This is a genomic window from Pseudomonas sp. GM48 (assembly GCF_000282335.1).
In the GTDB taxonomy this organism is placed as follows: domain Bacteria; phylum Pseudomonadota; class Gammaproteobacteria; order Pseudomonadales; family Pseudomonadaceae; genus Aquipseudomonas.
On sequence record NZ_AKJM01000075.1, the window covers coordinates 1 to 55578 of the forward strand.

Sequence of the window (55578 nt, forward strand, 5' to 3'; positions counted from 1 at the left end):
CCCGCTGCCGCGAAGCCTGCCGCCAAACCGCCAGTCTCCGCGCCGGCCACTCCAGTGGGAAGAGAATAATGGGCGGTGTAAAAGCATCCCGAAACGGCTGGATAGTCTGGCTGACGTTTGCCGTCGGCCTGCTGCTGAGCGTTTCACCATTGCCGCAATTCATGGAAATCCTGCGCCCGCTGTGGCTTGCCCTGTTGCTGGCGTTCTGGGCGTTGAACCTGCCGCAGACCGTCGGGATGGTGACGGCGTTCTGCCTGGGGCTGGCTGAAGACGTGCTCTACGGTACCTTGCTGGGTCAGAATGCCTTGATCCTGACCCTCATCACCTATCTGGTGCTGGCGCTGCAACAACGTCTGCGGATGTTTCCGATGTGGCAGCAGAGCCTGGTGATCCTGGTGATCTTCGGCCTCGCCCAACTGGTTCAGTTGTGGCTCAGTGCCCTGACCGGCAATCGTCAGCCAACCCTGGCGCTGGTGCTGCCGGCACTGGTCAGTGCATTGCTCTGGCCCTGGATCAGTTTCGGTTTGCGCGGGTTGCGTCGGCGCTACAAAATCAATTGATTCGGTCAGGCATTTGCCCGTACCTGGACAGGGAGATGTCTTGATGAAACAGCTTTATCTTGCCTCTGGTTCACCGCGTCGACGTGAATTGCTCACGCAGATCGGCGTACCGTTCTGCGCCGTCAGTGCAGAGATCGATGAAACCCCTTTAGCTCAAGAATCCCCGTCGGCCTATGTCGAGCGTCTGGCGCGCGGCAAGGCCGAGGCCGGGCGCGGCGGTGTCGTGTCTGACGAACCGTTCTGCGTGCTGGGTGCCGATACCGCGGTGGTGCAGGGCGGAAAAATTCTCGGCAAACCGGTTGATCAAGCGGATGCGTGCGCCATGCTGATGATGTTGTCAGGGTGTGAGCATGAGGTCCTGACCGCGATTGCGGTGCTCGATGGCGAACGTTGCGAGTCCCGGGTTGTCACCAGTCGGGTGCGTTTTCGTGATATCAGTCGTGATGAAGCGGCGGCCTACTGGGCCAGCGGCGAGCCAAAGGACAAGGCGGGTGGTTATGGCATTCAAGGACTGGGTGCGGTGTTTGTCGCCGGGCTCGATGGAAGTTATTCGGCGGTGGTGGGACTACCGCTTTGCGAAACCGCGGAACTGCTCGGCCATTTCGGCATACCCTGTTGGCAAACCCGGAACGCACACTAAGCAACGTTCTGAACAGATGCGGCCATTATCGTGAACATGCCTGAACGAGACCCTGCCATGAGTGAAGAGATCCTGATCAACATCACGCCGATGGAGTCGCGCGTGGCGGTGGTCGAAAACGGTGTCCTGCAAGAGGTCCATGTCGAGCGCACGCAAAAGCGCGGGATCGTCGGCAACATCTATAAAGGTAAAGTCGTGCGGGTATTGCCGGGGATGCAGGCAGCATTCGTCGACATCGGCCTTGATCGTGCCGCGTTCATTCATGCTTCGGAAATTTCCCTGCGCGAAGGCCCGGCGGTCGAGAGCATCAGTGCACTGGTGCACGAAGGCCAGAGCCTGGTGGTGCAGGTGACCAAGGACCCGATCGGTTCCAAAGGCGCGCGCCTGACCACCCAGTTGTCGATCCCTTCGCGTTATCTGGTGTACATGCCACGCACGGCCCATGTCGGCATTTCCCTGAAGATCGAAGACGAAGCCGAGCGCGAGCGCCTCAAGCAAGTGGTCACTGATTGCGTGGCCACAGAAGGAATCAAGGAAGCCGGCGGTTTTATTCTGCGCACGGCAGCCGAAGGCGCCGGCGCCGATGAAATCCTCATGGACATCCGCTACCTGCGCCGGCTCTGGGACCAGATCAGCGCCCAGATCAAAACCATCAGCGCGCCCAGCGTGATCTATGAAGACCTCGGTTTGGCGCTGCGCACCCTGCGTGACCTGGTGAGCCCGAAGATCGAGAAGATCCGCATCGACTCCCGGGAAACCTTCCAGAAAACCACGCAATTCGTCGCCGAATTGATGCCCGAGATTGCCGACCGCCTGGAACATTATCCGGGCGAGCGGCCGATTTTCGACCTGTATGGCGTCGAAGACGAAATCCAGAAGGCCCTCGAACGCAAGGTCCCGCTCAAGTCCGGCGGTTATCTGGTGGTCGACCCGGCGGAAGCCATGAGCACCATCGACGTCAACACCGGGGCGTTCGTCGGCCATCGCAACCTCGAAGAAACCATCTTCAAGACCAACCTCGAAGCCGCGACGGCCATCGCTCGCCAATTGCGCCTGCGCAACCTCGGCGGAATCATCATCATCGACTTCATCGACATGGAAGATGAGGAGCACCAGCGCCAGGTGCTGCGCACGCTCGAAAAGCAACTGGAGCGCGATCACGCCAAGACCAACATCATCGGTATCACCGAGCTGGGCCTGGTGCAAATGACCCGCAAGCGCACCCGTGAAAGCCTCGAGCAAGTGTTGTGCGAGCCATGCAATGCCTGTCAGGGCCGCGGCAAGCTCAAGACCCCGGAAACCGTTTGCTACGAAATCTTCCGTGAAATCCTGCGTGAGGCTCGCGCCTATCAGGCAGAAGGCTATCGTGTATTGGCAAACCAGAAAGTGGTGGACCGTCTGCTTGACGAAGAGTCGGGCAACGTCGCCGAGCTGGAAGGGTTTATCGGACGCACCATCCGCTTCCAGGTAGAAACCATGTATTCCCAGGAACAATACGACGTGGTGTTGCTCTGAAGCGTATCGTTTTGATTGTTCGAGAATGGCTGGCCTCAGCTTTTTGCAAATTTTTTGCCATGGGGGCCACCTGACATGGACCGTCTGACACGCATTTTGGCCGCACTGATCCGCTGGGGTCTGGGCCTGTGCGCGTTGGTTTTGGTGTTGATGGCGCTCTACGTCAGCCTTGGCCGGGAGCTGACGCCGCTGGTGGCCGAGTACCGTGCCGACGTCGAAACCAAAGCCAGCGATGCCTTGGGCATGCCGTTGCAGATCGGCGAGCTCGAAGGTAGCTGGAGTGGATTTGCCCCTATATTGATGGCTCACGACGTGACGGTCGGCGAGGGCGCCAATGCCTTGCATCTGGATCAGGTGCGCGCGGTGCCGGACCTTTGGGCCAGCCTGCTGGCACGTCAGGTACGCATCGCGCATCTGGAAGTCAGCGGCCTGAAGATCAGTGTCAAGGAGGGTGACGACGGTCAATGGGCTCTGGAAGGTTTGCCAGTACAGCAGGATCAACCCCCCGATCCGCAACAGTTGCTCAATCGTATGCAAATGATCCAGCAACTGTCGGTGCTCGACAGCCAGGTGACCTTGCAGCCGTTTGCAAAGTCGCCGCTGACGCTGACTTATGTCGGTCTGAATCTGAAAACCGGGGCGTCGCGGCAGCGGCTCGACGCGCGGCTGACCCTGCCTGACGGGCAACCAGTAGCCATGAGCCTGCGTACCCGCATTAGTGCCAGCCAATGGCAGGAAGGTGAAGCCGAAGTCTATCTAAGCCTGCCGCAAAGCGACTGGTCGAAGTGGTTGCCCGAGCGCGTCAGCCAGCAATGGAATTTCTCCGAGATCAAGGCCGGCGGCGAGCTGTGGGCGACCTGGGGCAAAGGCACCTTGCAAAGCGCGGCAGTGCGCTTGAATGCGCCACAACTCAAGGGCGCCTACGTCGACCGCCAGCCGATCCAGATCAACAACCTGGCGCTCAACGGTTACTTCCAGCGCAGTGCCGAAGGCATGCTGGTGACCCTGGATTCCCTGGCAATGAACCTCGGCGACACCCGCTGGGAAACGCATTTGCAGCTCAAGCAAAGCGCCGCCACCAACAAGACCGAAGAACTTTGGCATCTGCAGGCCGACCGCGTCGACCTGACCCCGCTCACGCCGCTGCTTAATGCCCTGGCGCCTTTGCCGGAAGGCTTTGCCAAGGTCGTCGAGCGGCTGAAAGTCACGGGTGGCCTGCGCAACGTGCTGGTCGACTTCCGCCCGAATGCCACCGATGACAGCAAGTTCGGCTTTGCCGCCAACCTCGACCAGGTGGGCTTCGACGCCTATCACGGTGCGCCGGCGGCGCGAAATGTCAGCGGCAGCATCAGCGGTGACCTGGGGCACGGTGAACTGCGCATGGACAGTAAGGATTTCATGCTGCACCTGGACCCGATTTTCGCCAAGCCGTGGCAGTACATTCAAGCCAACGCGCGGCTGACCTGGAAACTCGATAAAGAAGGTTTCACCCTGATCGCGCCGTACCTGAGGGTACTGGGCGAGGAAGGCAAGATTGCCGGCGACTTCCTGATTCGCCTGCATTTCGATCACACCCAGGAAGACTACATGGACTTGCGGGTTGGCCTGGTGGACGGTGACGGTCGCTATACCGCCAAGTACCTGCCGGCAGTCCTCAGCCCGGCGCTGGATGAATGGCTGCGCACGGCGATTCTCAAGGGCGCGGTGGATCAAGGGTTCTTCCAGTATCAAGGGTCGCTCAGCCACGGGGCCGCGGACGTCGATCGCAGCATCAGCCTGTACTTCAAGGTCCACGATGCCGAACTGGCCTTCCAGCCGGGATGGCCCCATGTCAGCAAGGTCAGCGGTGATGTGTTTGTCGAGGACAGCGGGGTGCGGATTCTGGCCAGCAAGGGCCAGTTGCTCGACACGCAGGTCAGCGATATCTACGTCGACATTCCCCATGTGCCTGCGGGGCAGAACGTTCATTTGTTCCTCGATGGAGGATTTGCCGGTGGTTTGGGCGATGGCCTGAAAATCCTTCAGGAAGCACCGATTGGCACCGCGGCTACCTTCGCCGGCTGGGAAGGCGAGGGTGACCTGCAAGGCAAGTTGAAGCTGGATATTCCGTTGGCAAAAGACGAGGAACCGAAGATCCTCGTCGACTTCAAGACCGCCAAGGCGCGCTTGAAGCTGGCGGAGCCTGTGCTGGAGTTGACTCAGCTTAAAGGTGATTTCCGTTTCGACAGTGCCAAAGGCCTGAGCGGGCAGAACATCAGCGCAAGGGCATTCGACAAGCCGGTTACCGCGCAGATTTTTGCCGATGGCGGTGCAGGCAAACTCAATACCCGGGTCAGCGCGTCGGGCCAGGTCGAGGTCAAGAAACTGGCCGACTGGCTGAAAGTGACCCAGCCTCTGCCGGTGAGTGGCGTGATCCCCTATCAACTGCAACTGACCCTGAACGGCGCCGACAGCCAATTGACGGTCAATTCCAATCTCAAGGGCGTGGCCGTCGATTTACCTGCACCGTTCGGCATGACCGCCGAGACCGGGCGCGACACGATGTTCCGCATGACCTTGCAGGGCGACGAACGGCGCTATTGGGCCAATTACGGGGACCTGGCGAGTTTCACGTTTGCGGCCCCGGCCAGCAATTTCGCCGACGGTCGCGGGGACTTGTTCCTCGGTGGCGGCGAGGCCGTGTTGCCTGGCACCAAAGGTCTGCGGATACGGGGAGTGCTGTCGGAGCTGGACGTTGGTCCGTGGAAGGATCTGGTGGATAAATACGCCGGGCAGGACCCCGGAGGCAGCGCCAGGCAATTGCTCAGTGGTGCGGATTTCAAGGTGGGCAAGCTCAGCGGTATCGGCACCACGCTCGATCAGGCCTCGATCCTGCTGGCGCGCAACCCTTCCGCCTGGGCGCTGCAACTCGACAGCCAGCAGATCAAGGGCAACGCCAGCCTTCCCGATGCGAAAGGGGCGCCGATCACGATCAATCTGCAAACTGTGCGTCTGCCGGCACCGGACCCGACCGTGCTGGCCGATGAAAACTCACCGGATCCGCTGGCCTCGGTGGACCCGACGAAAATCCCCGCAATGGACATCACCATCAATCAGCTATTCCAGGGCCAGGATCTGGTGGGGGGCTGGTCGCTGAAGATTCGTCCGACGCCCAAGGGCATCGTGTTCAACTCGCTGGACCTGGGTCTCAAGGGCATTCTGTTGGTGGGCAGCGGTGGTTGGGAAGGCGTGCCCGGCGCCAGTTCAAGCTGGTACAAGGGACGTATCAGCGGCAAGAACCTCGCCGATGTGCTCAAGAACTGGGGGTATGCACCGAGCGTCACCAGCAAGGACTTTTACATGGATGTCGATGGCCGTTGGCCCGGATCGCCGGCCTGGGTGGCGACAAAACGTTTCTCCGGCTCGCTTGATGCGACGCTCAATCAGGGCCAGTTCGTCGAGGTCGAAGGCAGTGCCCAGGCGCTACGGGTATTTGGTTTGCTCAACTTCAACTCCATCGGCCGGCGCCTGCGCCTGGACTTCTCCGACCTGTTCGGCAAAGGCCTGAGTTATGACCGGGTCAAGGGGCTGCTGGTTGGGACCAATGGCGTGTATGTCACCCGTGAACCGATCCGGCTGACGGGCCCTTCGAGCACCATTGAACTCGACGGCACCTTGAACCTGGTCGCCGATCAGATCGATGCGAAACTGTTGGTGACCTTGCCGGTGACCAATAACTTGCCGATTGCCGCGCTGATTGTCGGTGCACCGGCGGTCGGCGGGGCGCTGTTCCTGATCGACAAGCTGATCGGTGACCGTGTCGCCCGTTTCGCCAGTGTGAAGTACACCGTTCAGGGGTCGTGGAAAGAACCGAAAATCACCTTCGACAAGGCTTTTTGAAAAGCCATCCTTCGGGCCTATGGAGTAGCATGGCCATTGCGGCTCGCCCCCCTGTAGGAGCGAGCTTGCTCGCGATGAGTTTGAATGCGACGCGTTTTTTCAGACAGCCTGCGTCATCGTTCACGTCCATCGCGAGCAAGCTCGCTCCTACAAGGTCTGTGTTGATTTCAATAAGGAAAAGGCCATGTCTGTAGCGGTGATTCAAATGGTCAGCCAGAGCGATGTGCTGGCCAATCTGGCCCAGGCCCGTCGACTGCTCGAACAAGCGGCCGCCGGCGGCGCGAAACTGGCGGTACTGCCGGAAAACTTCGCCGCCATGGGCCGGCGCGACATTGCCGACATCGGGCGCGCCGAAGCGCTGGGCGACGGCCCGATCCTGCCCTGGTTGAAACAGACCGCACGCGACCTCAAGTTATGGATTGTGGCCGGCACATTGCCTTTGCCGCCGGTGGATCAACCGACGAAGAAAGCGCATGCCTGTTCGTTGCTGGTCGATGACCAGGGTGAAACGGTGGCGCGTTACGACAAGCTGCACCTGTTCGACGTAGACGTTGCGGACAATCGTGGCCGTTATCGTGAATCCGATGACTATGCTTATGGCAGCGAGGTGGTCGTGGCGGACACCCCCGTCGGCCGGGTTGGCCTGACGGTCTGCTATGACCTGCGCTTTCCCGAGCTGTACAGTGAACTGCGAGCTGCCGGCGCGGAACTGATTACCGCCCCCTCGGCGTTCACGGCGGTGACCGGCGCGGCGCATTGGGATGTGCTGATTCGTGCACGGGCCATCGAGACCCAATGTTACGTACTCGCAGCTGCCCAGGGCGGGACGCATCCGGGGCCAAGGGAAACCTTTGGGCATGCTGCCATCGTCGACCCGTGGGGGCGTGTGCTGGCGCAACAGGATCAAGGCGAGGCCGTGCTGCTGGCCGAACGCGACAGTAGCGAACAGGCGTCCATCCGGGCGCGGATGCCGGTGTCCAGTCACCGGCGCTTTTTCTCGCAGGGCGCCCAGCGACCTGCATCAGAACGACGAATTTAAGGCGTAAAGCATATGAGCGAGTTGTTGTCCTCAGTCAGTGAACACCTGCTGGCGCCCGGTGGCGTCACGATCGAGAGCCTGCAAGGCGTGCTCGGCGATCTGGCCGGCCCGGGCATCGATGCGGCCGACCTGTATTTCCAGGGGCAGATCTCCGAGTCCTGGGCGCTGGAAGACGGCATCGTCAAGGAAGGCAGCTTCAACCTTGACCAAGGCGTGGGCGTGCGTGCGCAATCGGGCGAAAAAACCGGTTTTGCCTACAGCAATGCCATCACCCTGGAAGCCCTGGGCGCGGCGGCACGTGCCGCCGGTTCGATTTCCCGGGCCGGGCAGCACGGCACCGTACAGGCATTTACCAGCCAGGATGTCGCGCAACTGTATGCGCCGGACAATCCGCTGGAAGTGCTGACCCGTGCCGAGAAAGTCGATTTGCTCAAGCGAGTCGACGCCGCAACCCGCGCCCTTGACCCACGTATCCAGCAGGTCACCGTGAGCATGGCCGGTGTCTGGGAGCGGATTCTGGTGGCTTCCACCGACGGCGGCCTGGCGGCGGATGTGCGGCCGCTGGTGCGTTTCAACGTCAGTGTGATCGTCGAGCAGAACGGTCGCCGCGAGCGCGGCGGTCATGGTGGTGGCGGTCGGACCGATTATCGCTATTTCCTCGGTGAAGACCGCGCCATGGGTTATGCCCGCGAAGCGTTGCGTCAGGCACTGGTCAACCTCGAAGCGATCCCGGCACCGGCCGGCACGTTGCCGGTGGTGCTCGGCTCCGGTTGGTCGGGCGTGCTGCTGCACGAAGCTGTCGGTCATGGTCTGGAAGGTGACTTCAACCGCAAGGGCAGCTCGGCTTATAGCGGGCGCATGGGCGAGATGGTTGCGTCCAGGCTGTGCACCATTGTCGATGATGGCACCCTGGCCGGCCGTCGTGGCTCGTTGAGCGTCGATGACGAAGGCACGCCAACCGAGTGCACCACGCTGATCGAAAACGGCGTACTCAAAGGCTACATGCAGGACAAACTCAACGCCCGCCTGATGGGCGTGGCGCGCACCGGTAACGGCCGTCGCGAATCCTACGCGCACCTGCCGATGCCGCGCATGACCAATACCTACATGCTCGCCGGTGAAAGCGATCCGGAAGAAATCATCGCTTCGGTGAAGCGCGGCATCTATTGCGCCAACCTCGGCGGCGGTCAGGTGGACATCACCAGCGGCAAGTTCGTGTTCTCCACCAGCGAGGCGTACCTGATCGAGGACGGCAAGATTACCGCTCCGGTCAAAGGCGCAACTCTGATCGGCAACGGACCGGAAGCCATGAGCAAAGTGTCGATGGTGGGTAATGATCTGTCGCTGGACAGCGGTGTGGGCACGTGTGGCAAGGATGGGCAGTCGGTGCCGGTGGGTGTCGGCCAGCCAACGCTGAAGATTGATGCGATCACCGTGGGTGGCACGGGCGCTTGATGGAACGAGCTTCGGGTGAGTCGCGTCGCGACTCACCCGATTCGAGATTTAACGCAGTCCGCGTTGAGTCTCGTCCAGCTCACGGATGTACTTGAAGATTTTACGGCTGGCAGCAGGAGGCTTGTTTTGCGCAACCTCATGCTGGGCCTGGCGGATCAGGGAGCGTAGTTGCTGGCGATCCGCGTCGGGATATTCGACGACGAATTTCTCCAGTACGGCGTCGTCGCCGGCAATCAGACGATCGCGCCAGCGTTCCAGGTTATGGAAGCGTTCGTTGTACTGGCGAGTGGAGGCATCGAGTTGATCGAGCAGAACCAGAATCGCGTCAGTGTCCTGATCGCGCATCAGTTTGCCGATGAACTGAAGGTGCCGTTTACGCGCGATGTTCGCGGTGTGCTTGGGCGCATCGGCCAGGGCCCGGCGCAATCCGTCGGTCAATGGCAGTTTGTTGAGCAAGTCAGGCTTGAGCGTTGTAAGGCGCTCGCCGAGGTCAACCAGAGCATGCAGCTCGCGTTTGACCTGGGATTTGCTTTTTTCTCCCGTATCGAGGGAGTCGTCGTAAGAATCAACCATGGTGGCAGTCCGCAAAGAAACGCCGCCATGATAACCAGTCGGGGGCCACTTGTCCGGCCCGGTCGCTCGATGACCGTTACCGAAAGCAGAATTTGAGTGGAGAACAGCATGAGTGCAGTTGAAAGCGTCGGCCCACAAGCGTTGCCGGCACTGCAGGAACAAGTCGAGCAGATCATCGCTGAGGCCAGGCGCCAGGGGGCCAGCGCCTGTGAAGTGGCGGTGTCACTGGAGCAGGGCTTGTCGACTACGGTGCGCCAGCGTGAAGTCGAAACAGTCGAATTCAACCGCGATCAGGGTTTTGGCATCACCTTGTACGTCGGCCAGCGTAAAGGCTCGGCCAGCACGTCGGCCAGCGGTCCGGAGGCGATTCGCGAAACAGTTGCCGCTGCACTGGCCATCGCCAAGCACACCTCGGAAGATGAGGCCTCGGGCCTGGCGGATGCCGCGTTGATGGCACGGGATATCCAGGATTTCGACCTGTTCCACGAATGGGACATCACTCCGGAGCAAGCCATCGAGCAGGCGCTGGCCTGTGAAGCCGCGGCGTTTGCCGCCGACAGCCGGATCAAGAACGCCGACGGCACCACCCTCAGCACCCATCAGGGCTGCCGCGTTTATGGCAACAGCCACGGCTTCATCGGCGGCTACGCATCGACTCGTCACAGCTTGAGCTGCGTGATGATCGCCGAAGCGGACGGCCAGATGCAGCGCGATTACTGGTACGACGTGAACCGCCAGGGCAATCTGCTGGCCGATCCGGTCAGCATTGGCCAGCGCGCTGCGCAACGGGCGGCGAGCCGTCTGGGCGCGCGTCCGGTGCCGACTTGCGAGGTGCCGGTGCTGTTTTCCGCAGAGTTGGCAGGGGGGCTGTTCGGCAGTTTCCTGTCGGCGATTTCCGGCGGCAGCCTGTACCGCAAGTCATCGTTCCTTGAAGGCACGCTGGGGCAGAAGCTGTTTCCGGAGTGGCTGACCATCGACGAGCGCCCACACTTGATGCGTGCCATGGGCAGTGCGGCGTTCGATGGTGATGGTTTGGCTACTTATGCCAAACCGTTCGTCGAAAAAGGCGAGTTGGTGTCGTACATCCTCGGCACTTACTCTGGCCGCAAGCTCGGAATGCCAAGCACGGCCAACGCCGGCGGCGTGCACAACTTGTTTGTCACCCATGGCGATGAAGACCAGGCGGCCTTGCTGCGGCGCATGGGGCGCGGGCTGTTGGTCACCGAGTTAATGGGCCAGGGGCTGAACATGGTCACCGGTGATTATTCCCGGGGGGCGGCGGGTTACTGGGTCGAGAACGGCGAAATCCAGTTCGCGGTCCAGGAAGTGACCATTGCCGGCAACATGCGCGACATGTTCAAGCAGATCGTCGCCGTGGGTAATGACCTGGAACTGCGTAGCAACATTCGCACCGGTTCGGTGCTGATCGAGCGGATGACGGTGGCGGGTAGCTAAGCTTTGCGCTAAACAAAAAAGGCGTGCTACCCATGGGGTGGCACGCCTTTTTTTGCGACTTGAATGGGGCCTGCAGGGGCACGGCTAGCCGTTACTGGACGACTTTTACTCGCCTTCGTCGAAGAAGTTGTTGATCAACGCCACCAGTGCATCCAGGGCTTCCTGTTCCTGCTCACCTTCTGTGCTCAAGTGGATCGTGGTGCCTTTGCCGGCGGCCAGCATCATCATCGCCATGATGCTTTTGCCATCGACCATGGACTCTGGTGTGCGCCCGGCCCGGATCTGGCACGGGAACTGACCCGCGACCCCAACGAATTTTGCAGAAGCGCGGGCGTGCAGGCCCAATTTATTGATGATTTCGATTTCCAGAGCAGGCATCGCGATGTGAATCCTTTAGCTGAGGTCGCGGTGGCGAACCTGGACGTTCTTCAGGGTTTTTTGCAGCGCCTGCCCCAAACGCTCGGTCAGGTAGACGGAGCGGTGATGTCCGCCTGTGCACCCAATGGCAATGGTGACGTAGGCGCGGTTGCTGGCGGCAAAACGAGGCAGCCACTTTAGCAGGTATGTGGAAATGTCCTGGAACATCTCTTCCACATCCGGCTGTGCCGCCAGGTATTCGGCAACCGGTTGATCGAGCCCGGACTGTTCGCGCAATTCCGGTTTCCAGTAAGGGTTGGGCAGGCAACGCACATCGAACACCAGGTCGGCGTCCACCGGCATGCCACGCTTGAATCCGAAGGACTCCACCAGGAACGCGGTGCCCGGCTCAGGCTGATTCAACAGGCGCAGTTTGATGGCGTCGCGCAGTTGATACAGGTTCAGGCTGGTGGTGTTGATCTTGAGGTCGGCGAGGTCGGCAATCGGCCCGAGCAGGACGCTCTCAACGCTGATGGCTTCGGCCAGCGAGCGGTTGGCGTTTGTCAGGGGGTGCCGTCGGCGGGTTTCCGAGAAGCGCTTGAGCAGGGTTTCTTCGTCAGCGTCCAGATACAGGACATCGCACTGGATGTGGCGGCTGCGGACTTCTTCGAGCAGCTCGGGGAAGCGTGACAGGTGGCTGGGCAGGTTGCGGGCGTCAATGGAAACGGCGACCAGCGGCTGTAACAGCTCGGTATGAATCAAGGCGCGTTCGGCCAGCTCCGGCAACAGACCGGCAGGCAGGTTGTCGATGCAGTAGTAGCCGTTGTCCTCAAGAACATTGAGGGCGGTACTTTTACCTGAGCCGGAACGGCCACTGACGATGATCAAGCGCATGATTACTGACCGTTTTGCTCGTCCAGGACTACCTGATACAGGGCTTCGTTGCTTGCAGCATGACGCAGCTTTTCGCGTACATCCTTGCGGTCGAGCATGCTGGCGATCTGTCGCAGCAGTTCAAGGTGCGCATCGGTAGCGGCTTCCGGGACCAGCAGTACGAACAGCAGGTCAACCGGTGCGCCATCGATGGCGTCGAAATCGATAGGGGCGTCCAGGTGCATCAATGCACTGATGGGCGAAACACAGCCCTTGAGACGGCAATGTGGAATAGCGATGCCGTTGCCAAAACCGGTGGAACCGAGTTTTTCACGGGCAATCAGTGCCTCGAAGACATCTTGCATCTCCAGGGCCGGCACTTCGCGGGCGATCAGATTGGCAATTTGTTCGAGAGCTTTCTTTTTACTGCCGCCCGGCACGTTCACCAGGGAACGGCCGGGGGTCAGGATACTTTCAAGTCGGATCATGGGTAGGGAGTGTTAACGACCGGTTGCGCCCTGAAGGAGGCTCTGGGTCTTTTCCTTATGCTTTTTGAGTTGTTTATCCAGCTTGTCGGTGAGTGCGTCGATCGCGGCGTACATATCGGTATGTTCCGCGTTTGCGACCACTTCATTCCCGGGAATATGCAGCGTGGCTTCGATTTTCTGCTTCAGTTTTTCGACGGTCATCGTGACCTGCACATTAGTGATCTTGTCGAAATGTCGCTCCAGTCGTTCGAGTTTTTCGCCGATGTAGGTGCGAAGAGGTTCGGTCACTTCCAGTTGGTGTCCACTGATGTTGACTTGCATACAGCTTCTCCTTCGTTGCCAGTGCATAAAGCGGTAGATCAGATGATCTACCACTGGAACGCTGTGGCGTGGCCCTACATCAACCGCTTGCGTTCACTCGAAGGCGCGATCCCGAGGGATTCGCGGTACTTGGCGACGGTACGGCGGGCCACCTGAATGCCTTGTGCCTCCAGTAAACCAGCGATCTTGCTGTCACTCAACGGCTTTTTCTGATTTTCCGCGGCAACCAGTTTTTTGATGATCGCGCGGATCGCCGTGGACGAGCATTCACCGCCTTCGGAGGTGCTTACATGACTGGAGAAAAAGTATTTCAGTTCATAAATGCCCCGGGGGGTGTGCATGAACTTCTGGGTGGTCACTCGTGAAATCGTCGACTCATGCATGCCGACCGCTTCGGCGATGTCATGCAAGACCAGCGGCTTCATGGCTTCGTCGCCATATTCGAGGAACCCGCGCTGGTGCTCGACGATCTGGGTGGCCACTTTCATCAGGGTTTCATTACGGCTTTGCAGGCTCTTGATGAACCAGCGGGCCTCCTGCAACTGATTACGCATGAAGGTGTTATCGGCGCTGGTGTCGGCGCGGCGCACAAAACCGGCGTACTGGGCGTTGACCCTTAGCCGTGGCACCGATTCCTGATTCAGCTCCACCAGCCAGCGCTCGTTGTCCTTGCGCACGATAACGTCAGGAACGACGTACTCGGCTTCGGTGGACTCGATCTGCGAGCCTGGGCGCGGGTTGAGGCTCTGGACCAGCTCGATGACCTGGCGCAGTTCATCTTCCTTGAGCTTCATGCGGCGCATCAACTGGCTGTAGTCGCGGCTGCCAAGCAGGTCGATGTAATCGGTGACCAGGCGCTTGGCCTCGGCCAGCCAAGGGGTTTTGGCAGGCAGCTGGCGCAATTGCAGCAGCAGGCATTCGCCCAGATTGCGGGCGCCGATGCCGGCGGGCTCGAATTGCTGGATGCGGTGCAGGACAGCTTCGATTTCGTCCAGTTCGATGTCCAGTTCCGGATCGAAGGCTTCGAGGATCTCCTCGAGGGTTTCATCCAGATAGCCCTGATTGTTGATGCAGTCGATCAGGGTCACGGCGATCAGGCGATCGGTGTCGGACATCGGGGCCAGGTTCAGTTGCCACAGCAAGTGGCTTTGCAGGCTTTCGCCGGCCGAGGTGCGGGTGGTGAAGTCCCACTCGTCATCATCATTGCTGGGCAGGCTGCTGGCGCTGGTCTGGTAAACGTCCTCCCACGCGGTGTCGACGGGGAGTTCGTTGGGGATGCGCTCGTTCCAGTCGCCCTCATCGAGGCTGTCAACCGTCGGGGCGCTTTCCTGGAAGGAGGGTTCCTGGATGTCAGTGTTGGGTTTTTGTTCGGTGTTGTCGGCCAAGGGGTCGGAATTGTCGAAGTCGTCGCCTTCTTCCTGGCGTTCGAGCATCGGATTGGACTCCAGGGCCTCCTGGATTTCCTGTTGCAGGTCCAGGGTCGACAATTGGAGCAGGCGGATGGCCTGTTGCAGCTGCGGTGTCATCGTCAGCTGCTGGCCCATTCTCAAGACTAGCGATGGTTTCATGGCAGGGGCTTAACACCTTATTCGCCGGCGCACATGCGCCATCCACTACAGGGCGCCGGGGCGCCAAACATAAGCAAATTATATGCCCGAAACTGAAGTGTTTGCCTAGAGCGCTGTAACAATAAAAACCTGTTGATTTTTATCGCTACAGCGGTCTGGCATTCGCCATGACTGCTTCAGCGCTTACAGGCGGAACTCATGGCCCAGGTACACTTCCTTGACCAGGTTGTTGGCCAGGATGGTTTCGGCGTCGCCTTCGGCGATCAGTTGACCGTCATTGACGATATAGGCGGTTTCACAGATATCCAGGGTTTCACGAACGTTGTGGTCCGTGATCAGCACGCCAATGCCTTTGGCCTTGAGGTGGTAAATGATCTGTTTGATGTCGCCGACCGAAATCGGGTCCACGCCGGCGAAAGGTTCGTCGAGGAGGATGAATTTCGGATTGGTGGCCAGGGCGCGGGCGATTTCCACGCGACGGCGCTCACCACCGGACAGGCTCATGCCGAGGTTGTCGCGGATGTGACTGATGTGGAATTCCTGCAGCAGGCTTTCCAGTTCCTTGCGACGACCGGCCTTGTCGAGTTCCTTGCGGGTCTCGAGGATGGCCATGATGTTGTCGGCCACCGACAGTTTGCGGAAGATCGATGCTTCTTGCGGCAAGTAGCCGATACCGGCCTTCGCGCGGCCGTGCATCGGTTGGTGGCTGACGTCGTGGTCATCGATCAGGACGCGACCCTGGTCAGCCTGTACCAGGCCGACGATCATGTAGAAGCAGGTGGTCTTGCCGGCGCCGTTCGGGCCAAGCAGGCCGACGATCTGGCCGCTGTCGATGGACAGGCTGACGTCGCGCACGACCTGACGGCTCTTGTAGCTCTTGGCCAGATGCTGAGCTTTCAGAGTTGCCATTACTGGGCCTTATTCTCGTCGGTTTTCTTCTTCGGCTGGATCACCATGTCGATACGCGGACGTGCCTCGGTGACCTTGCTGCCCGTGGCGCGACCAGCGCTGGCGAGCTTCTTGACCGTGTCGTAGACGATTTTCTCGCCTTGGGTGACGTTGTTGTCCTTGTCGACAACTTTGGCCTTGTCGATCAGTACGACGCGGTTTTGCGCGGCGTGATACTGGATGGTCACGCCCCAGCCCTGAACAGGCTTGGTATCGCCAGCCGTTTGCAATTGCTCGAAGTACGCCAGATTGCCCACCGAGGTCACTACGTCGATATCGCCAGTCGGAGTGCGGGTGATGGTCACGGTGTTGCCTGTCACCTTCATCGAGCCTTGGGTGATGATCACGTCACCCTTATACGTGGCGATACCTTGTTTGTCGTCCAGTTGGGCATCGTCGGCCTGAATGCGGATAGGCTGCTGTTGATCTTCCGGTAGAGCCCAGGCGCTCACGCTTCCCAGTGCTGCGCCCAGACTGAGCAAAATCGGGAGGGTTTTAACGAGCCTCATACTGTCCTCTTACGTTCGAAAGCAGGTGTATCCTGCTTTCTTTCAAATACGCTTTCATTCCCTTGCCAGTCGATACGCCGCCAGCGCCGTCGATTCTAACGTCTTGCTCGGTCTGCGCATATTGCTGCTGCGGGAACACGGTCATGCGGGTGCTGGTGATCAGGGTCTTGCGGTTTTTCTCGTCGAAGCGCGTGATACGCACGTCATCGATCAGTTCGACCTGTGTGCCGTCAGGGTTGACCTCGCCTTGCAGGCTCTGGACGTGCCACGGAAATTCAGTGCCGCGGAACACATTCAGGTCGGGGTTGGTCAACAATGTCACTTCGGTCGCTTTCAGGTGCTCGACCTTGTCGGACACCAGATCATATTGCAGCTTGCCGTCCGGCAGGTACTGCACGCTGTGGGCGTTGATGGCGTAATAGTCGATCGCGCTTTCATCGACCGGCGTTACCGGCTTGTCGAGAAAGCGTTCCGGGCTGATGTTCCAGTAGCCAACCGCGGCGAAAATCGCCGCGATGCAACTGAACAGTAGAGTGTTGCGAAACTTTTTGCTCAGCATAGTGGGCTCACAGGTACGCCGCATTGGCCGCATCGAGGCGGTCCTGGGCGCGCAGGATCAATTCGCAGAATTCGCGAGCGGCACCTTCGCCGCCACGGGCGAGGGTGATGCCGTGAGCGTGTTCACGCACGAAACTGGCGGCATTGGCCACTGCCATGCCCAGGCCGACGCGGCGAATCACCGGAAGGTCCGGCAGATCATCGCCGAGGTAGGCAACCTGTTCATAGCTCAGATTGAGTTGGGCCAATAGCTCATCGAGTACCACCAGTTTGTCTTCACGTCCCTGATACAGATGCGGGATACCGAGGTTCCTGGCTCGCCGTTCGACTACCGGGGTCTTGCGGCCACTGATGATGGCCGTCTGCACGCCGGCAGCCATCAGCATCTTGATGCCCTGGCCGTCGAGTGTGTTGAACGTCTTGAATTCGCTGCCGTCTTCGAGGAAATACAGGCGCCCGTCAGTCAGCACGCCATCGACATCGAACACCGCCAGCTTGATCTGTTTGCCGCGCTGCAGCAGGTCCGCACTCATTACATTACTCCTGCACGCAGCAAGTCGTGCATGTTCAAGGCGCCGACCGGGCGGTCTTCTCTGTCGACCACGACCAGTGCGTTGATTTTATGGTCTTCCATGATTTTCAGCGCTTCGGCGGCGAGCATTTCGGCGCGGGCTGTCTTGCCGTGTGCAGTCATGACCTGGTCGATAGTAGCGCTATGGATATCGATGCTACGGTCCAGCGTGCGACGCAAGTCACCGTCGGTAAAGATCCCGGCCAGCTTTCCATCGGCTTCCAGAATCACGGTCATGCCCAGGCCTTTGCGGGTCATTTCCATTAGCGCGTCTTTCAACAGGGTGCCGCGCTGTACTTGCGGCAGCTCTTGCCCGGCGTGCATGACATTTTCCACTTTCAGCAGCAGACGTCGGCCCAGGGCGCCGCCGGGATGGGAAAAGGCAAAGTCTTCGGCGGTAAAACCGCGGGCTTCCAGCAGCGCGACTGCCAGGGCGTCGCCCATGACCAGTGCGGCGGTGGTCGACGAGGTGGGTGCCAGGTTCAACGGGCAGGCTTCGTGCTCGACGTGAACATTCAGGTTGACCTCGGCGGCCTTGGCCAGCGCGGAGTCAGGGTTGCCGGTCACGCTGATCAACTGAATGCCCAGGCGCTTGATCAGTGGCAGCAGGGTAACGATTTCATTGGTGGAACCGGAGTTCGAGAGCGCCAGAATGATGTCGTCGCGGGTAATCATGCCCATGTCACCGTGGCTGGCTTCAGCCGGGTGCACAAAAAATGCCGTGGTGCCGGTGCTGGCCAGGGTCGCGGCAATCTTGTTGCCGATGTGCCCCGACTTGCCCATGCCGACCACGACCACGCGGCCTTTGCTGGCCAGAATCATCTCGCAAGCGCGTACGAAATCTGCGTCGATATGGGGTAACAGGCCTTGCACGGCTTCTACCTCGAGGCGGATGGTGCGTTGTGCTGATTGAATCAGGTCGCTGGATTGGCTCATGTCAGAAATCGTATAGCCTGATGAAAAGGCGGCGATTATAGCGGTTATGATCGAATCCCTCACGTAAGTTCGTCGCGCATTGTTATTTTCAGTTACCGGAAAGCTTCTAAATGGGGCTTTCAAGCTGACATGCAGTTGAACATGACCCGGCTTTGGCCTTGGGGACGCAGCCTTTGCAGTGGTATAGTTCGCCGCCAGTTCGGCCTGCCCGGGAGGTATGTGCTTTTGTCAGAAAGCCAGGCGTCCGAGTGAGAGGCTGCATCGCAAGGAGTTTAGATGAGTGCCGATAACGCCTACGCGGTCGAGCTGAAGGGACTGTCCTTCAAGCGCGGTGCGCGCAGCATTTTCAACAATGTCGATATCCGTATCCCACGCGGCAAGGTCACCGGCATCATGGGACCTTCCGGGTGTGGCAAGACCACGCTTTTGCGTCTGATGGGCGCCCAGCTGCGGCCCACCAAGGGCGAAGTCTGGGTCAATGGTCAGAACCTGCCAAAACTGTCGCGCAGCGATCTGTTCGATGCGCGCAAGCATATGGGCGTGCTGTTTCAGAGCGGTGCACTGTTTACCGACCTCGATGTCTTCGAAAACGTCGCCTTCCCATTGCGTGTCCATACGCAACTGCCGGATGAAATGATCCGCGACATCGTCCTGCTCAAGCTGCAGGCCGTGGGCTTGCGGGGTGCCATCGAACTGATGCCGGACGAGCTTTCCGGCGGCATGAAACGCCGTGTTGCGCTGGCGCGGGCGATTGCCCTCGACCCACAGATTCTCATGTACGACGAGCCCTTTGTCGGCCAGGACCCTATCGCAATGGGCGTTCTGGTGCGTCTGATTCGCCTGCTCAACGATGCGCTGGGCATCACCAGCATCGTGGTATCCCATGACCTGGCCGAGACCGCGAGCATTGCCGATTACATTTATGTGGTGGGCGATGGTCAGGTGTTGGGGCAGGGCACGCCGGACGAGTTGATGAACTCGGATGAGCCGCGCATTCGTCAGTTCATGACCGGCGAACCCGACGGCCCGGTCCCGTACCACTTTCCAGCGACGGATTACCGCGCAGATCTTCTGGGGAAGCGCTGATGCGCAGAATTTCATTGATAGAGCGCGTTCGCCGCTTCGGTCAGGCCGGCATCGATGCGTTGGCGGTGTTCGGGCGTTCGAGCTTGTTCCTGTTCCATGCCTTGCTCGGCCGGGGCGGTATCGGTGGCAGCTTCGGGCTGCTGGTCAAGCAACTGCATTCGGTGGGCGTGATGTCCCTGGTGATCATCGTGGTCTCCGGGGTGTTCATCGGCATGGTGCTGGCGCTGCAGGGCTTCAACATTCTTTCCAGCTATGGTTCAGAGCAGGCTGTCGGGCAGATGGTTGCCCTGACGCTGCTGCGTGAACTGGGGCCGGTGGTGACTGCTTTGCTGTTCGCCGGGCGCGCAGGTTCTGCGTTGACCGCCGAAATCGGCAATATGAAGTCCACCGAGCAGTTGTCCAGCCTGGAAATGATCGGGGTTGACCCGCTCAAGTACATCATCGCGCCACGCCTGTGGGCCGGTTTTATTTCCCTGCCGGTGCTGGCGATGATTTTCAGTGTCGTGGGTATCTGGGGCGGCTCGTGGGTAGCTGTCGACTGGCTGGGGGTCTATGAGGGCTCCTACTGGTCGAACATGCAGAACAGCGTGACGTTCACCGAAGATGTGCTCAACGGGATCATCAAAAGTATCGTCTTTGCCTTTGTCGTGACCTGGATCGCCGTATTCCAAGGCTATGATTGCGAACCCACTTCCGAGGGGATCAGTCGTGCCACTACCAAAACCGTTGTATATGCCTCGTTGGCAGTACTCGGCCTGGACTTTATTCTGACCGCCTTGATGTTTGGAGATTTCTGATGCAAAACCGCACCCTGGAAATCGGTGTCGGCCTTTTCTTGCTGGCTGGCATCCTGGCTTTGCTCTTGTTGGCGTTGCGGGTCAGCGGCCTGTCCCCGACTCCGAGCACCGACACCTATAAACTTTACGCCTACTTCGACAATATCGCCGGTTTGACTGTCAGAGCAAAGGTGACCATGGCCGGTGTGACCATCGGCAAGGTCACGGCCATCGATCTGGATCGCGACAGTTTCACCGGCCGGGTGACCATGCAGCTGGAAAAACGCATCGATAATCTTCCGGCGGACTCTACTGCATCTATCCTGACTGCTGGCCTGTTGGGCGAGAAGTACATCGGTATCAGCGTGGGTGGGGAAGACACCCTGCTCAAGGATGGTGGAACCATCCATGACACGCAGTCATCGCTGGTGCTCGAAGACCTGATCGGTAAATTTCTTCTCAATACCGTTAGCAAAGAAGCTAAATGAGGAACTGTTAAATGATCTCTATCTTGCGACGTGGCCTGTTGGTACTGCTCGCGGCGCTGCCACTGGTGGCCAATGCCGTGGCGTCACCTTCCGCGCACGATCTGGTACAGGACACCACTAACCGGATGCTGGCCGATCTGGCGGCCAACAAAGAAAAGTACAAGCAGGATCCGCAGGACTTCTATGCGGCGCTGAACGATATCGTCGGGCCAGTGGTGGATGCCGAGGGTATTTCCAAGAGCATCATGACGGTCAAATACTCGAAGAAAGCTACGCCTGCGCAGATGAAGACCTTTGAAGAAAACTTCAAGAAGGGTCTGTTCCAGTTCTATGGCAATGCCTTGCTGGAGTACAACAACCAGGGCATCACCGTTGAACCTGCCAAGGACGAGTCGGGCGACCGCACCAGCGTTGGCATGACCGTCAAGGGCAGCAGCGGCGCGATCTATCCAGTGTCCTACACGCTGGAAAAGATCAATGGCGAGTGGAAGCTGCGTAACGTCATCATCAACGGCATCAATATCGGCAAGCTGTTCCGCGATCAGTTCGCCGACGCGATGCAGCGCAATGGCAATGACCTGGACAAGACCATCAATGGTTGGGCCGGGGAAGTCGCCAAGGCCAAGGAAGCCACCGACAAGAAACCAGGGCAGTCGGCCCAATGAGTGAATCGGCAGTCCAGATGGATGAAACGGGCGAGTTGCGACTCAGCGGCGTGCTGGATTACCGCACCGGTCCTGGCCTGCGCGAGCAGGGCAAGGCGCTGATCAAGGCCAGCAAGGCCGTGGCGCTGGTGGTCGATTGCTCGGCGGTGACCAAGTCCAGCAGTGTCGGTTTGTCGTTGCTGCTGTGTTTCATCCGCGATGCGCAGGAGGCCGGCAAGGCCCTGAGCATCCGTGGGATGCCGGACGACATGCGTGAAATCGCTCAGGTCAGCGAAATGACCGAGCTGTTGGCGCATCCCTGAACCGCATCTATAAAGAAGCCCCCCGTCAGAGTCCTGTGAATCCGGGGTTCGCAGGCGCGGGGCTTTTTTGTATGATGTCCGACCCGCGCGCACAGGGCGCCGATTGAGGTTGAGCATGCAGGCCGTAGAAGTGAAGAGCTTCCTTGAAGGAAAGCTGCCAGGAATTCAGGTAGAAGTTGAAGGCGAAGGCTGCAACTTTCAGCTGAACGTGATTAGCGATGAACTGGCGGCATTGAGCCCGGTCAAGCGTCAGCAGCAGGTCTATGCCCATTTGAACCCGTGGATCGTCGATGGCAGCATCCATGCGGTCACTATGAAATTTTTCAGCAGCGCGGCCTGGGCCGAGCGCACCTGAGCCCAAGGGCGTCGAGATTCTTATGGATAAATTGATTATTACCGGTGGCGTTCGTCTTGATGGCGAAATCCGCATCTCCGGGGCAAAGAACTCTGCCCTGCCGATCCTGGCTGCCACTTTGCTGTGCGATGGCCCGGTGACCGTGGCCAACCTGCCGCACCTGCACGACATCACCACCATGATCGAGCTGTTCGGCCGCATGGGCATCGAGCCGGTGATCGACGAGAAACTCGCCGTCGAAATCGACCCGCGCACCATCAAGACCCTGGTCGCACCGTACGAACTGGTTAAAACCATGCGTGCGTCGATTCTGGTGCTGGGTCCGATGGTTGCCCGTTTCGGTGAAGCCGAAGTTGCCTTGCCTGGCGGTTGCGCCATTGGTTCGCGTCCAGTCGACCTGCACATCCGTGGCCTTGAAGCCATGGGCGCGGTCATTGACGTCGAAGGCGGCTACATCAAGGCCAAGGCGCCTGAAGGCGGCCTGCGCGGCGCGCACTTCTTCTTCGATACCGTCAGTGTGACCGGTACCGAGAACATCATGATGGCCGCCGCCCTGGCCAAGGGTCGCAGCGTACTGGCCAACGCCGCGCGCGAACCTGAAGTGGTCGACCTGGCGAACTTCCTGAACGCCATGGGTGCCAAGGTTTCCGGTGCTGGCACCGACACCATCACCATCGATGGCGTCGAGCGTCTGCACACCACCACTTATAAAGTGATGCCCGACCGTATCGAAACCGGCACCTATCTGGTGGCGGCGGCGGTAACCGGCGGCCGTGTGAAGGTCAAGGATACGGATCCGACCATCCTCGAAGCCGTTCTGGAAAAACTCCGGGAATCCGGTGCCGAAATCACCACCGGCGAAGACTGGATCGAGCTCAACATGCATGGCAAGCGGCCGAAAGCCGTCAACGTGCGGACCGCTCCGTACCCGGCGTTCCCGACCGACATGCAGGCGCAGTTCATCTCCCTCAACGCCATTGCCGAAGGCACTGGCGCTGTGATCGAGACGATCTTCGAAAACCGCTTCATGCACGTCTACGAGCTGCACCGCATGGGCGCCAAGATCCAGGTCGAGGGCAACACCGCGATCGTCACCGGCACCGAGAAGCTCAAGGGCGCGCCTGTCATGGCCACGGACCTGCGTGCTTCGGCCAGCCTGGTGATCTCGGCCCTGATCGCCGAGGGCGACACCCTGATCGACCGCATCTACCATATAGACCGTGGCTACGAGTGCATCGAAGAAAAACTGCAGATGCTGGGCGCCAAGATCCGTCGCGTTCCGGGCTAGTTTCTGCTGCATGGGCACAGGGAGGTGCCCGTTGGATTGTTGTAGGTCGAGCCGGTTTCCGGCTCGACGCGTGTCCGGCGCCGATTGCGACCGGGCATAAGATTCCTGATTAAGGGCTGACGTTTCCCATGCTGACTATCGCACTGTCCAAGGGCCGCATCCTTGACGACACCCTGCCGCTTCTGGCTGAAGCGGGCATCGTGCCGACCGAGAATCCGGACAAGAGCCGCAAGCTGATCATCCCCACGACCCAGGACGATGTCCGTCTGCTGATCGTGCGTGCCACCGATGTGCCGACCTATGTCGAACATGGTGCTGCCGACCTCGGCGTCGCCGGTAAAGATGTGCTGATGGAATACGGCGGCCAGGGCCTGTACGAGCCGCTGGACCTGCAAATCGCCCAGTGCAAGCTGATGACCGCCGGTAAAGTCGGCGCGGTCGAGCCCAAGGGCCGCCTGCGTATCGCTACCAAGTTCGTCAACGTCGCCAAGCGCTACTACGCCGAGCAGGGCCGTCAGGTCGACATCATCAAGCTCTACGGCTCGATGGAGCTGGCGCCGCTGATCGGTCTGGCAGACAAGATCATCGACGTGGTCGACACCGGTAACACGCTGCGGGCCAACGGCCTGGAGCCACAGGATTTCATCGCGGCCATCAGCTCCCGGCTGATCGTCAACAAGGCTTCGATGAAAATGCAGCACGCCCGTATCCAGGCGTTGATCGACACCCTGCGCAAGGCAGTGGAGTCTCGACACCGCGGCTGATTCACCTGCGCGACCGCAAGGCGCACCGTCTATCCGCCTCATAGCCAGAATTCTCAGGTGCCCAAGCGGATCGAATGTTAGCTTCGGGCGCCTGAGTTTTTGCCATTCCTATGAGGCTCTCGCTATGACCGCACTGACTGCAATTCGCCGACTCAACGCTGCTGACCCGGATTTCGCACATCATCTGGATCATCTGCTGAGCTGGGAAAGTGTGTCTGACGACTCGGTCAATCAGCGGGTGCTGGACATCATCAAGGCCGTGCGCGAGCGTGGCGACGCGGCACTAGTGGAATTCACCCGGCAGTTCGACGGCCTGGACGTGGCGTCCATGGCCGACCTGATCCTGCCGCGTGAGCGCCTGGAACTGGCGCTCACGCGCATCTCCGTGGCCCAGCGTGAAGCCCTGGAAGTCGCCGCGGCTCGTGTGCGCAGCTACCACGAAAAACAGAAGCAGGACTCCTGGAGCTACACCGAGGCCGACGGCACCGTACTGGGCCAGAAAGTCACGCCGCTGGACCGCGCGGGTCTGTACGTGCCGGGCGGCAAGGCGTCGTACCCGTCGTCGGTGTTGATGAACGCGATTCCGGCCAAGGTCGCCGGCGTCACCGAAGTGGTCATGGTCGTACCGACCCCGCGCGGTGAAATCAATGAGCTGGTGCTGGCCGCGGCCTGCATCGCCGGTGTCGACCGTGTGTTCACCATCGGTGGCGCCCAGGCCGTCGCGGCACTGGCTTACGGCACCGAAAGCGTGCCGAAGGTCGACAAGGTGGTCGGCCCGGGCAACATCTATGTGGCTACCGCCAAGCGCCACGTGTTTGGCCAGGTCGGTATCGACATGATCGCCGGCCCTTCGGAAATCCTCGTGGTGTGCGACGGCCAGACCGATCCGGACTGGATTGCCATGGACCTGTTCTCCCAGGCCGAGCACGACGAAGACGCCCAGGCCATTCTGGTCAGCCCCGATGCCGAGTTCCTCGACAAGGTCGCCGCCAGCATCGCCAAGTTGATGCCGACCATGGAGCGTGCCGCGATCATCGAAACCTCGATCAATGGCCGTGGTGCACTGATCAAGGTTCGCGACATGGAGCAAGCCATCGAAGTCGCCAACCGCATCGCGCCGGAGCACCTCGAGTTGTCCGTTGCCGATCCACAAGCCTGGTTGCCGCACATCCGCCACGCCGGTGCAATCTTCATGGGTCGTCACACATCCGAAGCCCTGGGTGATTACTGCGCCGGCCCGAACCACGTGTTGCCGACTTCCGGCACTGCACGGTTTTCTTCGCCGCTGGGCGTGTATGACTTCCAGAAACGTTCGTCGATCATCTTCTGCTCCGAGCAGGGCGCGTCCGTTCTGGGCAAGACCGCATCCGTGCTGGCCCGTGGCGAGTCGTTGACCGCCCACGCGCGTAGCGCTGAATACCGTATCGTTGACGACAAGCAGGTGAAATGAAGATGAGTAAATTCTGGAGCCCATTCGTCAAGGATCTGGTGCCTTACGTACCGGGCGAGCAGCCCAAGCTGACCAAACTGGTCAAGCTCAACACCAACGAAAACCCCTACGGCCCATCGCCGAAAGCCCTCGCGGCGATGCAAACCGAACTGAATGACAACCTGCGTCTGTACCCGGACCCGAACAGCGATGTGCTCAAGCAAGCCGTCGCCAGGTACTACGGCGTGCAAGGCAATCAGGTGTTTCTCGGCAACGGTTCCGATGAAGTGCTGGCGCACATCTTCCACGGTTTGCTGCAGCACGATCAGCCGCTGTTGTTCCCGGACATCAGCTACAGCTTCTATCCGGTTTACTGCGGGTTGTATGGCATCAAGTTCGATGCGGTGCCGCTGGACGAGCAGTTCCGGATCAACCCGGCGGACTACGCCAGACCGAATGGCGGGATCATTTTCCCTAACCCGAACGCACCGACCGGTTGCCTGTTGGCGCTGGAGGCGGTCGAGCAGATCCTCAAGGCCAGCCCGGATTCCGTGGTCGTGGTGGACGAGGCTTACATCGATTTCGGCGGAGAAACGGCGATTACGCTGGTGGACCGCTATCCAAACCTGCTGGTGACCCAGACCCTGTCCAAGTCCCGCTCCCTGGCCGGTCTACGGGTTGGCTTGGCGGTCGGGCATCCGGACCTGATCGAGGCGCTGGAGCGGATCAAGAACAGCTTCAACTCCTATCCGCTGGATCGTATGGCCAATGTCGGTGCAGCCGCCGCATTCGAAGATCGCGAGTACTTCGACAAGACCTGCCGTTTGGTTATCGAACACCGTGAATGGGTGATTGCGCAGCTGGAAGGGAAGGGCTTTGAAGTGCTGCCGTCGGCGGCGAATTTCATTTTCGCCCGTCACCCCCGGCACGATGCGGCAGGTATCGCGGCTAAATTGCGCGAACAGGGCGTGATTGTCCGGCACTTCAAGCAGGCGCGGATTGCCCAGTTCCTGCGGATCTCCATCGGCACGCCAGAGCAGAACCAGGCGCTGATCGACGGCCTAGGCGACCTCTAAACCACCGCCAACCCTGTGGGAGCGGGCTTGCTCGCGAAAGCGGTGTGTCAGTTAACTTCTGCGTCGACTGACACACCGCTTTCGCGAGCAAGCCCGCTCCCACAAGGGTTTGTGTGTTGGCCAGTTACTCTTCTTCTTTCTCTTGGACCGGTGCCGGTGGCGGACGCAAACCGATTTCCGCGGTCAGCTTGAGTTCGTTGCCGTTGCGCATCACCTGGATCGTGACCTTGTCCGTCGGCTTGATCCGCGCCACCTGATTCATCGAGCGACGGCCATCGCCGGCCGGTTCGCCGTCGATGGAAAGAATCACATCACCCAATTGCAGGCCGGCCTTCTGTGCCGGACCATCACGGAAAATCCCCGCCACGACAATGCCCGGACGCCCGGACAAGCCGAACGACTCGGCCAGTTCCTGGGTCAGCGGCTGCACTTCGATACCCAGCCAGCCACGAATCACCTGGCCGTGCTCGATGATCGACTTCATCACTTCCATCGCCAGCTTCACCGGGATCGCGAAACCGATGCCCTGGGAGCCGCCGGACTTGGAGAAGATCGCCGTGTTGATGCCGGTCAGGTTGCCAATGGCATCCACCAGCGCACCGCCGGAGTTGCCGGGGTTGATTGCGGCGTCGGTCTGGATGAAGTCTTCGTAGTTGTTCAGGCCCAGTTGATTACGCCCGGTGGCGCTGATAATGCCCATGGTTACGGTCTGGCCAACGCCGAACGGGTTGCCGATGGCCAGCGCCACGTCGCCGATGCGGATGTTGTCGGAGCGCCCCACGGTGATCGACGGCAGGTTCTTCAGGTCGATTTTCAGAACCGCGAGGTCAGTCTCCGGGTCGCTGCCGATCACCCGCGCCAGGGTTTCCCGGCCGTCCTTGAGCGCCACCACGATCTGGTCGGCGCCGCTGGTCACGTGGTTGTTGGTCAGGATGTAGCCTTCCGGGCTCATGATCACGCCGGAGCCGAGGCTCGACTCCATGCGCTTCTGCTTGGGCGAGTTGTCGCCAAAGAAGCGGCGGAACTGCGGATCTTCGAACAATGGATGGTTGGGTTTGTTGATGACTTTGGTGGTGTACAGGTTCACCACCGACGGTGCGGCGGTGGTTACCGCGTCGGCATAGGACACCGGGCCCTGCTGCATGCTGGTGGTTTGTGGAGCTTGCTGCAGATTGACGTCGAGGCTTGGAAGCCCGACCCACTGCGGGTAACGCTGGATGATTAACAGAGCGACAAGCACGCCAGCCAACAGCGGCCAGCCGGAAAAACGCAGCGCCTTGAGCATTAAGCACGTCCTGAGAGAGTTGCAGGCGGTCTAAGACCGCTCATAATGACGCGCATTATACGAGGCCGCGCGCGCCTCTGAACGGGATATTTAGGAGTCTTTTATGGCCGTCGCCCTGAGCACCCTGGTCGAAGAAGCCGACCGTTACCTCAGCAGTTCGAAAATTGCCGATTATTGCCCCAACGGCCTGCAAGTCGAAGGTCGGCCGCAGGTAATGCGCATCGTTAGTGGTGTGACTGCCAGCCAGGCCTTGCTCGACGCTGCCGTGGAGGCCAATGCCGACCTGGTGCTGGTGCATCACGGCTACTTCTGGAAGGGCGAGAACCCGTGCATCACCGGCATGAAACAACGCCGCCTGAAGACCTTGCTCAAGCACGATATCAGCCTGTTGTCCTATCACCTGCCGCTGGATCTGCACCCGGACGTCGGCAATAACGTGCAGCTCGCGCGGCAGCTCGATATCACCGTCGAAGGGCCGCTGGATCCGGACAATCTGAAGATTGTCGGCCTGGTCGGCTCGCTGAATGACCCGATGACGCCCCGGGATTTCGCCCGCCGTGTCCAGGAAGTGATGGGCCGTGAGCCGCTGTTGATCGAAGGCAGTGCAATGATCCGCCGCGTCGGCTGGTGCACGGGTGGTGGCCAGGGTTACATCGATCAGGCCATTCTGGCAGGCGTCGATCTGTACCTCAGCGGCGAGGCTTCCGAGCAAACTTTCCACAGTGCCCGGGAAAACGACATCAGTTTTATCGCCGCCGGTCACCACGCGACCGAGCGCTACGGCGTTCAGGCGTTGGGGGATTACCTGGCGCGACGCTTTGCGCTGGAGCACATCTTCATCGATTGCCCGAATCCGATTTGAATCCGGGATCCCCTGTAGGAGCGAGCTTGCTCGCGATGAACCTGAGAACACCGCGGGGTGTCAGGCTGCCAGCGTTATCGTTGACGACCATCGCGAGCAAGCTCGCTCCTACAGGGGGGGCATCTGTGCCCAAACGGGCAGGCATATTCATATGCTCTTTCGATCTAGTTGGCGTCCTGATTAGAAGAGGTCGCTGTGCTAGGATCCCCGCTCGAACACGGCCCGCTGGCCGTTCATAAGAAAGCTTTCGTGAGTAGCCATGGTCGACAAACTGACGCATCTGAAACAGCTGGAGGCGGAAAGCATCCACATCATCCGCGAGGTGGCCGCCGAGTTCGACAACCCGGTGATGCTGTACTCCATCGGTAAAGACTCCGCCGTGATGCTGCATCTGGCACGCAAGGCGTTCTTCCCGGGCAAGCTGCCGTTTCCGGTGATGCACGTCGACACTCGCTGGAAATTCCAGGAGATGTACGCCTTCCGTGACAAGATGGTCGCCGAACTGGGCCTCGACCTGATCACCCACGTCAACCCGGATGGCGTGGCGCAGAACATCAACCCATTCACCCACGGCAGCGCCAAGCACACCGACATCATGAAGACCGAGGGCCTGAAGCAGGCACTCGACAAGTATGGTTTCGACGCAGCATTCGGCGGCGCCCGTCGCGATGAAGAGAAATCCCGCGCCAAGGAGCGCGTGTACTCGTTCCGCGACAGCAAGCACCGCTGGGACCCGAAAAACCAGCGTCCAGAGCTGTGGAACGTCTACAACGGCAAGGTCAACAAGGGCGAGTCGATCCGCGTCTTCCCGCTGTCGAACTGGACCGAGCTGGACATCTGGCAGTACATCTACCTTGAAGGCATCCCGATCGTTCCGTTGTATTTCGCTGCCGAGCGCGAAGTCATCGAGAAGAACGGCACGCTGATCATGATCGACGACGAACGCATCCTCGAGCACCTGAGCGACGAAGACAAAGCGCGCATCGTCAAAAAGAAAGTGCGTTTCCGTACCCTTGGTTGCTACCCGTTGACGGGCGCGGTGGAGTCCGAGGCCGAAAGCCTCACGGACATCATTCAGGAAATGCTCCTGACGCGAACTTCCGAGCGCCAGGGCCGTGTCATCGACCACGATGGCGCCGGCTCGATGGAAGACAAAAAACGTCAAGGTTATTTCTAAGGGGCTGTCATGTCGCATCAATCTGATTTGATCAGCGAGGACATCCTCGCCTACCTGGGCCAGCACGAACGTAAAGAGCTGCTGCGCTTCCTGACCTGCGGTAACGTCGACGACGGCAAGAGCACCCTGATCGGGCGCCTGCTGCACGACTCCAAGATGATCTACGAAGATCACCTGGAAGCGATTACCCGCGACTCGAAAAAAGTCGGCACCACCGGTGAAGACATCGACCTGGCGTTGCTGGTCGACGGCCTGCAGGCCGAGCGTGAACAAGGCATCACCATCGATGTCGCGTACCGCTATTTCTCCACCGCCAAGCGTAAATTCATCATCGCCGACACCCCCGGCCATGAGCAGTACACCCGCAACATGGCCACCGGTGCGTCCACCTGCGACCTGGCGATCATCCTGGTCGACGCCCGTTACGGCGTGCAGACCCAGACCCGTCGCCACAGCTTCATCGCCTCCCTGCTGGGCATCAAGCACATCGTTGTGGCCATCAACAAGATGGACCTCAAGGACTTCGATCAGGGCGTGTTCGAGTCGATCAAGGCCGACTACCTGCAGTTCGCCGAAGGCTTGAAGATGAAGCCGACCAGCATGCACTTCGTGCCGATGTCGGCACTGAAAGGCGACAACGTGGTGAACAAGTCCGAGCGCTCGCCGTGGTACACCGGTCAGTCGCTGATGGAAATCCTCGAGACCGTGGAAGTGGCGGGCGATCGCAACTTCACCGATCTGCGTTTCCCGGTGCAGTACGTCAACCGTCCGAACCTGAACTTCCGTGGCTTCGCCGGTACGCTGGCCAGCGGCATCGTCAAGAAAGGCGACGAAGTCGTGGTACTGCCGTCGGGCAAGAGCAGCCGCGTGAAATCCATCGTCACCTTCGAAGGTGAACTGGAGCACGCCGGTCCTGGCCAGGCGGTGACGCTGACCATGGAAGACGAAATCGACATCTCCCGTGGTGACCTGTTGGTGCATGCCGACAACGTGCCGCCGGTGACCGACAGCTTCGAAGCGATGCTGGTGTGGATGGCTGAAGAGCCGATGCTGCCGGGCAAGAAATACGACATCAAGCGTGCCACCAGTTATGTGCCAGGTTCCATCGCCAGCATCGTCAACAAGGTCGACGTGAACACCCTGGAGGAAGGCCCGGCCAGCGCGTTGCAGCTGAACGAAATCGGCAAGGTCAAGATCGCGCTCGATGCGCCGATTGCCCTCGACGGTTACGACAGCAACCGCACCACTGGCGCGTTCATCATCATCGACCGCCTGACCAACGGCACCGTCGGCGCCGGCATGATTGTCGCCCAACCGCTGGTACATGGCACGAGCACGCACCACGGCAAACTGGCTCACGTCGCCACGGAAGAACGCGCACAGCGTTTCGGCCAGCAACCGGCCACCGTGCTGTTCAGCGGCTTGTCGGGCGCGGGCAAGAGCACTCTGGCGTATGCGGTTGAACGCAAGCTGTTCGACCTGGGCCGTGCGGTGTTCGTGCTCGATGGCCAGAACCTGCGTCACGACCTGAACAAAGGTCTGCCACAGGATCGCGCCGGGCGTACCGAGAACTGGCGTCGTGCCGCGCACGTTGCACGTCAGTTCAACGAAGCCGGTCTGCTGACCCTGGCGGCGTTCGTTGCGCCGAGCGCCGAAGGTCGTGAGCAGGCCCGGGAACTGATCGGCAAGGAACGTCTGCTGACGGTCTACGTCCAGGCTTCGCCGACGGTTTGTGCCGAGCGTGATCCGCAAGGCCTGTACGCGGCTGCCGGGGATAACATCCCGGGCGAATCCTTCCCGTACGACGTGCCGCTGGATGCCGACCTGGTGATCGACACCCAGTCCGTGTCGTTGGAAGAAGGCGTCAAGCAAGTGCTGGCTCTACTGCGTGAGCGTGGGGCGATCTAAGCCTCAGTCGTAATGAAAAACCCGCCGATGAGTGATCATCGGCGGGTTTTTTTATTTGAGATCGACTCGATCAAATGTGGGAGCGGGCTTGCTCGCGAATGCGGTGTGCCATTCAACATTGAAGCTGGCTGATCCACCGCTTTCGCGAGCAAGCCCGCTCCCACAGGGGGATCAGTGTTTGCCTGGATATTCGCGATGCATCTGCGCCAGCAACGCATCCTTGTCCTGCCACAACTGATTGATCCAGCCCTGAAATTGCAGGCGGTATTCACCGTCCTGGTCGTAGTTCTTGCCGATGAACTGTGGCGGAATCCTCAGCTCCTCAAAGTGCACCACCACGTCCGCAACGTTCCCGCACAACAAATCCCAGAAACCAGGACGCCCGGCGGGGTAGTGGATGGTCACGTTGACCAGGGATTCAAGCTGCTCGCCCATGGCATCCAGCACAAAGGCAATGCCGCCGGCCTTGGGCTTGAGCAGGTACTTGAAGGGGGACTGCTGCTGGGCATGCTTGCCTTCGGTGAAGCGCGTGCCTTCGACGAAGTTGAAAATGCCCACCGGGTTGTCGCGGAACCTCGCACAGGTTTTGCGGGTGGTTTCCAGATCCTTGCCTTTCTTCTCCGGATGCTTCTCCAGATAGGCCTTGGAGTAGCGCTTCATGAACGGAAAGCCCAGCGCCCACCAGGCCAGACCGATCACCGGGACCCAGATCAGCTCCTGCTTGAGAAAGAACTTCAGCGGTTGAATGCGCCGGTTGAGCACGTATTGCAGCACCAGGATGTCGACCCAGCTCTGGTGGTTGCTGGTGATCAGGTACGAGTGCTGATAGTCGAGGCCCTGCAGGCCGCTGATGTGCCAGCGCGTGCGGCGCACCAGGTTCATCCAGCCCTTGTTGTTGCTGATCCAGGCTTCGTGGGTATGGCTCATCAGCCAGCCCGCGATGCGTTGGGTGAGGGCGAACGGCAATGCCTTGACGATTGCCACGCAGAACAGGAACGAGCAGAGCAATATCGTATTCAGTGCCAACAGCAGCGAGGCGGTCACGCCGCGCAAAGGGGCGGGTAGGAAGTCCAGCATTTACACATCCATAGGTCGATTGGCGGCTTGAATCGCGGTCAGGGCGATGGTGTAGACGATGTCATCGACCTGCGCGCCGCGCGGCAAATCGTTCACCGGTTTGCGCAGGCCTTGCAGCATCGGCCCGAGGCTGACGCAGTCGGCGCTGCGCTGTACGGCTTTGTGCGTGGTGTTGCCGGTGTTGAGGTCGGGGAACACGTACACCGTGGCACGCCCGGCCACCTGACTGTTCGGCGCCAATTGCCGGGCCACGCTTTCGTTGGCGGCGGCGTCGTACTGCAAGGGGCCGTCGATCAGCAGCGAGTGCTGTTGTTCGTGGGCGAGCAGGGTGGCCTCGCGGACCTTCTCGACTTCTTCGCCGCTGGCCGAGTCGCCACTGGAGTAGCTTATCATCGCCACCCGTGGCGTGATGCCGAACGCGGCGGCCGAGTCAGCGCTTTGCAGGGCGATCTCGGCCAGTTCGCTGGCGCTCGGGTGCGGGTTCATCACGCAGTCGCCGTAGACCAGCACCTCTTCCGGGAACAGCATGAAGAACACCGACGACACCAGGGTGCAGCCCGGCGCCGTTTTAATCAGCTGCAGGGCCGGGCGGATGGTGTTGGCGGTGGTGTTGATCACGCCCGACACGAGGCCGTCGACTTCATCCAGGGCCAGCATCATGGTGCCGATCACCACGGTGTCTTCCAGTTGTTGCTCGGCCATTGGTGCGTTGAGGCTTTTGCTTTTGCGCAGCGCGACCATCGGCTCGACGTAGCGTTCGCGGATCAAGTCCGGATCAATGATTTCCAGCCCCGGTGGCAACTCGATGCCCTGGGCGCGGGCGACGGCCTGCACGTCCTCGGGCTTGGCCAGCAACACACAGCGAGCGATGCCACGGGCCTGGCAGATCGCGGCGGCCTGCACGGTCAGCGGCTCGCTGCCTTCGGGCAGCACGATGCGCTTGTTGGCCGCCTGGGCGCGCTGGATCAATTGATAGCGGAAAACCGCTGGCGACAGGCGCATCTCCCGTGGTGTACCGCAGCGCTGATGCAACCAGTCGGCATCGAGATGGCCCGCGATGAAATCGGTGATGATTTCGGCGCGCTCGCGGTCGTCGATAGGGATTTCCTTGTTCAGGCCATTGAGCAGGTTGGCGGTGTCATAGGAGCCGGTACTCACCGACAGCACCGGCAACCCGGCCTGCAGGGCGCCCCGGCACAGGTCCATGATGCGTGGGTCGGGCAGGGTGTCGCTGGTCAGCAGCAGGCCGGCGAGCGGCACGCCGTTCAAGGCCGCGAGGCTGACGGCGAGGATGATGTCGTCGCGGTCGCCGGGGGTTACCACCAGCACGCCGGGCTTGAGCAGCTCCACGGTGTTGCGCATGGTGCGGGCGCAAATGATGATTTTGGTCATGCGCCGGGTTTCATAGTCACCGGCGTTGAGTACTTGCGCGCCCATCAGGTCGGCGACGTCGCGGGTGCGCGGGGCGTTCAGTTCCGGCTGGAACGGAATGCAGCCGAGCAAGCGGAAATCACCACTGCGCAGCAACGGCGAATGCTCTTTCAGGCGCGTGGCGAAGGCGTCCATGCTTTCGTCGGTCTTGACCTTGTTGAGGATCACACCGAGGACTTTCGGGTCTTTCGGGCCGCCGAACAATTGCGCCTGCAACTCGACGCGACCGGAAAGCTCGGTCAGCACTTCGTTTTCCGGTGCCGAGACCAGGATCACCTCGGCGTCGAGGCTCTTGGCCAGGTGCAGATTGACCCGCGCGGCATAACTGGCGCTACGGGTCGGCACCATGCCTTCGACGATCAGCACGTCCTTGCCGATGGCTGCTTGCTGATAAAGGGCGATGATTTCTTCGAGCAATTCATCGAGCTGGCCGTCGCCGAGCATGCGTTCGACATGGGCCAGGCCCAGTGGCTGAGGCGGTTTCAAGCCGTGGGTACGCGCCACCAGTTCGGTGGAACGTTCCGGGCCCGTGTCACCCGGATGCGGCTGGGCAATCGGTTTGAAAAAGCCGACCTTGAGCCCGGCGCGCTCAAGGGTGCGTACCAGCCCGAGGCTGATGGAGGTCAGGCCCACGCCAAAATCGGTGGGTGCGATAAAAAAAGTTTGCATGCGGATTCTCTGGAAGGTGCATGGCAATGGTCACGACCTATGGCTGGTCGATTACCGAAATTCAGTCGCCAAGGTTATCGCTAACCGAGCCTTGTGCGCACCAACCGCAGGCAAAGGGCTGGCCTATTTTTTCCTGGCGCTGCGCAGGGTCCATGACCCAGGCCCGGGATTGCCATGGTGGCTGGTGCCGCAGGTGTTGGGTGTGGCCGCAGGAAAGCTCGGCCACCCAGTGTCCGTCCTCGTCCTGATGGAAGCCTGTGACCGTCGAATCCCGTTTGTCCGGGTTGTGTTCGCTTTCAGTCGATTGCTTCGCTAAACTTGGCCTTTCAATCTTCTTATGCAAAAGGTCTCGCCCCATGCTGATCGCCGCCAATAAGGCTGTCTCCATCGACTATACCCTGACCAACGACGCTGGTGAGGTCATCGACAGCTCCGCCGGCGGCGCGCCGCTGGTCTACCTGCAAGGCGCAGGCAACATTATCCCGGGCCTGGAAAGGGCTCTGGAAGGCAAGGCCGTCGGCGATGAGCTGACTGTAGCCGTTGAACCGGAAGACGCTTACGGCGAATACGCGGCCGAACTGGTCAGCACCCTGAGCCGCAGCATGTTCGAAGGCGTCGACGAGCTGGAAGTGGGCATGCAGTTCCACGCTTCCGCTCCGGACGGCCAGATGCAGATCGTGACCATCCGTGATCTGGACGGCGACGACGTGACCGTTGACGGCAACCACCCGTTGGCCGGCCAGCGCCTGAATTTCCAGGTCAAGATCGTTGCCATCCGTGACGCCAGCCAGGAAGAAATCGCTCATGGCCACGTCCATGGCGAAGGTGGCCATCACCACTGATTTCTGCGCTAAGCTCAGATAACTGGAGAGGCGCCCCGAGGGCGCCTTTTTAGTCTGCGGCTGTCCCTGACGACACCGCCAAGTGGCTGTTTCGAGAAGAACACGGGAATCTGGAGTACGCCATGAGTGCTTTTCACGACCTTAAATTGACAGCCCTGGATGGACAGGAGCTACCTCTGGCGCCTTTCAAAGGCCAAGTCGTATTGGTGGTCAACGTTGCCTCCAAATGCGGCCTGACCCCGCAGTACGCGGCGCTGGAAAACCTCTACCAACAATACAAGGGCAAAGGCTTCAGCGTGTTGGGCCTGCCGTGCAACCAGTTTGCCGGACAGGAACCGGGGACCGAGCAGGAGATCAAGGATTTCTGCAGCCTCAACTATGGTGTGACCTTTCCGTTGTCCAGCAAGCTGGAAGTCAACGGGCATGACCGTCATCAGTTGTACCGCTTGCTGGCGGGCGAGGGCGCGGAGTTTCCTGGTGACATCACCTGGAACTTCGAGAAGTTCCTGCTGGGCAAGGACGGCCGCGTACTGGCGCGGTTCTCGCCACGCACGGCGCCGGATGATCCAACCATCGTTCACGCGATTGAAAAAGCGCTGAAATGATTCCCCCCTGTAGGAGCGAGCTTGCTCGCGATGGTCGTCAACGATAACGCTGCAAGTCTGATACCCCCGCAGCGTTCTCAAGCCCATCGCGAGCGATCGAGCGTCGACCGGCTGCTCCTACAGTACTCCCTGCCTTTTGACCCTTAATCACGCTGATCAATAATGCTGTTCAATGCGTCGGACTCTCCATATTATCACCGTCATAAAGTCATTCTTCCGTGGAGCGTCCCATGCCCGTAAAAGCCCTGTTCAAACCGTTCCACCTCGGCACCCTCGAACTGCCGACCCGCGTCGTCATGGCGCCGATGACCCGCTCCTTTTCACCGGGTGGCGTGCCGAACTCCAAAGTGATCGAGTACTACCGTCGTCGTGCCGCTGCGGGCGTCGGCCTGATCATCACCGAAGGCACCACCGTCGGTCACAAGGCTTCCAACGGCTACCCGAATGTTCCGCATTTCTATGGTGAAGCGGCACTGGCCGGCTGGAAAAAAGTCGTCGACGCCGTGCACGCTGAAGGCGGCAAGATCGTTCCGCAGTTGTGGCATGTGGGCAGCGTACGTCGTATCGGCACCGAGCCGGACGCCAGCGTGCCGGGCTATGGCCCGTCGGAAAAAGTGAAGGAAGGTCAGGTCGTGGTGCACGGCATGACCAAACAAGACATTCAGGATGTAATCGCCGCGTTCGCCCAAGCCGCCAGGGATGCCCGGAGCATTGGCATGGACGGCGTGGAAATCCACGGTGCCCACGGTTACCTGATTGACCAGTTCTTCTGGGAAGGCAGCAACCAGCGCACCGACGAATACGGCGGCAACCTGGCCAACCGTTCGCGGTTCGCCATTGAATTGATTCAAGCTGTGCGTGCCGCGGTCGGTGAAGGTTTCCCGATCATCTTCCGTTTCTCGCAGTGGAAGCAGCAGGATTACACCGCACGTCTGGTGCAAACCCCGGAGGCCCTGGGAGAGTTCCTCAAGCCGTTGGCCGATGCGGGCGTGGATATTTTCCACTGCTCGACCCGCCGCTTCTGGGAGCCGGAGTTCGACGGTTCCGAACTGAACCTGGCCGGCTGGACCCGCAAACTGACCGGCAAGCCGACCATCACCGTGGGCAGTGTCGGCCTGGATGGCGAATTCCTGCAATTCATGGTCAACACCGACAAGGTCGCACAACCGGCCAGTCTGGAAAAACTGCTGGAGCGCCTGAACAACGATGAGTTCGACCTGGTAGCGGTCGGTCGTGCGTTGCTGGTGGACCCTGACTGGGCACAGAAAGTGCGCGATGGTCGTGAAGAAGACATTCTGCCGTTCAGCCGTGAGGCGTTGATGACGCTGGTTTAAGCGGCGTCAGGACTTACGCTTTCGCGAGCAAGCCCGCTCCCACATTGGTTCTGTGTCGTACACAAATCCCCTGTGGGAGCGGGCTTGCTCGCGAAGACTGACTAAAGAGCACTACAAAATCAGGGAACAATCGGTGCATTCGGCACCACCATCTCCCCGGCACAAGCCCCCCGCAACTGTCCCTCGAACTGCTCGATGATCGTCGCCCAACCCTGGCGACTGGCATGCTGGCGCGCATTGAGGCGCACATTGCGCAAGGTTTCCCTGTCCTCCAGCAGCCATGCCGCTGCATCGCAGAACGCTTCTTCATCCCCCGGCATCGCCAATACACCGTTGTAGCCATGACGAATATGCTGGGCGGCTGCCGCCTGGTCGTAGGCCACCACGCCAAGCCCCGAGGCGAGTGCTTCAAGCACCACATTGCCGAACGTTTCGGTCAGGCTCGGAAACAGAAACACGTCTCCCGAGGCATAGTGACAAGCCAGGGTTTCACCTCGTTGGGTGCCGCAGAAAATCGCCTCGGGCATGTCGTTTTCCAGTTCATGACGCTGCGGGCCGTCGCCGACCACGATCAGTTTCAGCGTGCGCCGGGGATAACTCGCCTTGAGGGTATTGAAGGTGCGTTTGAGCAGGCCAAGGTTTTTTTCCGGGGCCAGACGCCCGACATGAATGACGGCGATGTCTTCTTCGGTCAATCCCCATTGCTCGCGCAGGGCATTCAAACGTTTGGCCGGGTGAAACAACTCACTGTCGACCCCTCGGGAGAGCAACGCCAGTCGTTCGAAATGCCGTCGTTCCAGTTCCATGCGCTGGCTGACGCTGGGCACCAGGGTCATGGTCGAGCGGTTGTGGAACCAGCGCAGGTAGTGAGTCAGCAGGCGCGTGAGCAAACCAAGCCCGTACTGGTTGGAGTACTGCTGGAAATTGGTGTGAAACCCGCTGACCACGGAAATCCCCAGTCGCCGTGCCGCACGCAAGGCCGACAAGCCCAGCGGACCCTCGGTGGCGATATAGAGCACGTCCGGGCGGTGACGCGTCCAGCGCCGCAGCAGCTTGTGCATCGACGACTGACCCCATTGCAAGCCGGGGTAACCCGGTAGCGGCCAGCCGCGGCACAGCAGCAACCCATCGTCGCTGCCCAGTTGCTGGTCGCAGCCTTGGCGCGGTCGCACCAATTCCACCTGATGCCCGCGCGCGCGCAAGCCGTCGCACAAGCGACCCAGGGTATTGGCCACGCCGTTGATTTCCGGTGGGAAGGTTTCGGTGATCAGGGTGATATGCAGAGCTGTCGTCATGACCCCAGTGTCGGCTGGGGCCATGTCGTCAGTGTGACGTCAGGATGATGGATTTGTGACGATGTGGCAGGAACCCGTGCGTGCCCTGCTACCAGGGCACAGGTGGTGCATGGGCAACGGCGCGCGCGATCAGCGATAGCGATTGATAGTTGCCAGCAGCATTCGGCGAATCCCAGGTTCGTTGGCCCAGTGGTAACAACCACGCTTTCAGATGTGCCCAGACCTCTTCCGGGGTGCGAAAGGCGGGTTCATCGGCCCAGACCTGAATCCCTGCGCCCGCCATTTTAGGACTATCTGCAGGAATTTCCGTTATTGCACTGCCTGCCTTGTCCATGAAATGGTTGGCTCGCCAGACATCATAGATACCGCGAGGCGAGTGTTTGGGGTCGATGAGATTGTTCCAGTTGTCACGAATGATGAAGTAGAAATCACCGTGGGCGTTTTTAACCGTATAGCCGGCCTTGACCAGTTCCTCCGCATTCATTTCACCGCGATCAGTACCCCAAAGACTCCAGCATTCGATTTCTGTACTTGTATCCAGATCGATGACTGCGTTTCGGTTTACGGCCCCGTCGTTCCAGACCCGCGCAATCTTGCCTCGCTTCCGGACGCACGTTGCCAGGTCATTGACGAAGTACCTCACGGCATCCTCGGAAGTAGCTGACTGTTGGTCTGTTGCTTCACGAGCGTACTTCGCCAGTTGCGGCGTGTTCTTCAGGTTGATGGGGCTGAGAAAGAATTCGTCGGCCCCCAGGTGAACATGGGGGCTGTCGGGGAACATATCGAGCAGATCCTCTACGAGCTCCTTGAGAAAATCGCGAGCGGCCGGGATGCTGAAATCGAGCGCTTTCGACACAATCTGGTCATCACTGAGCTTGAGTTGAAATTGCGGCCGGTCTCGCAGGATCCAGTCCATATGCCCGGGTGTTTCAATCTCGGGGATGACCGTAATGTGATAGGTGGCGGCGGTGTCGAGGATGTCCTTGAGTTCGGCAACACTCCAGGCATCGGGGCTGGCGGTATCCGGAGCGGAGGGGAAGATGATCCGTACCCCCTCATTGTCGGTGAGGTGCAAATGCAGGGTGTTGAGCTGGTGCCAGGCCATTTCGCGCAGCAACTCCTTCATCCATTCGGGGCTGTAGTATTTGCGCCCCACATCGATCATCACCGAGCGCTCGGCATAGGCGGGCGCATCGATCACAACACCGCAATCGAGTGTGGTGCAAACCCGGGCGGCTTTATGCAGTGTCGTCAAGGCGCGGGCCATGGCTCCCAGGTTCTCGGCGGTGACGCCAATAGTGCTCGAGATATCGATTCGGTAGGCTTCGTTTTCGCCTTTTGTGGGGACGGGAACGTCAGCGATGTCCGGAGCGGACAGCGACAGCACGACATCGCCCGGCAGGGGGGGGCCAATAGATAACAGTTCGATTGCGGGCGGCTTGCCGAGCCCGGCGGCATCAGCGAAGCCGAATGCCAGCCGTGTCGCCAGCGGGCGCAGGCTTTCGCTGCGAATGAGAATGCGCGAATTCTCGCTGATGACGTAGGTATCCCCCGTTTCATCTTTAGCTTCAGCGTGCAGTACTGCCGGGCTCATGCTGACCCAGGGAAAACGCAGGTTGTGGTGTGCTTGGCGCGGATTTTCGGCGGTAGGGACCGGGTTTTGGATTAGCGTTGTCATTGGGCTGGCTCTCCCTTGAGCTGAGGATATGGCCCATGCCTGCGATATGGATGAGCCTGCGAGCGATTGGATACCCAATTCCAACTTCCGGATACTGTAAGAAGTAACAGGTTTTCTGCTAAGCAAAAATCGCCAGGTAACTGAAGTAATGCTGTTTGGCGATAAAATGGCCATTTTTTATAGCTGTCATTTATGACAGCGGTTTTATCTTTGTTCCGGCGATAAAAATGGCGGCCGACAATGCTGCCTTGAGCGGGAGCATCGACATCATGAACGACCAAGCAGCCAAACCCGCAGTCCCGACAATCGACTTTCCGGCACAAGTCAGTGAACAGGCCATGGGGCGGGTACTTTTAGAGGGCAAGTGTTTAAACGGCGCTATCGTCAAAGTTCTGAACTGGGACGGCAGTGTCCTCGCAACGGCCCGGGTGGTGGGAGGAGCCGGGGTGGAGAGTGACGTTAGCGCCATGATCGAGTTTCAGGTCGTCTGAGTACCCGGGTTTGTTTTGTCGCCGTTTTTCGTCGCTTGCGCTGAGACGATAAATCGCTGGATGGACATCCGGGCTGTGACAGATGCGGCAAGGGTGACCTTGCCGCATTTTTTCCTGTGTCCGAGGTCCGTCATTGCGGTGTAATCAGTGCCTCGCTACCGCGTTCGCGCACCCAGAACAACGTCGCCCCGGCCACTGCCGCCGGCATCATCAGGATGTTGACCACCGGAATCAGCAACACCAGATAAACAATCCCGCCAAAACTCATGCTCTGCCAGCGCTTCTCGCGCAGCCAGCCAAGCATTTCGTTCCAGCCCAGCTTGTGGTTGTCCGCCGGGTAGTCGATGTACTGGATCGCCATCATCCACACCCCGAACAACAGCCACAGCGGCGCGGCGATGATGTTCACCACCGGGATGAACGAGAGGATGAACAGCCCGATCGCCCGGGGTAGAAAGTAGCCGAGCTTGCGCATTTCCCGGGCCAGGGTGCGCGGGATCATCGCAATCAGTTCGCCCCAGCTGAATGCCGGAAAGTCATCGGTGCCACGCACCACCACTTCGACTTTCTCCGCAAGAAAGCCGTTGAATGGCGCGGCAATGACGTTGGCGAGCATGGTGAAGGTGAAAAACACCATCAGCACGACGAGCACCACGAACAACGGCCAGAGGATGTAGCTGAGAAAACTCAGCCAGTCGGGCAGTGACGGCATCAGCGTATCGACCCACAGGCTGAATTGGTGGCCGGCCAGATAGATCAATCCGACGAACAGCACCAGGTTGATTGCCAACGGCAACAGCACAAACAAACGCAGACTGGGGCTCAATACCAGCTTGAGGCCTTCGCGCAGGTATTGCGGGCCGGACAGAACAGGGGCGGGCATAACGTGCTCCGGGTAGAGGGAAAACGCGCCGACCTTACCGGCTTTGCCTGACGGACGAAAGCGCGGTAGCAGCATCGACATTAACTGTAACAAAGGCGTCCTGATAATCACGGTTACGGGATAGAGACCACCTATGAGCTGGATTGTTAAACCGTATTTCCTTAATCTTCGCCCCCTCGATACGCTGCACCCAATCTTTTTACAGGACGGTCGGGTTCAAGCCTTCCCCAAGTGCTTTCAACCGTTCTTTTTTATTCCCGCCGGCAATCCGGCGTTCCGCGCCAGGTGTTCCGGGCCGGTCAACAGGAGCAGGTCATGTCTGAAGTCCGTCATTCGCGAGTGATTATTCTCGGTTCCGGCCCTGCCGGTTACAGCGCCGCGGTCTATGCCGCCCGTGCCAATCTCAAGCCTCTGCTGATCACCGGCATGCAGGCCGGCGGTCAACTGACCACCACCACCGAAGTCGACAACTGGCCGGGCGACGTCCACGGCCTGACCGGCCCGGCGCTGATGGAGCGGATGCGCGAGCACGCCGAGCGCTTTGAAACCGAGATCGTTTTCGATCACATCAATGCCGTCGACTTCGCTGCCAAGCCATACACCCTGACCGGTGACAGCGCGACTTACACTTGCGACGCCCTGATCATCGCCACCGGCGCCAGCGCCCGTTACCTGGGCCTGCCATCGGAGGAAGCGTTCATGGGCAAAGGCGTCTCCGCCTGTGCAACCTGCGACGGTTTCTTCTATCGCAACAAGCCAGTGGCTGTGGTTGGTGGCGGCAACACCGCTGTTGAAGAAGCCCTGTACCTGGCCAACATCGCCAGCAAAGTCACCCTGATCCACCGTCGCGAAACTTTCCGCGCCGAGAAGATTCTGATCGACAAGCTGAACGCCCGTGTAGCCGAAGGCAAGATCGAGCTGAAGCTGAACGCGACCCTGGACGAAGTACTGGGCGACAACATGGGCGTGACCGGTGCCCGCCTGAAGAACAACGACGGCAGCTTCGACGAAGTGAAAGTCGACGGCGTGTTCATCGCCATCGGCCACACCCCGAACACTTCGCTGTTCGAAGGTCAGCTGACGTTGAAAGACGGTTACCTGGTGGTGCAGGGCGGCCGTGACGGCAACGCCACTGCCACCAACCTCGAAGGTATCTTCGCCGCCGGTGACGTGGCTGACCATGTATACCGTCAGGCCATCACCTCGGCCGGCGCCGGTTGCATGGCGGCACTGGATGCCGAGCGTTACCTCGACAATCTGCAGAACGCTTGATTCTGCTTTCGTCGAAATAAAAAAACCGGCTTCGGCCGGTTTTTTTATGCCCACAATTTTATGCCTGAGCACATTCCAGTGTGGGAGCGGGCTTGCTCGCGAAGGCGGTGTGTCATGCAACATTAATGCTGGCTGATCCACCGCATTCGCGAGCAAGCCCGCTCCCACATTTAATTGATGTCGCACACAAATGTTGTGCTGGCCTCAATCTCTTTGTGGGACTTCGCTCTCACGCCAGTTTTGCCAGGCACGCTTCAAGAATATCCAGCCCCTCTTCCAGCACCGCAGCCTCGATGGTCAATGGTGCCAGCAAGCGAATGATGTGCCGCGATTTGCCACTGGGCATCAACAGCAGGCCTGCGTCCCGTGCCAGGGCCAGCAGTTGGGTCAATTGAGCCGGCGCAGGCGAGCCACCGGCATTGATCAGCTCGATACCGCGCATCGCGCCGACACCGGTCAGGCGGCCCAGGTACGGTGTCAGGTTGTTCGCACGCCAGGTTTCATAGCGGCCGACAATCGCTTCTTCCTGTTGTGAGCCCCAGGCATGCAGGTTGGCATCGGTCATTTCATCAAGGGTTGCCAGTGCCGCTGCGCAGGCGATGGGATTGCCGGAATAGGTGCCACCGAGTCCGCCCTTGGGCAGGTTGTCCAGCAGTGATTTGCGCCCGACCACCGCCCCCAGTGGAACGCCGCCGGCGATGCTTTTGCCGAGCAGGATCAGGTCCGGTTCGATGCCCAGCCGCGAGAACGCGAAGCGCTGGCCGGTACGGCCGAAGCCGGACTGGATTTCATCGGCGATCAGCACAATGCCCTTGTCGTCGCAGTACTTGCGCAGCGCCTGGGCGAATTCGACTTCCATGGCCAGGAAGCCCGCTTCGCCCTGCACCGGTTCAACGATAAAGCAGGCGACGTCTTCGACATCAATCTCGACACTGAACAGGCGTTCCATGGCTTTGAGGGCTTCGGTGCAGGTGACGCCGTTGTCCTGGCTGGGGAAGGGCAGGTGATACACCGGCCCCGGCAGCACGCCGATTTTCTGTTTGTAGGGCGCCACTTTGCCATTGAGGTTGAGCGTGGCCAGTGTGCGGCCGTGGAATGCGCCATCGAAGGCGATGACCGCGCTTCGGCCGGTGGCGCCACGGACGATCTTCAGGGCGTTTTCCGCCGCTTCCGCGCCGCTGTTGGTGAGCATGCCACTGACCGGGTAACCCACCGGTATGAACGCACTCAGGCGATCCATCAGTTCGAGGTAAGGCACATGGGGCGCGGCATTGAACGCGTAGTGGGTCAGTCGGGTGGCTTGTTCGCGAATGGCCTCGACGATACGCGGATGGCAATGGCCGAGGTTCAACACACCGATGCCGCCGACAAAGTCGATGTAGCGTTTGCCATCGGTGTCCCAGACCTCGGAGTTTTTGCCGTGGCTGAGCGTGACAGGGTGAACGATGTTGATCGACTGGCTGATGGTTTCGCTGCGCATGAATGACCGGCTCGGAAGAAGGAGGAGTTCTTTTTATCTAAGCCGGGAGCAGTGGTACGCGGCAAACGAAATAAAGTGGCCGGGTCAATCTTAAAAGTCGGAATGTGCTGTGGAACTCTTGTAGGAGCGAGCTTGCTCGCGATGGAGGCGAACGATAACGCGTAAAACCAGATACCCATCTGTGCTCTCGGGTTTTTCGCGAGCGAGCTCGCTCCTACAGTACAGCGGTCAGCGGCGGGTCAGTGGCTGTTGGCTGAATTTCACACCGGCCAGGCCATGGGCAATCAACGCGCGGATATTGCCGTGGTCGCTGCCCTCAGGCGTGGCAACAACCGAGCGGTAATGCTCGCCGAACGCCAACAGGGCTTCTTCATCGCTCAAACCTTCGAGCAGCGCCAGACCCAGGGTCTTGCACGAACCTTCGTTCTGCCCGGCCGCGTTTTCCACGCCGCCATTGTTGAAGGCCTGAGGCTGATAGTCGTAACCGGCGGCGATGAAAGCCAGGGTGTCGGCGAAGGCGTGTTCGCCGCTGTTGAGGCTGGCGCGCAGGGTGTTCAAATCACTCATTGGGTTTTCCTTTGGCGAACGCCGCTTGCTGTTCGGCGTTGGCTTCCTGCTGATATTGGGCTTTCCATTCGGCGTACGGCATGCCGTAAACCACTTCGCGGGCTTCATCGAGGCTGACCTCGATCTGGCGCTCGTCGGCCGCAGCCTTGTACCACTTGGACAGGCAGTTGCGGCAAAAACCCGAGAGGTTCATCAGGTCGATGTTCTGCACATCCTTGCGGCTGTCCAGGTGGGCCACCAGCCGGCGAAAGGCGGCGGCTTCGAGTTCCAGGCGTTGTTGATCGGTCATGGCGGTCTCTGCGAGACAGCTTCAAGCGGCAAGCTTCAAGCTGCAAGTTGGATTGCGGTGGCTGCAAGTTTACAGCTTGGCGCTTGTAGCTTGTAGCTAGCGACTCGCTGCAAGCGTAATCGACACCGACTCGGCAAATCGCAGCGCGTGGGGCTTGTCGACCTCGACCTCGGCATAGAGCACCGATGCGTTGGCCATCACCAGGTCGAGAATTTCCTGGGTCAGGCGTTCGAGCAGTGCAAAGCGGTTGCCTTCCACATGGGCGATGATCGCCTTGGTGATCGTGCGGTAGTTCAACGCGTGGTCGATGTCGTTGTCACGCACCGCTTCCTGGGCCGCGTACAGAATGGTCAGGTTGATCAACACATCCTGTTTGTTGAGGATTTCATCCTCATTGATACCGATGAAGGTACGCAGGCACAGGTCTTTGACCCGGATGCGTGCCATGCCTGGTTGAAGTTGTGGCATTGCTACTTGCTCCGTCCAATCAATTGCAGGAACTCCTGGCGGGTGTTGCTCGACTCGCGGAAGGCGCCGAGCATCACCGAGGTATTCATGGTCGAGTTCTGTTTCTCGACGCCGCGCATCATCATGCACATGTGCTGCGCCTCGATGACCACCGCGACGCCGGCCGCGCCGGTCACCTGTTGCACCGCTTCGGCGATTTGCCGGGTGAGGTTTTCCTGGATTTGCAGGCGTCGGGCGAACATGTCCACCAGCCGCGCAATCTTCGACAGGCCCAGCACCTTGCCGGTTGGAATATAAGCCACGTGCGCCTTGCCGATGAAGGGCAGGATGTGGTGTTCGCAAAGCGAGTACAGCTCGATGTTGTCGACGATCACCATTTCATCGTTGTCGGAGGCGAACAGCGCGCCATTGACGATCTCTTCGACACTTTGCTCGTAACCATGGCAAAGGTACTGCATGGCTTTGGCTGCGCGCACCGGGGTGTCGAGCAGGCCTTCGCGGTCTGGATTTTCACCGAGGCCGATGAGGATCTCTCGATAATTCTGGGGCAGGGATAACGTCATGGAAAATCCTCGCGGGACACTTATTTGATGTGCCTTCCGCCGTTGACGGTCAGGGTGGTGCCGGTGACATAAGGGTTGTCGAGCAGATAACGCAGGCTCTGGTAGATCACTTCGCAGCCGGGCTCGATGCCCAGTGCGGATTTGGCCAGTACCTTGGCGCGGTAGGCCGCGTCGTCTTCAGGGTTGAACAGTAGCAGGGCCGGCGCGATCCCGTTGACCTTGATGGCCGGCGCATACCTGGCGGCGAAGGACAGGGTCAGGCTGTCGAGCCCGGCTTTGCTGGCGCAATAGCCAATGTGCTTGCTGCTGCCCTTACGGGTCACGTCATCGCTGATGTGCACGATGTCTGCGGGGCTTGAGCGTTGCAGCAGGTCGGCGCAATGCAGATTGATCAGGTAGGGCGCCAGCATGTGCACGCTGAACATGCGGGTGAATGCTGCGGCGTCGGTGTCCGGTGTTTCGGCCAGCCATTCGGAGGCATTGTGGACAATCGCCCGTAAACAGTCGGTGTGGGTTTTCAGCTCGCTGATGAAGGCGAGGATTCCGGCCTCGCTGGAGAAGTCCGCGAACACCGCCGTTGCACCCAGATCGCGCAGGGTTTGTACCCCGGGTCGCTCGCTGCGGTAGCTGAAAATCACACGATGGCCATCTTCCAGCAATCGCCGGGCGCAGTGCAGGCCGACACGCTGGCCGGCGCCGGTAATGAGGATTGGGGCTGCGGAAGTGGTCATGAACGGCTCGCGTCGCGGTGAGAGCAAAACTATACCAGCGACGGCAGCGCTCTACCTATTATGCAAAACGGGCCTGTGTGGGAGCGGGCTTGCTCGCGAAAGCGTTGTGTCAGCCGGAACAAATGTTGACTGACACACCGTCTTCGCGAGCAAGTCGGATCGCCGCACCGCCGCTCCCACAAAGGTTATCAGTGGTTTTGGGGGGCGGGTTCGGTGGGCAAACGGCGTACCGGCGTGCTGTTCAGCCAATTGGCCAGCAGGCGGGTCGACAGGGGAATGAAGAAATAGACCATCAGCGGCGTCAGGCACAGGGTACTGATGAACACGCGGGGCAGCAGCGCCATCTCGCTGAGCAGCGGCTCCAGCACAAAGTTGAACAACAGTGATACCGGAAAGAACGCCAGCCAGATTGCCACGGCCTGTTTCCAGCGCGGCGGGCGTTGATCGACGGTGCCGAACCAGCCCTCGATGCCGCTGACCCGATGTTCCATCGGGTGGGCGAACAGATCGCTGCCGCGTCCGAGCCAGGCACTGCGTGAGGCGGAGTGCTCCCAAGCGTGCAGGGTCTGCTCGTCGGCGAAGCGGAAGATAATCTGGAACTCGTCATCGCCGGGCGGCGGAGCGAGTACGCCGGAGCCGAGGTAGCCGGGAAAGTCGGTGGCCAGTTGTTCGCCTTCGCGCAACCAGGCGATCAGATCCTGAAACCGGCCATTGGCAACACGACGCGCAACCATCAGCGTGACGGGAGAGGTAGACATTGTATATCTCCGTAAGACATTTGCGTCGCTCCGGGTAGGAACTTCGCCAGGCACAGCGCCGGGGTGTCGGGCTGCGGCTTGAAACAAGCAAGGATTATTCCTGATTCTGCCAGCTTCGTCTTTGAACGTTTTTTCTTCGATTATGAACTTGAATCACTATGGGGTGGCGGAGTTAGAATGAGGACCCATCTGCACATGGACGTACAACCTTAGATGCCTGTCCTTACTGACGTAGCTTCAGGTGTACCGCAGACAGTCTCCCTTGAACAGGAACAGCTCTTTCCGATTCGCGAGGTGGCGCGCCTGACAGGCGTCAACCCGGTCACGCTTCGAGCCTGGGAACGACGGTATGGCCTGATTGTTCCAATACGCACCGAAAGTGGGCATCGCCTGTACTCGATGTCCGATATCGAGCGTGTCCGCAGCATTCTCGGCTGGATCGAGCGTGGTGTTGCCGTCAGCAAGATCGGCAAGTTGCTGGCCAGGGCGGCGCCACTTCAAGTGCTGTCCCACATTATTCCCAGCGACATCGTGCTGGCCGACTATGCGCAATGGCAACGGCAGATCCGGGTAGCCGTCAGCGCGTTTGACGACGTTCAGCTGGAGCAGGTGTACGGACAGGTTTTTTCCAGCTACTCACTGTCGGTGGTGTTTCAAGACATTCTGCTTCCGGTATGGAGGCAATTGCTGCAACGCCAGGATCAATTCGGCGGGACCAGCGAATGGATATTCCTTGATGGATTCCTGCGTTCGCGGGTGTTGCAACGCCTGCTGCTGATGCGCGATACCCGGCCGCGGCGAGTGGTCATCAGTGCCCTGGTTGGCCATTGCCGGGAACTCGAATTACTGATCGCCGCCCTGTTTCTGGGCTACCCGCAAACGGGGATTCGGGTGCTGCCCATTGGTCAGCCGTTCGATGAGTTGACCCTGGTCTGTGAACAGATCAAACCCCAGGCGCTGGTGCTGTTTTCCAATCATGTACCGGCTGTCGAATTGCCCCGGCGTTTAAATCGCCTGGCCTTAAGCCTCAATTGTCAGTTGTTGCTGGCCGGTGATGCTTCTGATCTGGCACAGGAGAGTCTGGCCGGGTCGTCGATCGGATGCCTGGGTAACGAAGGGGATGTCATGAGCCAGCGTCTGAAGCAGTTCCTGGCGGGCAGTCTGGATACTTGAGGTTCAGAGGTGCAGTGCGGGATGCGTCAATCGATGCTGTTGCAGGATGAATTGGCGCAGGCGTTCGGTTTCGTCCGTATCGCTCTGGTTAAGCTGATAGGCGTAGAAACCCTGTTCGTTTTCTTTCTCGAAAGTGCCGCGCAAGGCAATCCGTTCATAGCCTGAGGGGCTGAACCACAAGGCGAAATGCTTCGGCGGCTTGGTCTTGTTGCGTACCTCCAGCAAGACCCCTTTGCACGATACTTCGTGCACCCACAGAGCGCCCGGTTGCCCCTTGGCGTTCTCCAGCGCTACCGGTTCGTCCAGGACCAGGCGCCAAGGCCGCACCATCGGCCCGTCCTCATAGATACTTGGCACGCCGAGACGCAAATGCAGCGCATGGAATTCGTCTTCCACCAGATGCAGCGGGAAAGTCAATTGCTGGTTTTCGAAACTGGCTTGAATGGTGACCTGCTCATGGGCCGCCAGGCGGGTGAGCAGGTCACGGATTTGCGACCCACCGTTGACGAGCAGGCTCGACGTTGCATCCCGCACATTGAGCTGCGGGTTGTGTTGCATGGTCTGGATGAAATCCAGCTCATCCTGGGTCAGGAGTGCGTCGCGTTGCATGGCCAGCTCGAAAGATATAGGTACAAAGTCATTGGTGATTGAAATTAATGACCATTAATTCAGCGTTTGGTTTATGCCGTTCGTCGCTTTGAGCGCAGCAAGCTCGGACTGGAGTTCAGCCAGCTGCACCTCAAGCTGTGCCACACGCTGTTGGGCCTTGACCTGCACGGTGACGTCTTTCTGCACACCGATAAAATAGGTTTGCCCATCCGTTGGATTTTTCACCGTTGAAAGGGACAGTTCATTCCAGAACGGTGTGCCGTCCTTGCGGTAGTTTCGCAATATTTCCCGGCAGGATCCTTCACTGTTCAAGGCATCGCGAATCAACGGCAGGGCTTCCTGGTCACGGTCCCCCGACTGCAGGAAGCGGCAATCCTGATAGAGGATTTCTTCGCTGGTGTAACCCGTCAGGCGTTCGAACGCGGGGTTGACGTAGATGAGGATTTTGTCTTGATCGCCTTCCTTTTCGGCAATCACGATGCCGTCGTTCGAGGCGTTGATCGCCATTTGCAGCAGTTGCGCATTAATCATCGGAGTATCCTTTCCTGATTGATTGTCGATTGCATACTAAAAGAACAATTACGACCGTGCTGTTAATATCCGGGTCTTTTACTCGGATTCAGGATCAGATTGATGAAAGTCGCCATCATTTCCGGCTCGGTGTACGGCACGGCCGAAGAAGTTGCCCGCCACGCCGCCAGCCTGTTGAAAGCCGCCGGTTTCGAAACCTGGCACAACCCGCGTGCGACCCTCGCCGACATCCAGGCGTTTGGCCCCGAAGCCTTTCTGGCGGTGACCTCGACCACCGGCATGGGCGAGTTGCCGGACAACCTGCAGCCGCTGTATTCGACCATTCGTGACCAATTGCCAGCGGCCTGGCGCGGTTTGCCAGGTGCGGTGATCGGTTTGGGCGATGCGAGTTATGGCGATACTTTTTGTGGTGGCGGCGAGCAGATGCGTGAATTGTTCGGTGAACTGGGCATTCGTGAAGTCCTGCCGATGCTGCGCCTGGATGCCAGCGAAACCGTGACCCCCGAGACGGACGCCGAGCCTTGGCTGGCGGACCTGATCAACGCGCTGCGCGCCTGACCGTTACCCCGCCATCCATGCCAGCCAGGGTTCTGTCAGTGCGGTAAAACCTGCCTTTCAGACCCTTGCCGGCGCCGGTCATTTGACATGGATCCAGAGTGGTAGGATGACTGACTCGCTGGGCCATCAAGCTGGCTGCCAATGCAACTACACGAACCTCAAGGGCTGACTAGACTCGGTAAGCGTTGGAAACACTCCATCATAAAAACACCGAGGTTCCTTGCCGTGACTGTCGCTTCCGTCCAATCGCCACACAGTGTCAAAGACCAGGTCAGTGCTGCCGAGTGGCAGACTCGCGTCGACCTGGCGGCCTGTTATCGCCTGGTCGCTCAACAGGGTTGGGATGACCTGATCTTCACCCATATCTCCGCCAAGGTACCCGGCACCGAAGATTTCCTGATCAACCCGTTCGGGTTGATGTTTCACGAAATGACCGCGTCGAGCCTGGTCAAGGTGGATCAGGCCGGCAACAAACTGATGGACAGCCCTTACGAGATCAATCCGGCGGGTTACACCATCCACAGTGCCGTGCATGAAGTCCGTCACGATGTCGTCTGCGTGCTCCACACCCACACGGCCTCGGGGGTTGCGGTGTCGGCGCAGAAGCAAGGTGTTTTGCCGATCAGCCAACAGTCGTTGTTTGTGCTTTCCAGCCTGGCCTACCACGCCTACGAAGGCGTGGCGCTCAACCATGATGAGAAAGTGCGGCTGCAAGCCGACCTCGGTGAAAACAATTTCCTGATGCTGCATAACCACGGTCTGCTGACTTGCGGCAGCACCATCGCCGATACGTTCCTGATGATGTTTACCTTTCAGCGTGCCTGCGACATTCAGGTCATGGCGCAGAACGGTGCCGCTGAGCTGATCGCCATCGAACCGCAGATTCTGGCCGGCGCCAAAGCCATGATCGCGGGTGTCACCCGAAGTGCTCAAGGAATGGGCGGAGCGCTGGCCTGGCCGGCGCTGCTGCGTAAACTCGATAAACTGGACCCGGGTTATACACTCTAAATGGTACTCGCCGAGATCCCTCTGTGTGTCTGGCGCAAACGCAGCCAGACGTTCGAATTCCACGGCCAGAGCATCCGTTACTGGACAGCCGGGCAGGGTGAGCCGCTGTTGCTCATTCACGGCTTTCCGTCCGCCAGTTGGGACTGGCATTACCTGTGGCAGCCATTGAGCCAGCGTTTTCGTGTGATCGCTTGCGACATGCTGGGCTTCGGCGATTCGGCCAAACCGGCAAGACATGAGTACAGCCTGCTGGAGCAGGCGGATCTGCAACAGGCATTGCTTGAACACCTGAATGTCGATCAGCCGGTGCATCTGTTTGCCCACGATTACGGCGACAGTGTGGCCCAGGAACTGCTGGCCCGGCACTACGAATCGCGGGTGGAGCTGGCCAGTTGCGTGTTTCTCAATGGCGGGTTGTTTCCGGAAACCCATCGCCCGGTACTGATGCAAAAACTCTTGCTCAGTCCTTTGGGCTGGATGATTGGCCGGGCCTTCAGTCGTGATGGCCTGGTGAGAAGCTTTCGGCGGATTTTCGGTCCGCAAACCCGTCCCAGTGAAAGCCAGATGGATGATTTCTGGAGCCTGATCGAAAGCCATCACGGGCCACGGATCATGCACAAATTGATCGCCTACATCCCGGAGCGACGAGTCTGGCGCAACCGCTGGGTGAGCGCGATGCAACGCGGTGAAGTGCCGCTGCGGGTGATCGATGGCGGGGTCGATCCGATCTCCGGCGTGCACATGGTCGAGCGTTACCGGGAGCTGATCCCGGAGGCGGACACGGTCGTGTTGCCCGATATCGGCCACTACCCGCAAATCGAGGCTCCCTGCGAGGTGCTCAAGCACTACCTGGCGTTTCGCGATCAGTTGCTTTCTCTGCCGCGCAAAGTCGCCTGCTCCTGATTCGCAGCATTGAACCTGTCCTGCTTTTGTGGCGAGGGAGCTTGCTCCCGTTGGGGCGCGAAGCGGCCCTGAGACGATCAATCCGGGATACAGGTTTTACGACTGCTTCGCAGCCGAGCGGGAGCAAGCTCCCTCGCCACGGGGATCGCGTCATCCTGTCCGACCCCATCATCATCCCCCAGCCTTATCGCGCACCATTCAGCCTCCCCCGTGTTCATTGTGACCCGCTGCGCCGTGCCTGAAACTCGGACTCATTGTCCCTTGGCCTGCTGGAGTCCCCCCCATGAATGAGTCTGTGCGCTTCGAAGATAAAGTCGTGATCATCACCGGTGCCGGTGGCGGCCTGGGACGGGCGCATGCACTGCTGTTCGCCAGACAGGGCGCGAAGGTGCTGGTCAACGATCTCGGCGGTTCGGCCCAGGGCGAAGGCGCCAACGCCTCGGCCGCCGACCGCGTGGTAGCGGAAATTCGCGAGGCCGGCGGTATCGCCGAAGCCAACCATGACTCGGTCACTGACGGTGACAAACTGGTCCAGCACGCCCTGGACGTCTTCGGTCGCGTCGACGTCGTGGTCAACAACGCCGGGATCCTGCGTGACAAGACCTTCCACAAAATGGATGACGCCGACTGGGACCTGGTTTACCGCGTCCATGTCGAAGGTGCCTACAAAGTCACTCGCGCCGCCTGGCCACACATGCGCGAACAGAACTACGGCCGGGTGATTTTCACCGCGTCGACCTCGGGTATCTATGGCAACTTCGGCCAGTCCAACTATGGCATGGCCAAGCTCGGCCTCTATGGCCTGACCCGTACCCTGGCCATCGAAGGCCGCAAGAACAACATCCTGGTCAACGCCATCGCCCCTACCGGCGGCACGCGCATGACCGAAGGCCTGATTCCGCCGCAAGTCTTCGAACAGCTCAAACCGGAGCTGGTCAGCCCGCTGGTGGTGTACCTGGCCAGCGAAAACTGCCAGGAAACCTCCGGCCTGTTCGAGGTCGGCGGCGGCTGGATGGGCAAGGTTCGCTGGGAGCGCAGCCTCGGCGCCGGGTTCGATCCACGGGCGGGTTTCTCCCCGGAAGACGTGGCCGCGCACTGGCAGCAGATTTGCGACTTCGAAGGCGCCGCGCATCCGAAGGACAACATCGAAGCGCTGAAGGAAATGATGGGCAATTTGCACAAGTATTCGCTTTGACGACGCGTCTTCGGCAGGGCCTGTCCAGGTGCTGTCATCTCCAGGCTTGTGCCTGCGCTTGAAAACCACCGCCCATAAAAAAGGCCGCTGCAAACGCAGCGGCCAAAGTAAGACGTTGGATCCAGGAGCTACAAATCAACGTCGGTGTACCCGGGGCGACGAACTGAAATGTTCAATTCATCTGAAGTCTGTCAGTCATGGCGTGGGCCGTTTCTGAGGGGCTTTCAGGCTTTTGCGTGAGAGCCAGACAAGAATAAGCCCTTGGTGTCGTAGGAAAAATACCAATTCCGGACATGCACTGTTGCAGCCCGGACAACAGTCAGCATGCGTCTGCTCGTCGTCTGGATGATGCCCCGGTGCCAGTCATCCTTTAGAGGTACACCACGAATACCTCCTTGGTGCGCTTATCGACCCCGATGCCGGGCAGTAGGGTGAGGCCTTCTGTCACTCACCGGGGAAGACGCATGACAAAAACAACAATGCGCGCCATCTTCATACCGCAGGCGCTGGCGGCTGCGGTCGCCTTGGGTTGCTGTGCCCAGGCGCAGGCCATTTCGTTCAATATCGGGGAAATCGAGGGGACGTTCGATTCCTCGTTGTCGGTCGGCGCGAGCTGGGGCATGCGTGATGCGGATAACGACCTGGTGGGCATCGTCAATGGTGGTTCCGGCCAGGCCTCAACCGGTGACGACGGGCGACTGAACTTCAAGAAGGGCGAAACCTTTTCGAAAATCTTCAAGGGGATTCATGACCTCGAACTGAAGTACGGCGACACCGGTGTGTTCGTGCGTGGCAAGTACTGGTACGACTTCGAGTTGAAGGATGAAGACCGCGAGTTCAAGCCCATCAGCGATCACAACCGCAAAGAGGGCGCCAAGTCCTCAGGCGGGCAAATCCTCGACGCCTTTGTCTATCACAACTACTCCATCGCCGATCTGCCCGGTACGGTCCGTGCGGGCAAGCAGGTGGTCAGTTGGGGGGAGAGTACCTTCATCGGCAACTCGATCAACAGCATCAACCCGGTGGACGTGTCCGCGTTCCGTCGTCCTGGCGCCGAGATCAAGGAAGGCCTGATTCCGGTCAACATGCTGTTTGCCTCCCAGGGCCTGACAGACAAGCTGACCGTGGAGGGCTTCTATCAGCTGGAATGGGACCAGACGGTCGTCGATAACTGCGGCACTTTCTTTGGTGTCGATGTGGTGGCGGACGGCTGCAACAAGGGTTACACCGTCGCCAGTCCGGCCATTGCACCGTTGCAGCCGATCGCTGCTGCATTTGGCCAGGGCTTCGAAGTCGGCAAGGAGGGCGTGATCGTTCCCCGTGGCGGTGACCGCGATGCCCGGGATTCCGGGCAGTGGGGTACGGCGTTGCGCTGGCTGGGGGACGACACCGAGTACGGCCTGTATTTCTTGAATTACCACAGCCGCACCCCGAACGTCGGGACCACCACCGCCAGCCTCAG

58 protein-coding genes (1 of these 58 only partly in view) are annotated in these 55578 nt (G+C 59.7%); 31 read left to right on the plus strand and 27 right to left on the minus strand.

Annotated features, from left to right (window positions below; translation table 11 throughout):
- The first annotated feature begins 68 nt into the window (after window positions 1-68).
- The 6 genes from mreD (at window position 69) to tldD (ending at window position 9088) form a co-directional block, all read left to right on the plus strand.
- Window positions 69-560, plus strand: coding sequence for a rod shape-determining protein MreD (gene mreD / locus PMI28_RS15290; RefSeq protein WP_007970244.1), 492 nt, complete (start codon window positions 69-71; stop codon window positions 558-560).
- Window positions 561-603: 43 nt separating this feature from the next.
- A complete protein-coding gene (locus PMI28_RS15285) occupies window positions 604-1200 on the plus strand; it encodes a Maf family protein (protein WP_007986678.1) in 597 nt (198 codons plus the stop codon).
- Window positions 1201-1257: 57 nt separating this feature from the next.
- Window positions 1258-2715, plus strand: a complete 1458-nt coding sequence (gene rng, locus PMI28_RS15280) for a ribonuclease G (RefSeq protein ID WP_007986680.1) — start codon at window positions 1258-1260, stop codon at window positions 2713-2715.
- A 75-nt stretch (window positions 2716-2790) separates the two neighbouring features.
- Window positions 2791-6594, plus strand: coding sequence for a YhdP family protein (locus PMI28_RS15275; protein WP_007986681.1), 3804 nt, complete (start codon window positions 2791-2793; stop codon window positions 6592-6594).
- A gap of 184 nt (window positions 6595-6778) precedes the next feature.
- Window positions 6779-7633, plus strand: a complete 855-nt coding sequence (locus PMI28_RS15270) for a carbon-nitrogen hydrolase family protein (protein WP_007986683.1) — start codon at window positions 6779-6781, stop codon at window positions 7631-7633.
- A 12-nt stretch (window positions 7634-7645) separates the two neighbouring features.
- Entirely contained in the window at window positions 7646-9088 is a 1443-nt protein-coding gene (gene tldD, locus PMI28_RS15265; RefSeq protein ID WP_007986685.1) for a metalloprotease TldD, read from the plus strand.
- A 48-nt stretch (window positions 9089-9136) separates the two neighbouring features.
- Here the strand turns inward: tldD and yjgA are convergent, their stop codons facing one another.
- Window positions 9137-9661 (minus strand): ribosome biogenesis factor YjgA, encoded by a 525-nt coding sequence (yjgA, locus tag PMI28_RS15260; RefSeq protein ID WP_007986687.1) that lies wholly within the window; start codon window positions 9659-9661, stop codon window positions 9137-9139.
- A gap of 108 nt (window positions 9662-9769) precedes the next feature.
- Here yjgA and pmbA point away from each other — a divergent pair, with 108 nt between their 5' ends.
- Entirely contained in the window at window positions 9770-11116 is a 1347-nt protein-coding gene (gene pmbA / locus PMI28_RS15255) for a metalloprotease PmbA (RefSeq protein ID WP_007986689.1), read from the plus strand.
- Window positions 11117-11221: 105 nt separating this feature from the next.
- Here the strand turns inward: pmbA and PMI28_RS15250 are convergent, their stop codons facing one another.
- From PMI28_RS15250 to PMI28_RS15205, 10 genes are all read right to left on the minus strand, one after another.
- Window positions 11222-11494 (minus strand): HPr family phosphocarrier protein, encoded by a 273-nt coding sequence (locus tag PMI28_RS15250; protein WP_007970256.1) that lies wholly within the window; start codon window positions 11492-11494, stop codon window positions 11222-11224.
- A gap of 15 nt (window positions 11495-11509) precedes the next feature.
- Window positions 11510-12367: an RNase adapter RapZ gene (gene rapZ / locus PMI28_RS15245; RefSeq protein WP_007986692.1), complete on the minus strand. Its 858-nt coding sequence runs from the start codon at window positions 12365-12367 to the stop codon at window positions 11510-11512.
- 2 nt (window positions 12368-12369) lie between these two features.
- Window positions 12370-12834 carry a PTS IIA-like nitrogen regulatory protein PtsN gene (gene ptsN / locus PMI28_RS15240; RefSeq protein WP_007986694.1) on the minus strand — a complete coding sequence of 155 codons (465 nt, stop codon included), beginning with the start codon at window positions 12832-12834 and terminating at the stop codon, window positions 12370-12372.
- Between the two features lie 12 nt (window positions 12835-12846).
- Entirely contained in the window at window positions 12847-13155 is a 309-nt protein-coding gene (hpf, locus tag PMI28_RS15235; protein ID WP_007941242.1) for a ribosome hibernation-promoting factor, HPF/YfiA family, read from the minus strand.
- A 74-nt stretch (window positions 13156-13229) separates the two neighbouring features.
- Window positions 13230-14723 (minus strand): RNA polymerase factor sigma-54, encoded by a 1494-nt coding sequence (locus tag PMI28_RS15230; protein WP_033063314.1) that lies wholly within the window; start codon window positions 14721-14723, stop codon window positions 13230-13232.
- A 183-nt stretch (window positions 14724-14906) separates the two neighbouring features.
- Window positions 14907-15632 carry an LPS export ABC transporter ATP-binding protein gene (gene lptB, locus PMI28_RS15225; protein ID WP_007986698.1) on the minus strand — a complete coding sequence of 242 codons (726 nt, stop codon included), beginning with the start codon at window positions 15630-15632 and terminating at the stop codon, window positions 14907-14909.
- The gene (gene lptA, locus PMI28_RS15220) at window positions 15632-16180 is read right to left on the minus strand and encodes a lipopolysaccharide transport periplasmic protein LptA (protein ID WP_007986700.1); all 549 of its coding nucleotides are present in this window, start codon (window positions 16178-16180) and stop codon (window positions 15632-15634) included. The genes lptB and lptA overlap by 1 nt, the downstream gene beginning before the upstream one ends.
- Window positions 16167-16739 (minus strand): LPS export ABC transporter periplasmic protein LptC, encoded by a 573-nt coding sequence (lptC, locus tag PMI28_RS15215; protein ID WP_033063315.1) that lies wholly within the window; start codon window positions 16737-16739, stop codon window positions 16167-16169. The genes lptA and lptC overlap by 14 nt, the downstream gene beginning before the upstream one ends.
- Window positions 16740-16746: 7 nt before the next feature.
- A complete protein-coding gene (locus PMI28_RS15210) occupies window positions 16747-17271 on the minus strand; it encodes a KdsC family phosphatase (protein WP_007970265.1) in 525 nt (174 codons plus the stop codon).
- Entirely contained in the window at window positions 17271-18245 is a 975-nt protein-coding gene (locus tag PMI28_RS15205) for a KpsF/GutQ family sugar-phosphate isomerase (protein ID WP_007986704.1), read from the minus strand. The genes PMI28_RS15210 and PMI28_RS15205 overlap by 1 nt, the downstream gene beginning before the upstream one ends.
- A gap of 276 nt (window positions 18246-18521) precedes the next feature.
- On the opposite strand from PMI28_RS15205, the gene PMI28_RS15200 reads away from it, so the two are divergent.
- The 10 genes from PMI28_RS15200 to hisC all read left to right on the plus strand — a co-directional run bounded on the left by PMI28_RS15200 (window position 18522) and on the right by hisC (window position 26474).
- Window positions 18522-19331: an ATP-binding cassette domain-containing protein gene (locus tag PMI28_RS15200; RefSeq protein ID WP_007986707.1), complete on the plus strand. Its 810-nt coding sequence runs from the start codon at window positions 18522-18524 to the stop codon at window positions 19329-19331.
- On the plus strand, window positions 19331-20128 hold the full coding sequence (gene mlaE, locus PMI28_RS15195) for a lipid asymmetry maintenance ABC transporter permease subunit MlaE (protein WP_007986709.1): 798 nt from the start codon (window positions 19331-19333) through the stop codon (window positions 20126-20128). Before PMI28_RS15200 ends, mlaE begins: the two co-directional genes overlap by 1 nt.
- Window positions 20128-20595, plus strand: coding sequence for an outer membrane lipid asymmetry maintenance protein MlaD (gene mlaD, locus PMI28_RS15190; RefSeq protein ID WP_007970271.1), 468 nt, complete (start codon window positions 20128-20130; stop codon window positions 20593-20595). Before mlaE ends, mlaD begins: the two co-directional genes overlap by 1 nt.
- A gap of 11 nt (window positions 20596-20606) precedes the next feature.
- The gene (locus tag PMI28_RS15185; protein ID WP_007986712.1) at window positions 20607-21260 is read left to right on the plus strand and encodes an MlaC/ttg2D family ABC transporter substrate-binding protein; all 654 of its coding nucleotides are present in this window, start codon (window positions 20607-20609) and stop codon (window positions 21258-21260) included.
- Window positions 21257-21562, plus strand: a complete 306-nt coding sequence (locus tag PMI28_RS15180; RefSeq protein WP_007986713.1) for an STAS domain-containing protein — start codon at window positions 21257-21259, stop codon at window positions 21560-21562. The genes PMI28_RS15185 and PMI28_RS15180 overlap by 4 nt, the downstream gene beginning before the upstream one ends.
- A gap of 115 nt (window positions 21563-21677) precedes the next feature.
- Window positions 21678-21917: a BolA family protein gene (locus PMI28_RS15175; RefSeq protein WP_007986714.1), complete on the plus strand. Its 240-nt coding sequence runs from the start codon at window positions 21678-21680 to the stop codon at window positions 21915-21917.
- 22 nt (window positions 21918-21939) lie between these two features.
- Window positions 21940-23205, plus strand: coding sequence for a UDP-N-acetylglucosamine 1-carboxyvinyltransferase (gene murA / locus PMI28_RS15170; RefSeq protein ID WP_007986716.1), 1266 nt, complete (start codon window positions 21940-21942; stop codon window positions 23203-23205).
- Window positions 23206-23333: 128 nt separating this feature from the next.
- A complete protein-coding gene (gene hisG / locus PMI28_RS15165; protein WP_007970278.1) occupies window positions 23334-23969 on the plus strand; it encodes an ATP phosphoribosyltransferase in 636 nt (211 codons plus the stop codon).
- Between the two features lie 124 nt (window positions 23970-24093).
- The gene (gene hisD, locus PMI28_RS15160) at window positions 24094-25419 is read left to right on the plus strand and encodes a histidinol dehydrogenase (RefSeq protein ID WP_007986719.1); all 1326 of its coding nucleotides are present in this window, start codon (window positions 24094-24096) and stop codon (window positions 25417-25419) included.
- Between the two features lie 2 nt (window positions 25420-25421).
- Complete coding sequence (gene hisC / locus PMI28_RS15155) at window positions 25422-26474, plus strand: histidinol-phosphate transaminase (protein WP_033063317.1); 1053 nt, start codon at window positions 25422-25424, stop codon at window positions 26472-26474.
- A 124-nt stretch (window positions 26475-26598) separates the two neighbouring features.
- Here hisC and algW read toward each other — a convergent pair whose 3' ends face one another.
- Complete coding sequence (gene algW, locus PMI28_RS15150; protein ID WP_007986723.1) at window positions 26599-27759, minus strand: Do family serine endopeptidase AlgW; 1161 nt, start codon at window positions 27757-27759, stop codon at window positions 26599-26601.
- Window positions 27760-27862: 103 nt separating this feature from the next.
- On the opposite strand from algW, the gene PMI28_RS15145 reads away from it, so the two are divergent.
- The 3 genes from PMI28_RS15145 to cysN all read left to right on the plus strand — a co-directional run bounded on the left by PMI28_RS15145 (window position 27863) and on the right by cysN (window position 31706).
- Window positions 27863-28621 carry a Nif3-like dinuclear metal center hexameric protein gene (locus PMI28_RS15145; RefSeq protein ID WP_007986725.1) on the plus strand — a complete coding sequence of 253 codons (759 nt, stop codon included), beginning with the start codon at window positions 27863-27865 and terminating at the stop codon, window positions 28619-28621.
- 259 nt (window positions 28622-28880) lie between these two features.
- The gene (gene cysD, locus PMI28_RS15140; RefSeq protein WP_007986727.1) at window positions 28881-29798 is read left to right on the plus strand and encodes a sulfate adenylyltransferase subunit CysD; all 918 of its coding nucleotides are present in this window, start codon (window positions 28881-28883) and stop codon (window positions 29796-29798) included.
- A gap of 9 nt (window positions 29799-29807) precedes the next feature.
- Window positions 29808-31706, plus strand: a complete 1899-nt coding sequence (gene cysN / locus PMI28_RS15135; RefSeq protein WP_007986729.1) for a sulfate adenylyltransferase subunit CysN — start codon at window positions 29808-29810, stop codon at window positions 31704-31706.
- Between the two features lie 171 nt (window positions 31707-31877).
- On the opposite strand, the gene PMI28_RS15130 is transcribed toward cysN, so the two are convergent.
- The 3 genes from PMI28_RS15130 to PMI28_RS0128500 all read right to left on the minus strand — a co-directional run bounded on the left by PMI28_RS15130 (window position 31878) and on the right by PMI28_RS0128500 (window position 35271).
- Window positions 31878-32783, minus strand: a complete 906-nt coding sequence (locus PMI28_RS15130; protein ID WP_007986731.1) for an acyltransferase — start codon at window positions 32781-32783, stop codon at window positions 31878-31880.
- Window positions 32784-34883, minus strand: coding sequence for a phosphate acetyltransferase (gene pta, locus PMI28_RS15125; RefSeq protein ID WP_007986733.1), 2100 nt, complete (start codon window positions 34881-34883; stop codon window positions 32784-32786).
- 61 nt (window positions 34884-34944) lie between these two features.
- Window positions 34945-35271: a DUF3565 domain-containing protein gene (locus tag PMI28_RS0128500; RefSeq protein WP_033063319.1), complete on the minus strand. Its 327-nt coding sequence runs from the start codon at window positions 35269-35271 to the stop codon at window positions 34945-34947.
- Between PMI28_RS0128500 and PMI28_RS15120 the strand changes: the two genes are divergently transcribed.
- The 3 genes from PMI28_RS15120 (at window position 35240) to PMI28_RS15110 (ending at window position 37664) form a co-directional block, all read left to right on the plus strand.
- Complete coding sequence (locus PMI28_RS15120; protein ID WP_007986735.1) at window positions 35240-35725, plus strand: FKBP-type peptidyl-prolyl cis-trans isomerase; 486 nt, start codon at window positions 35240-35242, stop codon at window positions 35723-35725. The two genes, PMI28_RS0128500 and PMI28_RS15120, sit on opposite strands and share 32 nt — an antisense overlap.
- Window positions 35726-35847: 122 nt before the next feature.
- Window positions 35848-36330, plus strand: coding sequence for a glutathione peroxidase (locus tag PMI28_RS15115; protein ID WP_007986737.1), 483 nt, complete (start codon window positions 35848-35850; stop codon window positions 36328-36330).
- A gap of 230 nt (window positions 36331-36560) precedes the next feature.
- Window positions 36561-37664: an NADH:flavin oxidoreductase gene (locus tag PMI28_RS15110; protein ID WP_007986740.1), complete on the plus strand. Its 1104-nt coding sequence runs from the start codon at window positions 36561-36563 to the stop codon at window positions 37662-37664.
- Between the two features lie 119 nt (window positions 37665-37783).
- Here the strand turns inward: PMI28_RS15110 and PMI28_RS15105 are convergent, their stop codons facing one another.
- A complete protein-coding gene (locus PMI28_RS15105; protein WP_007986742.1) occupies window positions 37784-38983 on the minus strand; it encodes a glycosyltransferase family 4 protein in 1200 nt (399 codons plus the stop codon).
- 64 nt (window positions 38984-39047) lie between these two features.
- Window positions 39048-40637 (minus strand): family 20 glycosylhydrolase, encoded by a 1590-nt coding sequence (locus PMI28_RS15100; RefSeq protein WP_007986744.1) that lies wholly within the window; start codon window positions 40635-40637, stop codon window positions 39048-39050.
- Between the two features lie 155 nt (window positions 40638-40792).
- Between PMI28_RS15100 and PMI28_RS0128505 the strand changes: the two genes are divergently transcribed.
- Window positions 40793-41128: a hypothetical protein gene (locus PMI28_RS0128505; protein ID WP_033063321.1), complete on the plus strand. Its 336-nt coding sequence runs from the start codon at window positions 40793-40795 to the stop codon at window positions 41126-41128.
- Window positions 41129-41258: 130 nt separating this feature from the next.
- On the opposite strand, the gene cysZ is transcribed toward PMI28_RS0128505, so the two are convergent.
- A complete protein-coding gene (gene cysZ, locus PMI28_RS15095; RefSeq protein WP_033063325.1) occupies window positions 41259-42011 on the minus strand; it encodes a sulfate transporter CysZ in 753 nt (250 codons plus the stop codon).
- A gap of 315 nt (window positions 42012-42326) precedes the next feature.
- Between cysZ and trxB the strand changes: the two genes are divergently transcribed.
- On the plus strand, window positions 42327-43283 hold the full coding sequence (trxB, locus tag PMI28_RS15090; RefSeq protein WP_007970300.1) for a thioredoxin-disulfide reductase: 957 nt from the start codon (window positions 42327-42329) through the stop codon (window positions 43281-43283).
- Between the two features lie 229 nt (window positions 43284-43512).
- Here the strand turns inward: trxB and PMI28_RS15085 are convergent, their stop codons facing one another.
- From PMI28_RS15085 to PMI28_RS15055, 7 genes are all read right to left on the minus strand, one after another.
- Window positions 43513-44763, minus strand: a complete 1251-nt coding sequence (locus tag PMI28_RS15085; protein ID WP_007986753.1) for a 2-aminoadipate transaminase — start codon at window positions 44761-44763, stop codon at window positions 43513-43515.
- Window positions 44764-44991: 228 nt separating this feature from the next.
- A complete protein-coding gene (locus PMI28_RS15080) occupies window positions 44992-45330 on the minus strand; it encodes a HopJ type III effector protein (RefSeq protein WP_007986755.1) in 339 nt (112 codons plus the stop codon).
- Window positions 45323-45619, minus strand: coding sequence for a DUF1244 domain-containing protein (locus PMI28_RS15075; RefSeq protein WP_007986756.1), 297 nt, complete (start codon window positions 45617-45619; stop codon window positions 45323-45325). Before PMI28_RS15075 ends, PMI28_RS15080 begins: the two co-directional genes overlap by 8 nt.
- A 96-nt stretch (window positions 45620-45715) precedes the next feature.
- Window positions 45716-46087, minus strand: coding sequence for a dihydroneopterin triphosphate 2'-epimerase (gene folX / locus PMI28_RS15070; protein WP_007970304.1), 372 nt, complete (start codon window positions 46085-46087; stop codon window positions 45716-45718).
- Between the two features lie 2 nt (window positions 46088-46089).
- Entirely contained in the window at window positions 46090-46650 is a 561-nt protein-coding gene (gene folE / locus PMI28_RS15065) for a GTP cyclohydrolase I FolE (RefSeq protein WP_007986757.1), read from the minus strand.
- Between the two features lie 20 nt (window positions 46651-46670).
- Window positions 46671-47381, minus strand: coding sequence for a dihydromonapterin reductase (folM, locus tag PMI28_RS15060; RefSeq protein WP_007986758.1), 711 nt, complete (start codon window positions 47379-47381; stop codon window positions 46671-46673).
- 188 nt (window positions 47382-47569) lie between these two features.
- Window positions 47570-48139: an antibiotic biosynthesis monooxygenase gene (locus PMI28_RS15055; protein WP_007986759.1), complete on the minus strand. Its 570-nt coding sequence runs from the start codon at window positions 48137-48139 to the stop codon at window positions 47570-47572.
- 213 nt (window positions 48140-48352) lie between these two features.
- Here PMI28_RS15055 and PMI28_RS15050 point away from each other — a divergent pair, with 213 nt between their 5' ends.
- A complete protein-coding gene (locus PMI28_RS15050; RefSeq protein WP_007986760.1) occupies window positions 48353-49312 on the plus strand; it encodes a MerR family transcriptional regulator in 960 nt (319 codons plus the stop codon).
- 3 nt (window positions 49313-49315) lie between these two features.
- Here PMI28_RS15050 and PMI28_RS15045 read toward each other — a convergent pair whose 3' ends face one another.
- Complete coding sequence (locus PMI28_RS15045; RefSeq protein WP_007986761.1) at window positions 49316-49921, minus strand: hypothetical protein; 606 nt, start codon at window positions 49919-49921, stop codon at window positions 49316-49318.
- 54 nt (window positions 49922-49975) lie between these two features.
- Entirely contained in the window at window positions 49976-50452 is a 477-nt protein-coding gene (locus PMI28_RS15040; RefSeq protein WP_007986762.1) for a PAS domain-containing protein, read from the minus strand.
- A 102-nt stretch (window positions 50453-50554) separates the two neighbouring features.
- Between PMI28_RS15040 and PMI28_RS15035 the strand changes: the two genes are divergently transcribed.
- The 5 genes from PMI28_RS15035 to PMI28_RS15015 form a co-directional block, all read left to right on the plus strand.
- Entirely contained in the window at window positions 50555-51010 is a 456-nt protein-coding gene (locus tag PMI28_RS15035) for a flavodoxin (protein ID WP_007986763.1), read from the plus strand.
- A gap of 225 nt (window positions 51011-51235) precedes the next feature.
- On the plus strand, window positions 51236-52018 hold the full coding sequence (locus PMI28_RS15030) for a class II aldolase/adducin family protein (RefSeq protein ID WP_007986764.1): 783 nt from the start codon (window positions 51236-51238) through the stop codon (window positions 52016-52018).
- Window positions 52019-52921, plus strand: a complete 903-nt coding sequence (locus PMI28_RS15025; RefSeq protein ID WP_007986765.1) for an alpha/beta fold hydrolase — start codon at window positions 52019-52021, stop codon at window positions 52919-52921.
- A gap of 283 nt (window positions 52922-53204) precedes the next feature.
- Complete coding sequence (locus PMI28_RS15020; RefSeq protein ID WP_007986766.1) at window positions 53205-54116, plus strand: SDR family oxidoreductase; 912 nt, start codon at window positions 53205-53207, stop codon at window positions 54114-54116.
- Window positions 54117-54580: 464 nt separating this feature from the next.
- Window positions 54581-55578, plus strand: partial view of a DUF1302 domain-containing protein gene (locus PMI28_RS15015; RefSeq protein ID WP_007986767.1) — the 5' portion only. 796 nt of this gene lie beyond the right edge of the window; only the first 998 of its 1794 coding nucleotides appear in the window; it begins with the start codon at window positions 54581-54583; the stop codon falls past the right edge of the window.

What these genes read in the sequence shown, in the direction of transcription:
- mreD (WP_007970244.1), top strand. Translation starts at nt 69, where the DNA reads ATGGGCGGTGTAAAAGCATCCCGAAACGGCTGGATAGTCTGGCTGACG.
- PMI28_RS15285 (WP_007986678.1), top strand. Translation starts at nt 604, where the DNA reads ATGAAACAGCTTTATCTTGCCTCTGGTTCACCGCGTCGACGTGAATTG.
- rng (WP_007986680.1), top strand. Translation starts at nt 1,258, where the DNA reads ATGAGTGAAGAGATCCTGATCAACATCACGCCGATGGAGTCGCGCGTG.
- PMI28_RS15275 (WP_007986681.1), top strand. Translation starts at nt 2,791, where the DNA reads ATGGACCGTCTGACACGCATTTTGGCCGCACTGATCCGCTGGGGTCTG.
- PMI28_RS15270 (WP_007986683.1), top strand. Translation starts at nt 6,779, where the DNA reads ATGTCTGTAGCGGTGATTCAAATGGTCAGCCAGAGCGATGTGCTGGCC.
- tldD (WP_007986685.1), top strand. Translation starts at nt 7,646, where the DNA reads ATGAGCGAGTTGTTGTCCTCAGTCAGTGAACACCTGCTGGCGCCCGGT.
- yjgA (WP_007986687.1), bottom strand. Translation starts at nt 9,661, where the DNA reads ATGGTTGATTCTTACGACGACTCCCTCGATACGGGAGAAAAAAGCAAA.
- pmbA (WP_007986689.1), top strand. Translation starts at nt 9,770, where the DNA reads ATGAGTGCAGTTGAAAGCGTCGGCCCACAAGCGTTGCCGGCACTGCAG.
- PMI28_RS15250 (WP_007970256.1), bottom strand. Translation starts at nt 11,494, where the DNA reads ATGCCTGCTCTGGAAATCGAAATCATCAATAAATTGGGCCTGCACGCC.
- rapZ (WP_007986692.1), bottom strand. Translation starts at nt 12,367, where the DNA reads ATGCGCTTGATCATCGTCAGTGGCCGTTCCGGCTCAGGTAAAAGTACC.
- ptsN (WP_007986694.1), bottom strand. Translation starts at nt 12,834, where the DNA reads ATGATCCGACTTGAAAGTATCCTGACCCCCGGCCGTTCCCTGGTGAAC.
- hpf (WP_007941242.1), bottom strand. Translation starts at nt 13,155, where the DNA reads ATGCAAGTCAACATCAGTGGACACCAACTGGAAGTGACCGAACCTCTT.
- PMI28_RS15230 (WP_033063314.1), bottom strand. Translation starts at nt 14,723, where the DNA reads ATGAAACCATCGCTAGTCTTGAGAATGGGCCAGCAGCTGACGATGACA.
- lptB (WP_007986698.1), bottom strand. Translation starts at nt 15,632, where the DNA reads ATGGCAACTCTGAAAGCTCAGCATCTGGCCAAGAGCTACAAGAGCCGT.
- lptA (WP_007986700.1), bottom strand. Translation starts at nt 16,180, where the DNA reads ATGAGGCTCGTTAAAACCCTCCCGATTTTGCTCAGTCTGGGCGCAGCA.
- lptC (WP_033063315.1), bottom strand. Translation starts at nt 16,739, where the DNA reads ATGCTGAGCAAAAAGTTTCGCAACACTCTACTGTTCAGTTGCATCGCG.
- PMI28_RS15210 (WP_007970265.1), bottom strand. Translation starts at nt 17,271, where the DNA reads ATGAGTGCGGACCTGCTGCAGCGCGGCAAACAGATCAAGCTGGCGGTG.
- PMI28_RS15205 (WP_007986704.1), bottom strand. Translation starts at nt 18,245, where the DNA reads ATGAGCCAATCCAGCGACCTGATTCAATCAGCACAACGCACCATCCGC.
- PMI28_RS15200 (WP_007986707.1), top strand. Translation starts at nt 18,522, where the DNA reads ATGAGTGCCGATAACGCCTACGCGGTCGAGCTGAAGGGACTGTCCTTC.
- mlaE (WP_007986709.1), top strand. Translation starts at nt 19,331, where the DNA reads ATGCGCAGAATTTCATTGATAGAGCGCGTTCGCCGCTTCGGTCAGGCC.
- mlaD (WP_007970271.1), top strand. Translation starts at nt 20,128, where the DNA reads ATGCAAAACCGCACCCTGGAAATCGGTGTCGGCCTTTTCTTGCTGGCT.
- PMI28_RS15185 (WP_007986712.1), top strand. Translation starts at nt 20,607, where the DNA reads ATGATCTCTATCTTGCGACGTGGCCTGTTGGTACTGCTCGCGGCGCTG.
- PMI28_RS15180 (WP_007986713.1), top strand. Translation starts at nt 21,257, where the DNA reads ATGAGTGAATCGGCAGTCCAGATGGATGAAACGGGCGAGTTGCGACTC.
- PMI28_RS15175 (WP_007986714.1), top strand. Translation starts at nt 21,678, where the DNA reads ATGCAGGCCGTAGAAGTGAAGAGCTTCCTTGAAGGAAAGCTGCCAGGA.
- murA (WP_007986716.1), top strand. Translation starts at nt 21,940, where the DNA reads ATGGATAAATTGATTATTACCGGTGGCGTTCGTCTTGATGGCGAAATC.
- hisG (WP_007970278.1), top strand. Translation starts at nt 23,334, where the DNA reads ATGCTGACTATCGCACTGTCCAAGGGCCGCATCCTTGACGACACCCTG.
- hisD (WP_007986719.1), top strand. Translation starts at nt 24,094, where the DNA reads ATGACCGCACTGACTGCAATTCGCCGACTCAACGCTGCTGACCCGGAT.
- hisC (WP_033063317.1), top strand. Translation starts at nt 25,422, where the DNA reads ATGAGTAAATTCTGGAGCCCATTCGTCAAGGATCTGGTGCCTTACGTA.
- algW (WP_007986723.1), bottom strand. Translation starts at nt 27,759, where the DNA reads ATGCTCAAGGCGCTGCGTTTTTCCGGCTGGCCGCTGTTGGCTGGCGTG.
- PMI28_RS15145 (WP_007986725.1), top strand. Translation starts at nt 27,863, where the DNA reads ATGGCCGTCGCCCTGAGCACCCTGGTCGAAGAAGCCGACCGTTACCTC.
- cysD (WP_007986727.1), top strand. Translation starts at nt 28,881, where the DNA reads ATGGTCGACAAACTGACGCATCTGAAACAGCTGGAGGCGGAAAGCATC.
- cysN (WP_007986729.1), top strand. Translation starts at nt 29,808, where the DNA reads ATGTCGCATCAATCTGATTTGATCAGCGAGGACATCCTCGCCTACCTG.
- PMI28_RS15130 (WP_007986731.1), bottom strand. Translation starts at nt 32,783, where the DNA reads ATGCTGGACTTCCTACCCGCCCCTTTGCGCGGCGTGACCGCCTCGCTG.
- pta (WP_007986733.1), bottom strand. Translation starts at nt 34,883, where the DNA reads ATGCAAACTTTTTTTATCGCACCCACCGATTTTGGCGTGGGCCTGACC.
- PMI28_RS15120 (WP_007986735.1), top strand. Translation starts at nt 35,240, where the DNA reads ATGCTGATCGCCGCCAATAAGGCTGTCTCCATCGACTATACCCTGACC.
- PMI28_RS0128500 (WP_033063319.1), bottom strand. Translation starts at nt 35,271, where the DNA reads ATGGAGACAGCCTTATTGGCGGCGATCAGCATGGGGCGAGACCTTTTG.
- PMI28_RS15115 (WP_007986737.1), top strand. Translation starts at nt 35,848, where the DNA reads ATGAGTGCTTTTCACGACCTTAAATTGACAGCCCTGGATGGACAGGAG.
- PMI28_RS15110 (WP_007986740.1), top strand. Translation starts at nt 36,561, where the DNA reads ATGCCCGTAAAAGCCCTGTTCAAACCGTTCCACCTCGGCACCCTCGAA.
- PMI28_RS15105 (WP_007986742.1), bottom strand. Translation starts at nt 38,983, where the DNA reads ATGGCCCCAGCCGACACTGGGGTCATGACGACAGCTCTGCATATCACC.
- PMI28_RS15100 (WP_007986744.1), bottom strand. Translation starts at nt 40,637, where the DNA reads ATGACAACGCTAATCCAAAACCCGGTCCCTACCGCCGAAAATCCGCGC.
- cysZ (WP_033063325.1), bottom strand. Translation starts at nt 42,011, where the DNA reads ATGCCCGCCCCTGTTCTGTCCGGCCCGCAATACCTGCGCGAAGGCCTC.
- trxB (WP_007970300.1), top strand. Translation starts at nt 42,327, where the DNA reads ATGTCTGAAGTCCGTCATTCGCGAGTGATTATTCTCGGTTCCGGCCCT.
- PMI28_RS15085 (WP_007986753.1), bottom strand. Translation starts at nt 44,763, where the DNA reads ATGCGCAGCGAAACCATCAGCCAGTCGATCAACATCGTTCACCCTGTC.
- PMI28_RS15080 (WP_007986755.1), bottom strand. Translation starts at nt 45,330, where the DNA reads ATGAGTGATTTGAACACCCTGCGCGCCAGCCTCAACAGCGGCGAACAC.
- PMI28_RS15075 (WP_007986756.1), bottom strand. Translation starts at nt 45,619, where the DNA reads ATGACCGATCAACAACGCCTGGAACTCGAAGCCGCCGCCTTTCGCCGG.
- folX (WP_007970304.1), bottom strand. Translation starts at nt 46,087, where the DNA reads ATGCCACAACTTCAACCAGGCATGGCACGCATCCGGGTCAAAGACCTG.
- folE (WP_007986757.1), bottom strand. Translation starts at nt 46,650, where the DNA reads ATGACGTTATCCCTGCCCCAGAATTATCGAGAGATCCTCATCGGCCTC.
- folM (WP_007986758.1), bottom strand. Translation starts at nt 47,381, where the DNA reads ATGACCACTTCCGCAGCCCCAATCCTCATTACCGGCGCCGGCCAGCGT.
- PMI28_RS15055 (WP_007986759.1), bottom strand. Translation starts at nt 48,139, where the DNA reads ATGTCTACCTCTCCCGTCACGCTGATGGTTGCGCGTCGTGTTGCCAAT.
- PMI28_RS15050 (WP_007986760.1), top strand. Translation starts at nt 48,353, where the DNA reads ATGCCTGTCCTTACTGACGTAGCTTCAGGTGTACCGCAGACAGTCTCC.
- PMI28_RS15045 (WP_007986761.1), bottom strand. Translation starts at nt 49,921, where the DNA reads ATGCAACGCGACGCACTCCTGACCCAGGATGAGCTGGATTTCATCCAG.
- PMI28_RS15040 (WP_007986762.1), bottom strand. Translation starts at nt 50,452, where the DNA reads ATGATTAATGCGCAACTGCTGCAAATGGCGATCAACGCCTCGAACGAC.
- PMI28_RS15035 (WP_007986763.1), top strand. Translation starts at nt 50,555, where the DNA reads ATGAAAGTCGCCATCATTTCCGGCTCGGTGTACGGCACGGCCGAAGAA.
- PMI28_RS15025 (WP_007986765.1), top strand. Translation starts at nt 52,019, where the DNA reads ATGGTACTCGCCGAGATCCCTCTGTGTGTCTGGCGCAAACGCAGCCAG.
- PMI28_RS15020 (WP_007986766.1), top strand. Translation starts at nt 53,205, where the DNA reads ATGAATGAGTCTGTGCGCTTCGAAGATAAAGTCGTGATCATCACCGGT.